Raw genomic sequence first — 57,101 nt, 5'->3', positions numbered from 1 at the left:
CCTTGTGCTCGTCCGGGGTGCCGTGGGAGAAGTTCAGACGGGCAACGTCCAAACCAGCCAGAATCAGCTGTTCGAGGACTTCCGGCGAGTTACTGGCCGGGCCAAGGGTGGCGACGATTTTGGTACGACGGACGGACATGCACAGACTCCTGAGTTCAAGCGCTGGGCAAGGCTACTATGCTCTTTCGTTGTAGTCATTGTTCGTTTGCACTACTTATCGACGATTGGCTTGTTTTTGCAGCGGTCGAATTGACCAACATCCTTGAAGATTTTCGACGAAGGGTCGATACACTGCTCAAGACAGGAGAACCCCCATGCGAATTTTGCTCGTTGCTGCCTTGGCCGTCAGTGTTGTCGGCTGTACCCGCTGGTCGATGGACCACCATTTGAACAACGCTTACCGTGCCTATGGGGTGGGTGATTGCGAGCGTGTCACCCTGGAGTTATCCCAGGTCGACCGCGAGAGCCGTACCCGTCGTTATGTGCAACCGGAGGTCTCGATGTTGCGCGGGCAATGCCTGGAACGGCAAAAGTTGTTTGTTGATGCCGTACAAACCTACCAGTTCATCATCAACCAGTACCCTTCAAGCGAGTACGCTTACCGTGCCCGTGCCAGGCTAGACACCCTGCAGCAGTTGGGGCATTACCCCGGCGCCAGTGCCGCAAAGCCCCGTCCAGCGTCTTTGTGATGATATTTATCACGCGGTAGCTCGCTCGTCGCCAGTCTTGGGCTATCCTTTGAGTGTTCGTTTGTACAAGTTTCTATTCAAACGAAGGCAAGGCCCGGATCCGGCAGCTGTTTAGTGACTGAAGCGATGTGTTGTCACACCGAGATCCAGGGAGAGCGAGCCGTTGGCTTGTTCCGAATCACTGGCACGGCCACAAAACATGGCCATTGGATGGCGAACTCACATGTTTACGCACCGACGGATTGAGCGGCACCAGTTACATAGCTTCCTGCAGGTGTTCAATCGTCTTACAGACAAGCCTATTGGTTTTTTGGGCAATGTTTCTGAAGACGGGCTGATGTTGATCAGCCAATTACCCATGATGGTCGACGTGGACTTCGAGCTGCGCTTGAAAGTCCCTGGACCCGACGGCGAGTTCCAGGCAATCGACCTCACGGCGACCTGCTTGTGGAGCCATGAAGATATCAATCCTCAGCATTACGACTCGGGGTTTAGCGTGATTCAGGCGTGCGATGAGTACGCCCAACTGATCAAAGCCTTGCTGAATTACTTCAGTTTCGATCCATTACAGGCATCCGCCTAGACGCTGCACAGTGTCGGCCTGGTTCGGGCGTGTTACTCAAACGCGGTCGCACGCGCGCCACACAGCACTTCTACCAGGGTGCTTGTTCCAAAAGGCGGCGTTTCATAAGGCGCCGGCTTTTTTCCAACCCAGATACCGTGTCACCAACGCGGCTCCCAGCTGCGAAGGTGGGGTATCCAATACAGACAAGCCATGCGCGCTCAGACGGTCGTGGAGTTCGTTTCGCGTGTTGAGGTAGTCCACCGTGCCGCTATAAATCAACGCCTCGGGAAGGGTTTGCACGGGTGCCTGGCGCAGCTGATCAAGCACTTCCTCGCGCAGGCTGGCTACCAATACGCGGTGCTGTCGGCTGATGCGCTTGACCGCGGTCATCAATGCCTCATCGTCCTCGTCGCGCAGATTAGTGACTACGATCACCAGCGCCCTGCGCTTTTGCCGGGCCAGCAATTGGCTGGCGGCCGCCTGGTAGTCGGCTGTTCGCCGGGTGGTATCCAAGTCGTATACCGCGTTGAGCAGCAGGTTCAACTGGCCACTGCCCTTAACCGGGGCCAGAAAGCGCGACTGGTCACCGGCAAAAGTGCACAGGCCCACGGCATCGCCCTGGCGCAACGCGACATAGCTGAGCAGCAGGCAGGCGTTGAGCGCGTGGTCGAAGTGCGATAACTCATCATCCTGACTGCGCATGCGCCGACCGCAATCAAGCATGAACACAATTTGCTGGTCGCGCTCATCCTGGTATTCCCGGGCGATCGGTGTGCGTTGCCGTGCGGTGGCCTTCCAGTCGATCTGACGCAGGCTGTCACCTTCGCGAAACTCGCGCAGTTGATGGAACTCCAGACCCAATCCCCTTCGCTGGCGTTGTTGCACACCGAGTTGACTCAGCCAGTTATCCACACCCAGCAATTGTGCACCGTACAAGCGGGCGAAGTCCGGGTAGACGCGGGTCGAATCTTCAATCTCAATAAAACGTCGTGCCGACCACAACCCAAAGGGGCTGGGCAGGTGAACTTCACAGCGGCTAAACCGGAAGAGTCCACGGCGCAAAGGGCGCAGTCGGTAGCCCAGCTCGCTGCGTTCACCGGGGCGCAGTTCGATGCTCTGCGGCAGGTTTTCCATGCTCAGGCCGTCTGGGACGTGATCGAAAACCTCTACGGTGAGTGGCTGCGGGTAGTTGTGGGTCAGGGTCAGTCGAGCGTCCCCCCAGCGGCCGAGCGCCAGGCTGCCGGGCATTTGCCGTTGCACCTGCACAGAAGGGCGACGACGCAGGCGTGCAGCGTCCAACAGCGCCAGCAGCAACAGTGCCAGCAACAGTTCCCAGGCGATCGAGTGCACCGTGTCGGGCACCTTGAGCTGCAACGCCGCAGCACCGCCGAGCAGGATGTTCAGGCCCAGCAGCACACCCAGCCAGCTTAACAACAGTCGAGTGGGTTTCATGGGCGCGTCACTGCCGGGGCGCCGGTATCTGGTCCAGCAGTTGCTTGAGCACTTGGTCTACCTCAAGGCCGTCGATATCCAGCTCCGGTGCAATACGCACTCGATGACGCAGTACCGCCAGGGCACACCCTTTGATGTCGTCCGGGGTGACGAACTCACCGCCGCGCAACAAAGCCCGCGCCCGGGCACCACGGACCAGGGCGATGGAGGCCCGAGGGCCGGCGCCGATGGCCAGCCCTGGCCAGGTACGGGTCGCTCGTGCCAGGCGCACGGCGTAGTCGAGTACTTGCTCATCCAGGGCCAGCTCACTGGCGATCTGCTGCAGTTGCAACACGTCCTCGGCCTGCAGCACGGTGCGCAGTGGTTGCACATCAAGCATGTCCGCCCTGGACGAGCGGGTCACTTCACGCACCATGTCGAGCTCCTGCTGGGCTTCGGGGTAGTCCATGCGCACCTTGAGCATGAACCGGTCCAGTTCGGCCTCGGGCAGGGGATAGGTGCCTTCCTGTTCGATGGGGTTCTGGGTCGCCAGCACCATGAAGGGTTGGCCGATGGGCAGCGCCTCGCCTTCGAGCGTGACCTGGCGCTCCTGCATGGCTTCGAGCAGGGCGGCCTGGGTTTTCGCCGGGGCACGGTTGATTTCGTCGGCCAGCAACAGGTGAGTGAACAGTGGCCCTTTGCGCAACTTGAACTGCTCGGTATGCAGGTCGTACACCGCGTGGCCGGTGACATCGCTGGGCATCAGGTCCGGCGTGAACTGGATACGCGCGAAGTCGCCACCGAAACAACGGGCCAAGGCCCGTACCAGCAAAGTCTTGCCCAGACCTGGTACGCCTTCGAGCAGGACGTGGCCGCCTGCGATCAATGCGGTGAGTACATCGTCAATCACCTGGTCCTGGCCAATCACCGCCTTACGCAGTTCCACGCGCAGGGCTTGTGCCTGCTGGCTGGCGTGTTGAAGGCTTTCGGTGGTGGGGGCCGTGGCTGCTGGGAAATCGCTCATAGGGCATTCCTGAGAGTTTGCAGGCACGCCACCTGACGGCTGAAATCGGCGCTGGTGAGCCGTTTTGCCGGGAGTGGGCCGAGGGCCTGACTGATGATGTGGGAGGGTTGGCGCGTCAGGCGTTCAAGTACCTGCCACTGGTCAGCGGTGTCGAGGTGTTCAAAGCCTGGGTGACGCCGCCTTGCCGCGCGTTGGACGTCACGCTGCAAGGCTTGCAAGAGCGGGCCTTGGCCACTGCGGCGCAGCAGGAAGTCGGCGCTGGCCTTCAAGTGTTCCTGCAACTGTCGGCGTGCCTTGGGTGCCGGAGCCTGGACCGGCCCCTGGCGCATTCCGGCGTGCCACAACGCCAGGGCAATCAGCGCTACAAGCGCCACCAGCGCCTGGGGGAAATTGCGCACCAACAAGGTCAGCAGGTTGTCCACGTCGCTGTTGAACAGCAACGTCACGTCAGTGCCCTGGTTGAGGTACCACAGCAGCCAGGCGTTATCGTGTTTGCCGATGGCTGGGGTTTTCCACAGGTCGCTGTCGGTCACCACCGTCACGGTGCCGTGCCCGAGGTCGCGTTGCATCAGGTGGCTGGACTTGGCGCTGTTGGCGGAAAACTGCGCCAGGTGCTTGGGGTCGGAGAGGTTGAAGGCGGTATCGAAGCTGAAATAGGCCGGTGCGGTTTCATTGTCGACATAGAGCTTGGTCAGGTCCGGCGCTTTCTTTTTGCGCGGGGACGCAGGTTCGTCAATGTCGTCACTTATGAGCTGGTGGATGTTTAAACGATCGAGCAGTAAGTCGCCGCTTTTGCCCGTTTCTTCATCCCACAACGCTTCGGCGACTACCAGCAGATGGCCACCGGACTTCGCCCAGCCCAACAGTTGATCCACTTGGCGTGGGGTCATGTTGCTGCGCTCGCCCAGCAGTAACAGGCTATTGCCTTTGGGAGGAAGGTCGGCAAGTCGTTTTAGGCTATTGGCGTGCTCAACTACGAGGCCTTGCTTGCGCAGAAAGTATTCCGCTGCCAGATAAGGATTCTGACGGGCGTGCGGCGATGGACCACGGTCTACCACCTCGTCATAAGGGATTGCCTTGTGCCAGGCATAAAACGCCCCGGCGCCCAGCAGGCACGCCAGCAGTAACCCGACCCACACTAATGGCCGGTTCATTGGGCGGCTCCCGAGTTGAATAACGCACGCCAATCGTTGCAGAGTTTCTGCTGGGCAGAGGCCGTAGGCACATGGTGACCATAGGCGAGGCTCTGCCAATGCCGGGTCAATTCATCACTGAACGCCAGTAGATGTGGTTGTTGCAGTTGGTGAACCCGCTCCAGGACCTGGCCTTCGGTATCGGCGCTTTTCAGTGGCAGGTTGTAGTCATGCAACAACCGACTGAGCAGGCCACGGTACAGGAGGCCAAGGGCTTCCCGTGGCTGAGAGGGCCATAGTTGCTCGGCGGTGCTGGCGATGTCTTCAGGTAACGTCTCTAGACCCAGGTCCAGTCCAAACAATTGCGCCGGTGCCGGTTTGGCGATTTTGGGGCTGCGGCTCGGGCGCAGGCTGACAAAGGCGCGCAGCCAGTCACGGTAGCGCCAGACCAGCAGGGCCAAGATGCCGATCACCACGCTCCACAGGAGTACTTCCAATCCTTGGCCGACATGCTTGAAGGTGTTGCTGTTGAGGTGGTTCAGCAGCGATTGAAGCCAGGCGGGTAATTTTCCGTCTCCGTGAGCTTTGTTTTTAGCCGCAGGTTTATCTTCGCCAAAACGATAACGCGTGACGGTTTCCGGGTTTTTGAAAGGCGGTTGTTCAAGCACTGCCTTTATTGATTGGGCGGCGGCTTGAGTGCTGAGCTGTTGGGTGGCGTTCGACTCGTCAGCCATGGCCGGCGGGCTGGCAGGTATCAGCAACAGCCCGACAACCAGCAGTAGCAGCGGTGCAGCGCTGCTCAGGCGTTGGCGCAAACGGCGGAATACCAACTCCAGGTCCCAGGCTTCCAGTACGGTTCGACGGTTGAGGTACAGGCTGAAACCGCAGGCAACATAGATGGGTTCCCAGAACACCAGGATCAAGGCGTAAAAGGTGTTGGTCAGGTGCTCCAGCCATAGCCATTCCGCGCCGGTTGAGAGCGCGAGGCGTTGCCAGTCCCAATCCACTTCAACCTGATCCGGGATGAAGAGATAGAACACCGCCATGCAGCCAAACCACAGGGCGATTTCCAGGTGTACACCGATGATGGTCAGCCAGCGCGCGGCACTCGCGTTGCGTTGCAGCAGCACGCCCAGGCGTTGCTGGCGTGCCTGGCCCCCCAAGCCTTCAAGTTGGCTTACCGGCAGTAAAAAACTGCGGCTGAGGCTGAGCCGACGCCAGGTCAGGCTGACCAGCAACTGGCTTTTAAGCAGTCGTGGCCAATGGCGTACGGCGTGTTTGACGCTGGGTGTCTCACCAAACAGGGCTTTGGACAGAATGTACAGCGGCAAGCGGTCGAACGCAGGCTTAAGCCACCAGAACACGAATAGTGCGACAGAGGGGTGTTCCCAGAGCAATACGCTGAGCAAAGCAAACACCGGCAAGCTCACCAGCGCCCAACTGCTCATCAGCAGCAGGCGATGTTCCCGAGCCATTAATACGCCAAGGTCCATGGCTTCCCAGGTGGTACGTGGGCGAATCACCACACTGGCATCACTCAGGCGCATGGCGAGTCCGTCCAGCGAAAATAAGGTAAGCGGCCACCAGCAACCAAAGCGCAGCGCCAACGAGGTATTTGGCCCAAGGGGCAATGGAGGTGGTGGAAGACCAGTAGGCTTCAATAAACGCGGCAATCAGCAGGAACACCATAACGCCGCAGAGCATCTGCACGCTTTTACGGGCCGCCAGCCGTAGGGATTCGCTGCGAGCCAGCGACCCCGGAGCGATCAGCGCCCAGCCCAATTGCAAGCCCGCCGCGCCAGCCAGGGCGATGGCACTCAGCTCGAATGCACCGTGGCCGATGACAAATGACCAGAAGGTCTGGCCGTAGCCAATTTCGGTCAGGTGCCCGGAGACGGCCCCGATGATCAAGCCGTTGAAAATCAGAAAAAACACGCTGCCCAGGCCAAACAGCAGGCCGGCGGCAAAGGTCTGGAAGGCGATGCCGATGTTGTGCATCACGTAGTAGCCAAACATCATCCAGTCTTCGCTGGAGGCGCGTTCGGCGGCGCGGCCCAAGCGGCTGGCATCCGGGTCGTACATGCTTTGCATTTCTGCCACCTGCTGGGGGCTGACGATGCTGTAGATCAGGTCTGGAAACAGGTAGACCAGCAGCGCTATGCCCACCAGGCTGCCAAAGAACAGCAGGCTGGCGATCAGCACGAAACGCCACTGCTCACGTACCAGTCGCGGGAAGTCGGCCAGAATGAAGGCCAATACGTTGGCCCCCAGTTGGCTGCGGTGGCGATATAACTGTTGGTGGCCACGCAGGGCCAGTTGCTGCAGCGGATCAACCAGGTAACTGCTATAGCCGCGCTCTTGGGCAAGGGCCAGGTGCTGGCACAAACGTCGATAGTGGTGGGGGAAATCAGCCACGTCACGGGTCTTGGCTTTACCGTGCTCCAACTGTTTCAGTTGCTCGTCAAAGGCTTGCCATTGGGCTTGGTGACGGCTTTCGAACTGGCTCTGTTTCATGTTGGGCCCAACAAACCACGGGCCACACCATTGAGCTGTTCCACGGCCCGCGGCGTAGACACTTGCAGGGGCGCGGCGAGGATTGAGGCCAGTTCATGCACCCGCTCGCTGGACAGTTCGCCTTGGCGTTCGGCAAAGCCGAGGATGGCGCGTTGTTCGCTCAGGTCCAGGGCGAAAGGCAGGCGCAGGGCGACAGCCTGAGGAATTTGGGGGCGGGCCAGGGGCTGCTCGCGGTAGATCACCAAGGTGCCCGCAGCCAAGTCGCCGAGGCGTTTGAAATAGGGATGTTGCAGGCAACTGATGGCGCCGAGGAAGTAACCGAAGGGCAGCATATCGACAAAGCGCAGCAGGTTACGGATCAGTGATGCGGACCAACCGACCGGTGTGCCGTCGTCCTGTACCACCCGCAGGCCCATGACCTGCTTGCCGGGGGAGCAGCCCTGATTGAGCACCTCAAACAACACCATGTACCACCAACTGACCAGGAATAGCAGCAACGAGCCCAGGCCAATGCCGATATTGCCCAGCAATGCCAACGGCACGAGCAGGATGCCCATGATCAGCCCGCGCAAACCCAAGTCGAAAGCGAAGGCCAGTGCGCGTGGCAGCAGGCCGGCCGGGCGCAAGGGTAGATCGATACCCTCTGGGGTCTCGATTTGGTAGCGGGTATCCAAAGGGGTTGATGGCATTGCGATCCTTGGCAGTGCAGAGCGGCTGGGAGACTCGGATGCTAGCAGTGTCGACGATGGAAGCAACCTTTCCAGGTTTTACTGGATGTTTGTACAGTTAGGTATCGCTGGCCCCGGACGCCTTGCAGCGCCTAGACTTTGTCGACCTCCAGTACAGGAACAGCCCGTGACCTCTATTTTCTGGTACGACTATGAAACCACCGGCATTAACCCGCGCAGCGATCGCCCGCTGCAGGTCGCCGGTATTCGTACCGACCTCGAACTCAACGAGGTCGGCCCGCCGGTCAATCTTTATTGCCAGCCCAGTGACGATATCCTGCCTCACCCGGTCGCCTGCGCGATCACCGGTATCACCCCCGGTATCCTGGCGGAAAAAGGCTTGGCCGAAGCTGATTTCATGACCCGAGTGCATGCCGAGTTGGCTGCGCCAGGTACCTGTGGCGCCGGTTACAACACCCTGCGATTTGATGATGAAATGACGCGTTACAGCCTGTACCGCAACTTTTTTGACCCCTACGCCCGCGAGTGGCAGGGCGGTAACAGTCGTTGGGATTTGATCGATGTCGTGCGCACGGCCTACGCGCTGCGCCCGGAAGGCATTGAGTGGCCTGAGCAGGATGGGCGCGTGACGCTCAAGCTTGAGCGCTTGACCGAGGCCAACGGCATTGATCATGGCCAGGCCCACGATGCCCTGTCGGACGTGCGTGCCACGATTGCCTTGGCGCGCCTGGTCCGTGAGAAACAGCCCAAGTTATATGAATGGCTGTTTCAGCTGCGCAGCAAGCAGCGAGTGATGGATCAGGTGCGGCTGCTGCAACCTATGGTGCATATTTCTGGGCGCTTTTCCGCTGAGCGTCATTACTTGGGCGTGGTACTGCCTCTGGCCTGGCACCCGCGCAATCGTAATGCGTTGATTGTCTGTGACCTTGGGCTCGACCCGCAGGGTTTGCTGGACCTGGACGCCGATACTTTGCGCCGGCGCCTCTACACGCGCCGTGATGAGCTGGCGGAAGGTGAGCTGCCAGTGCCGCTCAAGTTGTTGCATATCAACCGCTGCCCGGTGGTTGCCCCCTTGAATGTGCTGCGGGCTCAGGACCGTGAGCGACTTCAGTTGGATATGCAGGTGTGTCAGGCACGGGCGGTGCGACTAACTGACGCACAGGAAGTTTGGCGCGATAAGTTGGCGGCCATTTACGCCGAGGACGACTTTGCGCCGAGTTCAGACCCGGAGCAACAGCTCTATGATGGTTTTATTGGCGACCGCGACCGTCGTTTATGTGAACAAGTCCGGGCGGCTGAGCCTGCTCATCTGGCACATCAGCAGTGGCCTTTTGATGATCATCGTTTGCCGGAATTATTATTCCGCTACCGCGCGCGTAACTTCCCGGACACCTTGAACATCGAGGAGCAACAGCGCTGGAAACTTTTTTGCCAGCAACGGTTGTCGGAGCCGGAATGGGGGGCGCCCAATACCCTCTCGGCATTTAAACGGGCGCGGGAAGAGTTGGCTGTTACTGCCACATCGTTTCAGTGCCAGGTCGTGGATCAATGGCAGGAGTATGCCGACTCTTTAGCCGCTCGCCTGAATCTGTAGGCCGGTAATTGCAGATTATTCGGACAATAAAAAAACGCCAGCAAGCTGGCGTTTTATTGTGCTGCATATTAGGCGAGTGCCCGACCAGGCTTAGCCCAGCAGGGTAGCCCAGCCTTCAACTACGTCGCCGCCCCACTTGGCTTTCCACTCTTTCAGAGTCTTGTGGTTGCCACCTTTGGTTTCAATCACTTCGCCGTTGTGCGGGTTCTTGTATTGCTTGACCTTGCGAGCACGCTTGGTGCCGGTAGTTTTCACTGCGCCACGAGGGGCTTTAACTTTCGACTCTGGATCCAGCAGCGCGATGATGTCGCGCAGGGATTTGGAGTATTCACCCATCAGGGTGCGCAGTTTGCCTTCAAATTCCAGCTCGGTTTGCAGCTTGTCGTCTTGGGACAGGTTCTTCAAACGGGCTTGCAGCTCTTTAATAGCTTCTTCGGTGGCACGGTATTCGTTGATCAGAGACATGTGGACTACCTTATGTAGAGCGCTGATTGACAGGGTAAGTGGCCCAATAATAGTCAGGCCACTTGCGCAAGTAAACATTTAAGGATGCATTTATGTGAATTACTTTGAATGTTTGTAGCAAAGCTACGCAATCGAGTTAATTAGTAGGTGTATGCCTAAAGATAATCTCGTTTATTTTCCGATAACTGCCCGAGGTGACGTTTTACGGCCATATAGCAGCTGTAAAACCTTACGCTGTTAAGGGCTGTACCCAGGGCGCGGGGACAGAATAAGGTGCAAGGAATACTGCAGTTTTTCTGCGTAATCGATAGAATGGCGGCCTTTGCGAAGTTCTGGAGTTTCCCCCTAATGCGCACTTTTCGGCTGGTGATCGCTTGCCCGGACCGGGTTGGCATCGTTGCCAAAGTCAGTAACTTTCTGGCCTCCCACAACGGCTGGATCACCGAGGCGAGCCATCACTCGGACGATCTCAGCGGTTGGTTTTTCATGCGTCACGAAATTCGTGCCGACACGCTGCCCTTTGGTCTTGAAGCCTTTCGTGAAGCGTTCGCGCCGATCGCCGAAGAGTTTTCGATGACCTGGCACATCACCGACACCGAGCAGAAAAAACGCGTTGTGCTGATGGCCAGCCGTGAATCGCACTGCCTGGCCGACCTGCTGCACCGCTGGCACAGTGATGAGCTGGACTGCGAGATCGCCTGTGTCATTTCCAACCATGACGACCTGCGCAGCATGGTCGAGTGGCATGGCATTCCTTACTACCATGTGCCGGTCAACCCGCAGGACAAGGAGCCGGCGTTTGCCGAGGTTTCCCGTCTGGTGAAGCAGCACGACGCTGACGTGGTAGTGCTGGCGCGCTACATGCAAATCCTGCCGCCGGAACTGTGCCGTGAGTACGCCGGTAAGGTGATCAACATTCACCATAGCTTCCTGCCATCGTTCGTCGGTGCCAAGCCTTACCACCAAGCCTCCCTGCGTGGCGTGAAGCTGATTGGCGCAACCTGCCACTACGTTACCGAGGAACTGGACGCCGGCCCGATCATCGAGCAGGACGTGGTGCGCGTCAGCCACAGCGACAGCATTGAAGACATGGTGCGTTTCGGCCGTGATGTCGAGAAGATGGTGCTGGCGCGCGGCCTGCGTTATCACTTGGAAGATCGCGTGCTGGTGCACGGCAACAAGACAGTGGTGTTCTGATAACCGCGTTTTGAACGATTGAAGAATAAAGGGCCTGGGCGTTAAATCGTCCCAGGCCCTTTTTCTTTGCCTGCCATTGAGGATTGATTGATGAGCGATCCACTCGACAAAGCCACCTCCAAAGCCCCGGCGACGCTGGGGGAAGGCTGTTTGAGTCGATATGACCCGGATGACCTCGACGCCGAGGACGGCACCGAGTTTCCCGGCGCCGCCGAACTGTGGGAGCGTGAGCAGGGCCCATCCCGGACCAAGGACGAATAACGCCCGCCGCCCTGTGAGACGGCGAGCACGCGGATCAGATCCGGAAACTGCCTACCAACTGTTTCAAGCGCGCCGCCTGTTGTTCCAGGTCGGTGCAGGCGCGCAGGGTTGAATGCAGGTTTTCCACACCTTCCTGGTTGAGGGTGTTGATCTCGGTGATGTCCATGTTGATCGACTCCACCACCGAGGTTTGTTCCTCGGTGGCGGTGGCCACGGACTGGTTCATGCCGTCGATCTCGCCGATGCGCTGGGTCACACTGTTCAGGCGCTCGCCGGCCAGGTTGGCGATTTCCAAGCTGTCCTGGCTGTGGCGCTGGCTTTCACTCATGGTGCTGACCGAATCTCTGGCGCCGACTTGCAACTCCTCGATCATCTTTTGCACTTGTTGCGCCGACTCTTGCGTGCGATGCGCCAAGTTGCGCACTTCATCGGCCACGACCGCAAACCCGCGCCCGGCTTCCCCGGCACGTGCTGCTTCGATGGCGGCGTTAAGCGCGAGCAGGTTGGTTTGCTGGGAGATGCTGGTGATCACTTCCAGAATCTGCCCGATATTCACGGTCTTGCTGTTCAGCGCTTCGATATTGCTGCTGGACGCGCTGATCATCGCGGACAGTTGGGTCATCGCCTTGATATTACGATCGACCACCTGTTGACCGTCTTCGGCCAAGTGCCGCGCGTCGCTGGCCTGGTTGGAGGCTTGTGCGGCGTTACGCGCAATTTCCTGGGCCGCAGCGCCCAGCTCGTTGATGGCCGCTGCGACGCTATTAGTGCGGTTGGCCTGCTCATCGGAATTCACCATCGACGAGTTGGAGGCGCTGACCACGCGTAAAGCGACTTCGTTGACTTGCTCGGTGGCCGAGGACACTTCGCGAATCGATGTATGAATCCGCTCCACGAATCGATTGAAGGCATTACCGAGCGTACCGAACTCGTCGTTGTTCTGGATGGTCAAGCGGCGGGTCAAGTCACCCTCGCCATCGGCGATGTCCTGCATGGCGCGGGTCATCACGTGCAGCGGTTGCAGCAGCACACGGATCAGCATGCCCAGCAGCGCAATGATGATTACCACGGCAATGATCGTGGCAATCACTGCCGAGGTGCGAAATTCGCTGAGCATGGCGAAGGATTTGTCTTTATCCACCGAAATGCCCAGGTACCAGTTCACTGACGGCAAGCCCTTGATCGGTGTGAAGGTCACGATGTTGTCCTTGCCGTTGGCCTGGACTTCGCTGAAATTACCCGTGATCTTTGGTGTGTTTTTTGGGTAGACGTCAGCCAGGGTTTTCATCACCAGGCTCTTGTCCGGGTGCACCAGCACTTTGCCGTCAGCACTGACCAGGAACGCATAACCCATGCCGCCGAAGTTCAGCGCGCCGATGTTATCCACCAGGGTTTGCAGGCTCAGGTCGCCGCCTACCACGCCGATGCTTTGGCCGGATTTGGTGCTGCTGGGAGTGGCGACGGAGATGATCAACTGGCCGGTAGCGGCGTCAATATAAGGTTCGGTCAGGGTCGAACCGTTGCTGCTCTGGGCGCCCTTGTACCAAGGGCGAACCCGCGGGTCGAAGCCGTCCGGCATCTTGGTGTCGGGACGGATGGTAAAGGCGCCTTTGCTGTCGCCCACGTAGGTGGCCATGAACGAGGAGGTCAGGGTTTTCTGCTCGAGCAGGTTGGTAATCACGGTGGGTTCAGGGTTGATAGCAATGTTTTGTGCAGCGTTTTCCACCAAGGCGATACGCCCGGTGAGCCAGGTTTGGATATTGCTGGCGGTGACATCGCCCATTTCGTGCAGGTAGTTATTGAGGTCGTCGCGAATCGCATTGCGTTGCAGGTAGTCGTTATAGAGGGTAAACAGTGCGAAAGCGGCGATGACGATAAGGGAGGCTGCAAGCAGGATTTTGTGGCTGAAACGCAGGTTCTTATTCATGGCTTGTAGGGTCCGCTAGGGTCTAAATATCCGAAGCGCGTCTTTGTGGGATGCGCAAAATGGCTGCGTCAAAAAAGGTGTGATACTGCGGGTGATAGCTCTGTGGGTCCCTCCTGTAGGAACTATGCGCACAGGCACTATCTGACCTATTTTTAGACTTTGTTGGTCTTACATCTGTCTGTATCGACCTGGCTGCACTAAAGATTAACCAAAGGTGACGAAATGCCTGACTCCTCGCAACTGCTTATCGGCGCCGGCCCAGACGGCCAGCCCATCGCCCAGGCCATGCGCCTGGCCAACCGTCATGGGTTGATTGCCGGTGCCACCGGCACAGGTAAAACCGTCACGTTGCAGCGCCTGGCGGAGGCCTTCAGTGAGGCGGGCGTGGCCGTGTTCGCCGCTGATATCAAGGGCGACCTGTGTGGTCTGGGTGCTGCGGCCAACCCTCAAGGTAAAGTGGCCGAGCGCATCGCGGGCATGCCTTTCCTTAATTACACGGCGAAGGCTTATCCGGTAACGCTGTGGGATATTCACGGGCAATCCGGTCATCCGCTGCGCACCACCATCAGCGAAATGGGGCCGTTATTGCTGGGCAGCCTGCTGGAACTCACCGACAGCCAGCAGTCGGCGCTCTATGCCACCTTCAAGGTCGCGGACCGAGAAGGTCTATTGCTGCTGGACCTCAAAGATCTCAAGGCGTTGCTCAACCACTTGCGCTATCACCCGGAACTGCTGGGCGATGATGCCGCGCTGATGACCACCGGTTCCAGCCAGGCGCTGTTACGGCGCCTGGCCGTGCTTGAGCAGCAGGGCGCCGAGGCCTTGTTTGGCGAGCCGGCCCTGCAACTTGAAGATATTTTGCAGCCCTCCAGTGACGGTCGCGGGCGCATCCATCTGCTGGATGCCAGCCGCTTGGTGCATGAGGCGCCGAAAGTCTACGCGACCTTCTTGCTATGGCTGCTCGCAGAGCTCTTCGAACAGTTGCCTGAACGTGGTGATGCTGACAAACCGCTCTTGGCGCTGTTCTTCGACGAGGCGCATTTGCTGTTCGCGGATACGCCCAAGGCTTTGCAGGATCGCTTGGAGCAAGTGGTGCGCTTGATTCGCTCCAAAGGCGTCGGCGTGTACTTTGTCACGCAATCCCCAGGTGATTTGCCTGACACGGTCCTGGCGCAACTCGGCCTGCGTATTCAGCACGGCTTGCGGGCGTTCACCACGAAAGAGCAGAAATCCCTGCGCGCAGTGGCGGATGGTTTTCGGCCCAACCCGGCGTTTGATGCGTTGTCGGTGCTGACTGAACTGGGCACGGGTGAGGCGCTGGTGGGCACCTTGCAGGAAAAAGGCACGCCGGAAGTGGTCCAGCGCGTGCTGGTAGCGCCGCCGCAATCACGCATTGGGCCACTCAGTGAGGCCGAACGTGCCGCACTGATCGCCAGTTCGCCGTTGCAAGGGCGCTATGACAAGCCGATTGATCGTGAATCAGCCTATGAAGTGCTGATGGCACGTAAGGAGCTGGGGCCGAGCGAAGAGGCCAAGCCCGCCGCCGAAGAGCCGAGCTTTACCGACAAGGCTGGCGCGTTTTTGGGCACTGCGGCCGGCAAGGCGCTTAAATCCGCGATGCAACAGGCCGCCAATCAGATGGGGCGTCAGTTGGTGCGGGGGTTGTTGGGCTCGTTGCTAGGCGGCAGCAAGCGCAAGTAGCGGTTCAGGCTTTGGGCTTGGCGTGGGCGGCCAACCGCTCCAGTGCTGCACGCAAGCCCGGATCGCTTATGCCGTCGGCCGTGGCCTGGATGGTTTCGGCCGCATTTACCGAGAGGTCTATGCTGTGACCCACTGCGCGTTGTGGCGCAGTGGGTGGCTGCACCTTGAACTGGATACGGGTCAATCTGGCAAACTCGTCAAATGCCATCAATTGCCGCAGCAGGCGTTTTTGCTGATAGCGCAAACGGGTGGCCCAATGACCGTCGGTGACAATTAATAGAAGATTACCTTCGCGCCAGGACGCCACATGGCAATGTTCCCGCGCGGCAGGTTGCAGCTGGCTTTCTACAAGGCGTTGCAAACGGCCCAGGCGTTGCGCGTGGCCGAAGATGGCTTTCAACGGTTTGGCTTCGCGGAGCAACACGCTTGGCGCGCGGGCTGTAAGAGGGCGAAATGCCATGTCTAGACACCTTAGGTAACAGAGCCGCCATCTTAGCAGAAAGCGCCTGTGTGCCCCCAGGCCATGCGTCAGCCAGCTTTGCCCATGAAATCAATAGGTAACTTCTGCGCTCCATGGGTTGAAGTTCCAGCAAAAGCCCTTATTTTAAACAAGCCCTCTCACAGCGCCATGCCAGCATCGAGGAACAACGCCACTTTCCTCACCCACGATTCCGGGTAGAATGCGCGTTCGCATGCGGCCGTGAGGGCTGCTCGGGCCACTCACGGTGCGCCCTCCATCCCTATGTGTGGAAGAACCTGCCGATATGTTTGCGCCTTTGTTAAAGAAACTTTTTGGAAGCAAGAATGAGCGCGAAGTTAAACGCATGCTCAAGACGGTGCAGCTGGTCAATGCCTTCGAAGAGCAGATGGTTGCCCTTTCGGACGAGCAATTGCGCGCCAAGACCGAAGAGTTCAAGGCCCGCATAGCCAAAGGTGAAACCCTCGACAAGCTGCTTCCCGAAGCCTTTGCGGTCGCCCGTGAAGCCGGTAAGCGTGTCATGGGCATGCGCCACTTCGACGTCCAGTTGATCGGCGGCATGACCTTGCATGAAGGCATGATTGCCGAAATGCGCACCGGTGAAGGCAAGACCCTGGTGGCAACCCTGGGTGTTTACCTCAACGCATTGTCCGGCAAGGGCGTGCACGTTGTGACGGTGAACGACTACCTGGCTCGCCGGGATGCCAACTGGATGCGTCCGCTGTATGAATTCCTCGGCCTGACCGTCGGCGTGGTAACGCCGTTCCAGCCGCCGGAAGAGAAACGCGCCGCCTACGCTTGCGACATTACCTACGGCACCAACAACGAATTCGGTTTCGACTACTTGCGCGACAACATGGCGTTCAGCATGGATGAGAAATTCCAGCGCGAACTCAACTTTGCCGTGATCGACGAAGTCGACTCCATCCTCATCGACGAAGCCCGTACCCCGCTGATCATCTCCGGCCAGGCCGAAGACAGCTCGCGTCTGTACATCGAGATCAACAAGTTGATCCCGCGTCTGGAGCAGCACATCGAGGAAGTGGAAGGCGTGGTGACCAAAGAAGGTCACTTCTCCATCGACGAGAAGACCCGTCAGGTCGAACTCAACGAAGCCGGTCACCAGTTCGTTGAAGACATGCTGACCCAGATCGGTGAGCTGGCCGAGGGTGAAAGCCTGTATTCGGCACACAACCTGGGCCTGTTGACCCACGTGTATGCCGGCCTGCGCGCCCACAAGCTGTTCCACCGCAACGTTGAATACATCGTCCAGGACGGCCAGGTCGTACTGGTTGACGAACACACCGGTCGTACCATGCCGGGTCGTCGTCTGTCCGAAGGCCTGCACCAGGCCATCGAAGCCAAGGAAGGGCTCAACATCCAGGCCGAAAGCCAGACGTTGGCGTCCACCACCTTCCAGAACTACTTCCGTCTGTACAACAAACTGTCCGGCATGACCGGTACGGCCGACACCGAAGCGTTCGAATTCCACCAGATCTACAGCCTGGCCGTGATGGTGATCCCACCGAACAAGCCGCTGGCGCGTAAAGACTTCAACGACCTGGTGTTCCTGACTGCCGAAGAGAAATACGCGGCAATCATCAACGACATCAAGGACGGCATGGCCCAGGGTCGTCCGATCCTGGTGGGTACCGCCACCATCGAAACTTCCGAGCACGTGTCCAACCTGCTCAACAAGGAAGGCATCGAGCACAAGGTCCTCAACGCCAAGTTCCACGAAAAAGAAGCCGAGATCATCGCCCAGGCCGGTCGCCCAGGCGCGCTGACCATCGCCACCAACATGGCCGGTCGTGGTACCGACATCCTGTTGGGCGGTAACTGGGAAGTGGAAGTGGCTTCGCTGGACAACCCGACCCCTGAGCAGATCGCCCAGATCAAGGCCGACTGGCAGAAACGCCACCAGGCAGTGCTGGAATCCGGCGGCCTGCAGGTGATCGCTTCCGAGCGTCACGAATCGCGCCGTATCGACAACCAGTTGCGTGGTCGTGCCGGTCGTCAGGGTGACGCCGGTTCCAGCCGTTTCTACCTGTCGCTGGAAGATAGCTTGATGCGTATCTTCGCTTCTGATCGGGTGAAGAACTTCATGAAAGCCCTGGGCATGCAGTCCGGTGAAGCGATCGAGCACCGCATGGTGACCAACGCTATCGAGAAAGCCCAGCGCAAGGTTGAAGGCCGCAACTTCGACATTCGTAAGCAACTGCTCGAGTTCGATGACGTCAACAACGAACAGCGTAAAGTGATTTATCACATGCGTAACACGTTGCTGGCCGCCGACAACATTGGCGAGACCATCGCTGATTTCCGTCAGGACGTGCTCAACGCCACCGTCAGCGCACATATTCCGCCACAGTCCCTGCCGGAACAGTGGGATGTTGCTGGTCTGGAAGCGGCATTGAAGAGCGACTTCGGTGTCGACTTGCCGGTTCAGCAGTGGCTGGACGAAGATGACCACCTGTACGAAGAGACGCTGCGCGAGAAGCTGATGACCGAGCTTCTGGCCGCATACAACGAGAAAGAAGAGCAGGCGAGTGCCGAAGCACTGCGCACCTTCGAGAAGCAAATCGTACTGCGCGTGCTGGACGACTTGTGGAAAGACCACCTGTCGACCATGGACCACTTGCGTCATGGTATCCACCTGCGTGGCTACGCCCAGAAGAACCCGAAGCAAGAGTACAAGCGCGAGTCGTTCACGCTGTTCTCAGAGCTGCTGGATTCGATCAAGCGCGATTCGATTCGCGTGCTGTCCCACGTTCAGGTGCGTCGCGAAGACCCGATCGAGGAAGAAGCTCGCCTGCGCCAGGAAGCCGAAGCACTGGCGGCCCGCATGCAGTTCCAGCACGACGAAGCGCCGGGCCTGGACGCGCCTGAAGTATTGGGCGAAGAGGTCGATGTGGCCTTGGCTCAAGCGCCGGTTCGCAATGATCAGAAGCTGGGCCGTAACGAGCTGTGCTGGTGCGGTTCGGGCAAGAAGTTCAAACACTGCCACGGCGAAATCAACTAAGATTTTTGCCTGACGCTGCAACACCCCGCGCCGCGACCGGCATCAGCCGTCGCGGCGTTTTGCCATTAATTCCCACCGTCGATAGCGACGGCACAGACATCACCTATTTTTAAGGAGCGCATTCATGGCTGTTGGTCTTGGTCCTTTGCCCACATTGCACCCGGTTGCCGGTTTTGAACTCGGTATCGCTTCGGCCGGCATCAAGCGCCCGGGGCGCAAGGATGTGGTGGTGATGCGCTGTGCCGAAGGCTCGACCGTCGCCGGTGTGTTCACCCTTAACGCGTTCTGCGCGGCGCCGGTAATCCTGGCCAAGCAACGCGTGGCCGGGCCGATTCGCTACTTATTGACCAACACCGGCAACGCCAACGCCGGCACCGGCGAGCCAGGCCTGGTGGCCGCCGCGCGCACCTGCGCCAAGCTGGCTGCGCTTACTGGCGTGGACGCCAGCCAAGTGCTGCCGTACTCCACCGGCGTGATCGGTGAACCGTTGCCGGTGGAAAAAATCGAAGGCGCCCTGCAAGCCGCGCTGGATGACCTGTCTGTGGATAACTGGGCGGCTGCGGCCACCGGCATCATGACCACCGACACCCTGCCAAAAGGCGCGAGCCGTCAGTTTGTGCACGACGGCGTGACGGTCACCGTCACCGGCATCAGCAAAGGCGCGGGCATGATTCGCCCGAACATGGCCACCATGCTTGGCTACATCGCCACCGACGCCAAAGTCTCCCGTGACGTGCTGCAACGCCTGATGCTGGACGGCGCCAACAAGTCGTTCAACCGCATCACCATTGATGGCGATACCTCGACCAACGACTGCTGCATGCTGATCGCGACCGGCCAGGCCAACCTGCCGGAAATCACGTCCACCGAAGGCCCGCTGTTTGCGGCGCTGAAACAGGCGGTGTTCGAGGTGTGCATGGACGTGGCTCAGGCCATCGTGCGTGACGGCGAGGGCGCCACCAAGTTCGTCACGGTTGAAGTCAACGGCGGCGGCAATCACCAGGAATGCCTGGATGTGGGCTACACCGTGGCGCATTCGCCGCTGATCAAGACTGCACTGTTTGCCTCCGACCCGAACTGGGGTCGTATCCTCGCCGCGGTAGGCCGTGCCGGCGTGCCGGACCTGGACGTGAGCAAGATCGATGTGTTCCTCGGCGACGTGTGCATTGCCAGCCGTGGCGCCCGCGCCGAAACCTATACCGAAGCCCAGGGCTCGGCGGTGATGCAGCAAGAAGAAATCACCATCCGTATCGAGTTGGGTCGCGGTGAGTGCAGCGAAACCATCTGGACGACCGACCTGTCCCACGAGTACGTGAAGATCAATGCGGAATACCGCACCTGACAGCCAAGAGGATAAGCGCGGTGAAACGAGTGCATGTAGCAGCAGCGGTGATCCACGGTGTCGATGGTAGGATCCTGCTGGCACGCCGCGCCGATACCCAGCACCAGGGCGGCCTCTGGGAGTTTCCCGGTGGCAAGGTGGAGGCCGATGAATCGGTCGCTGCCGCGCTGTCTCGCGAGTTGCAGGAAGAACTGGGCATCCAGGTCACCACGGCGCGGCCGTTGATCAAGGTGCAACATGACTACCCGGACAAGCAGGTGTTGCTGGATGTCTGGGAAGTCTCGGCCTTTACCGGCGAGCCCCATGGTGCCGAAGGGCAGCCGTTGGAATGGGTGACCCCGCGGGACTTGATCAACTATGAGTTCCCCGCGGCGAATGCCCCGATCGTTGCGGCGGCGCGGTTACCGGCTGAGTACCTGATTACCCCTGGCGAACTGGAAACCCCGGTGTTGCTGCGCGGTATTCAGAAAGCTGTTGCCGGTGGTATCAAGCTGATCCAGTTGCGTGCGCCTAATGGCTACGACCCGAAATACCGTGACCTGGCGGTGGATGCAGTGGGTTTGTGTGCTGGCAAGGCGCAGCTGATGCTCAAGGGCCCGTTCGAGTGGCTGGGAGATTTCCCGGCGGCCGGTTGGCACATGACGTCGGCGCAGCTGCGTAAATACGCCAGCAAGGGCCGGCCGTTGCCGAAGGATCGCTGGTTGGCGGCCTCATGCCACAACGCTGAAGAGCTGGCACTGGCGCAAATGATGGACGTGGATTTTGTCACGCTGTCGCCGGTGCAGCCGACCCAGACGCATCCTGATGCTCAGCCATTGGGTTGGGAGCAGTCGGCCGAGTTGATCCGTGGGTTCAGCAAGCCGGTGTTTCTGTTGGGCGGCGTTGGGCCGGCGGAGCGGGAACAGGCTTGGGAAGCTGGGGCTCAGGGTGTGGCAGGGATTCGGGCGTTCTGGCCGCAGGTTTGATGATCGTACCCACGCTCTGCGTGGGAATGCAGCCGAGGACGCTCCGCGTCCCAAAGCGTGACGCGGAGCGTCACAAGAGGCATTCCCACGCAGAGCATGGGAACGATCTTAGTGTGGCTTCGCTGCCGCCTGCCACAACACCTCAGCCACCCCCTGTCGCTTGGCAATCACCCGCGCCGCCACAAACAACAAATCCGACAACCGATTGATATACGCCAACCCCACGCCCTCCAGCGGTTCCAGCGTATTCAACTGCTGACACCGCCGTTCCGCACTGCGCGCCAGGCTGCGGCACACATGCGCCTGAGCAATCAGCGCTGAACCACCGGGCAAGATGAAGTTTTCCAACGGCCCGACTTCCTCGTTCCAGCGGTCAATCGCCGCTTCAAGCCGGTCGACTTCAGCCGCATTCAACGCCTTGTACACCGGCATCGCTAGCTCACCGCCCAGGTCGAACAGGCGATGTTGGCAAGGTGTGAGCACCTCAATCACATCGTTCAGTTGCGGATGTTTGCCGCTCTGCTCTTCAAGGTTGGCCAACAACAAGCCCAACTGGCTATTCAGCGTGTCCACCTCGCCAATGGCCTCCACCCGTGGGTGGTCCTTGGGCACGCGGCGGCCGTCGCCCAAGCCTGTTTCGCCTTTGTCGCCGGTACGCGTGTAGATTTTCGACAGGCGAAAGCCCATGGTCATTGCTCCAGTTGAGTCAGGTCAAAGGATGGTATTTGGCTGCCGGCCAGGGGCAGGCGCAGGGTGAAGCACGTGCCTTGGCCGAGGGTGGAGTGCACTTCCATCTGGCCTTTATGGTTATTGGTGATGATGAAATACGACACCGACAGCCCAAGCCCAGTGCCTTGGCCGATCTCCTTGGTGGTGAAAAACGGCTCGAAGGTGCGTTTGCGCACGTTTTCGCTCATGCCGATGCCGTTGTCTTCCACTTGGATCTCCGCCCACGGTGCATTGAGGCGTGTGCGCAAAATAATGCGTCCAGGCTCGCGGCCGTCTTCACGCAGGTGAATGGCTTGGGCAGCGTTTTTCAGCAAGTTGAGCAGCACCTGTTCCAGTTCGTTGGCGGTGCCGGGCACTGGGCCCAGTTGCGGGTCGAACTGGCGGATGATCGCCAGGCCCTTGAAGTCGAAGCCGACCGTGAGGTCGAAGTCGTTACCGGCAATGTCTACCGCTTGGTCGATCAGCGCCGGCAAATCGCACGGCGCCATCTGGCGATTACTGCGGCGGCTGAAACTGAGCATATGGGTGACGATCTTCGCCGCCCGCGCGCCGGCTTGCTGGATGCCGTCAAGCAGTTGCGGGACTTCGCGGCCTTGCAGGTAGCGGTTGACCGTATCGAGATCGATGCCCGCCTGTTCGGCGTGTTCCAGGTTCTTCGGCAGGTCGGGGGACAGGCGGCGGCGGATGTTTTGCACGTTATGCAGGATCGCGCCCAACGGGTTATTGATCTCATGGGCCATGCCGGCCGCCAGGCCGCCGACGGAGAGCATTTTTTCTGACTGCACCATCATTTCTTCCAGGGACAGGCGCTGGGTGATGTCGTCGATACGGATCACCACGCCGCGCCCGGCGCCGCCCATCAACGGGTAGAACGTCAGGGCGTAATGCTTGGCCTCATCGTCCTTGAACCAGGTGACGCGCTCAATGCGTTCCACCGTGTGTCGCTCGACCGTGGCCTTGATTTGCGGCAGGTAGGGCTTAAGCGGTTGGAAGGCGAGGAAGATCGGCTGGTTCAGCGCTTCATCCAGGCGTGTACCGGAAAGCGCGCTGGCCTCCTGGTTCCACTGGGTGACGTAGAGCTGTTCGTCCAGGGCGATCAGGGCCGACGGCATCGAGTCGATAATGCTGTTCAGGTAGTTCTGAAACCCAGTGAGCTTTTTCTCGATCTTGCTGCGTACCTGGACTTCCAGTTCCAGCTTGCGGTTGGTGTGGCGTGTTTCCTCGGCCAGGCCCTGAGCCTGAGCGTAGGCGGCCTGGGAGTCGTCACGCGCACGCTTGAGTTGTTGCTCGCGGGCTTCGATGCGCGACAACATGGTGTTGAACGCTTCGGCCAAGCTGCCGATTTCATCATGGTTGCCGCGCCCGGCGCGCAGGGCATAGTTTTCTTCGCGGGTGACCTGGCGCGAGAGTTCTTCCAGTTCGTGGATCGGGCGGGTGATCAGGCGTTTGATCTGCCGGGCGATGACCAGCCAGAGCAACACACTGAAAATCAGGATGCCGAGGCTCGCGGTCAGCGTGCCGGTATAGAACGCCACGGGCAGCTCACTGGTGGCCACCAGCAGCAGGTGCCCAGAAGGCTGGCCGGTGCGGGGCAGGGTGATGATCTGGTTACTGCGAAACTCGGTGACGCGCCAGGCCTCGATATGCCGGTAGTTTTCCGGCAACTGCAAACGGTTGCCGTGTTGCATCTGCGCCAGGCGGTTGCCTTCGCCGTCGTAAAGCGCGGCGGCGCGTAGCGGCGAATAGCTGGTCAGTTCATTGAGCAAGGCTTCGGCCTTGGCTGGGGATTCCAGGCCTTCAGCGGCAAGTGACGGGTTGGACACCAGACGCCCGATGGCCTGCAGCGCCTGGGGCGCCATGCTCTCCTGGGAAATCCAATAGGCGGCACTGATAAACGTCAGGTTGGCCACCAGCAATACGGTGGTCAACAACACCAGCAGAGCGGCCAGCAGTTTCTGCCCTACCGGTAGATTTTCAAGACGCTGGCGCAGTGGCATCAGGGTTTTCCCAGGTGATAGACAGGTAGGCAGGGTAGCGCGTGCCTCAGTTGCTGGCCAATCCGCGTGCACGTAAGTGGTCGATCAGCCGCGATTGCAGTTGTTGCAGGTGCGGCAGGACCAATTGGTGACGGGCGGCGGCCGAGCAGGCATAGCCCAGCAGGTAGCTGATTTCGGTGCGTCGGGCGTTCGCCACGTCCTGATACATGGACGAGTAGTTGGCCGCTGTGGCCTGGATCACCCGTTCCACTTCATTGTGCAGATCCTCGGCCGCCGCCGGCTGGCCGCAACATTCGAGTAACTCGCTTAATTCGGCGCACAAGGTGGCGACTTCACACTGATGATCCTGCAGGCCACCGTTGCGGCACTGGTACAGCACGGTCAGTGGGTTAATGGCGCAATTGAGGGCCAGTTTGCGCCACAGGCGCGTAAGAATGTCGGTGCTCCAGGCGTGGGGAATGCCGGCGGCGTGCAGGTCGTCCAGCCATAACGGTGGAGTAGGGTGGCCTGCATCGCCCAGCCAGGTGTAGCCGTGGCCGGCAAACACCACGCGCCAATCGCCATCGCGGAATGCGCCTTCGGTGCTGGAGGCAAAGATACAGCGGGCCTGGGGAAGCTGTGCGGCCACCGCGTCCTGGCTGCCGAGGCCATTTTGCAGCAGGATCAGTTCGGCATCCGGCACCAGCCGGTGTTGCAGCTGTGCGATGGCGCCTTGGGCGTCGTAGGCTTTGCACGCCACTAGCAGGCGATGAATCGGCTCAGGGCTGTCGGGCATTTCGCCGATCACCGGGTAGGTGTGTTCTACGCCCTGTTCGACCAGCGTCAGCCCAGGTCCTGCCTGGTAGCTGGCCAGGCGCGCAGCATCGCGCAGGATCAGTTTCACGGGCACGCCCGCGCGGGCCAGGCGGGTGGCCCAGAGTGTGCCCAGGCTGCCGGCGCCGAGAATGTGCCAGGTGGTCGACATCAGTTTATGCTCCGTGGGGTCGCTCACAGTGAACGGGACGAAAGAACCGCTATAATGCCTCGGCATTTTAGCTCGGGCGCGCTCCATCTCTACTGAGCCCGCCCCTTATATTGGAGAAATGACATGCCTTCGTTCGACGTGGTATCCGAACTGGACAAACACGAAGTCACCAACGCCGTCGAGAACGCCGTCAAGGAACTGGACCGCCGCTATGACTTGAAAGGCAAGGGCAGCTTCGAATTCAAGGAAAAGGAACTGACCGTCAACCTTACCGCTGAAGCCGATTTCCAGCTGGAAGCGATGATCGAAATCCTCAAGCTGTCGCTGGTCAAGCGCAAGATCGACGCGCAATGCCTTGAAATCAAGGATGCCTACGCCTCCGGCAAGCTGATGAAGCAGGAAGCGGTCCTCAAGGAAGGCATCGACAAAGAGTTGGCGAAGAAGATCGTTGCGCACATCAAGGACGCCAAGCTGAAAGTCCAGGCCGCCATCCAGGGTGAGCAGGTTCGCGTTACCGGCAAGAAGCGTGATGATTTGCAGGACGCGATCGCGGCCCTGCGCGCCAAGACCTTCGACATGCCGCTGCAGTTCAATAACTTCCGCGACTGATGGCACTTTGGGGAACCTGTAGGCGTTTTTGACGTCCCACGCCCCAGAGTCTGTGCCTACACTTGAGCCCCACGGGGCTCATTTGCGTTTTCAGGCAGTCAATAAAGCCGCATATCCGCTAAATAGGAGAAGCTACATGGATTTAAACGCAGAAGTGGATCAACTGATCAAGACCTCGCAGTCATGGATCCCGATGATCATGGAATATGGCAGCCGGGTATTGCTGGCCGTTATCACCCTGGCCATCGGCTGGTGGTTGATCAACAAACTGACTCACAAGATGGGTCGTCTGTTGGCCATGCGTAACGCTGACCTGGCGCTTCAGAGCTTTGTTACCAGTATCGTGAACATCGTGCTCAAGATCATGCTGGTGATCAGCGTGACTTCGATGATTGGCGTGGAAACCACTTCGTTCGTTGCGGCTATCGCAGCTGCAGGCTTTGCCATCGGCATGGCGCTGCAAGGCAGCCTGACCAACTTTGCCGGTGGCGTACTGATTCTGTTGTTCCGCCCGTTCCGCATTGGTGACTGGATCGAAGCCCAGGGCACCTCGGGTACGGTCGACAGCATCCAGATCTTCCACACCGTGCTGCGCACCGGCGACAACAAAACCGTGATCGTGCCGAACGGCATCCTGTCCAACGGCATTATCACCAACACCAACCGTCAGCCGACCCGCAAGGTGGTGTTTGACGTAGGTGTAGACTACGAAGCCGACCTGCAGAAAGCCCGTGAAGTGCTGCTGGAACTGGCGAAAGACCCGCGCGTGCTAACAGATCCTGAGGCGGTGGCTGTGGTGTCGACCTTGGGCGACAGTTCGATCACCGTGTCTTTGCGCTGCTGGACCAAGACGTCGGATTATTGGGACGTAGTATTCATGCTTAATGAATTGGCGCGTGATCGCTTGAAAGGGGCGGGGATTGATATTCCGTTTCCACAGCGGGTTATTCGAGTAATGCAGGAACCAGCGGCCAAATAACTAAGCGGCAAGGGTTCGAACTTGGCCGATAGGTCAGGTTCGAGTCTGGCAGCTAATCTCGTTAGTTAGCTTGCTAGTTATTTTAAGCTGAAATAAAACTGCAATAAAAAAGCCGCTCCCTTTTAAACAGGGGAGCGGCTTTTTATTTAAGGCCGAGGCCTTAAGTCATCGTTGTAATCAAACAGCCAATTACAAGATGTTCAGCGGGTATTGCGCGATCAGACGCAGTTCGTCGATAGACGCCGAACCGTAGTAAACGCCGTCAGACGAACGATAGGTCGCTTGACGAACGCGCAGGCTCAGGTCTTTGGCTGGGCCGCTCTGGATCACGTATTTGGCTTCGATGTCACGTTCCCACTCTTTGCCGTTCGACGTAGTGGCGGTATTTGCGCCGCTACCCGTTACGTAACGAGTCATGAAACTCAGGCCTGGCACGCCGAAAGTGGCCATATTCAGGTCGTAGCGAGCTTGGAACGATTTCTCGTCTTCAGCGTTGAAGTCGGAACGGGCAATGGAGTTGGCCAGGAAAATCGTGCCGCCACCGTCTACGCCGTAGCCGTAGTCACCGTCGCCGCTGACTTTTTGGTAGGCCAGGGTGAAGGTGTGAGCCTGGATGGTGTACGCGCCTTGCAAGCTGTAGGCACGGTTATCCAGTTTGGTGCTGCCGTCTTTTTCTGCGCGTTGCAGGCCAGCGCCGTCGCTTTTGGTGCTGTAGATGTTGAAGTCTACTGCCAGCGACTGCTCGTTGCTCAGGGCGTGAGTCCAGTTCAGGTTGGCGTAGGTTTTCTTCCAGTAATCTTCAGTCTTGGCGTAGTAGAGGCTGGCGCTGACTTCCGGCGTCAGGGCGTAGACACCACCGATGAAGTCGGTTTTGGTCAGGCCCAGGCTGTCACGGTAAGTCTGTGCCTGCGCAACGCTCGACGTGAAGTGACCGCCTTCCAGTTTCAGGCCCTTGATCTCGTTGCTGGTGATCGAGATACCTTGCGGCAGCTCTGGCAGCAGGCGGCTGTCATCGGAGGCAAAGACCGGTGCGGTGGTGTATTGGTCGCCGACTTTCAGCACGGTGTCGGAGAGGCGGAACTTAACGGCGCCGCCGCCTTTGGAGTAGTCGTCTTGCGAGCGACCGTCTGCACCGGTCGGGAACAGGCCGGTGCCCGAACGACCCTTGCCGCTGTCCAGTTTCACGCCCAGCAGGCCGATCACGTCTACACCGACACCGATGGTGCCTTGGGTGTAACCCGACTGGAACAGGCCGTTGAAGCCCAGACCGGTTTCGTTGACGCGGCTCTTGCCAGTGTCATTGTTACGGAAGTCGCGACCGAAGTTCAGGAGGCGAGTGTTGATGCTGAAAGTGCTGTCTTCAACAAAGCCCTTGGAATCATCTTGGGCGGACGCCATTGCGTACTGCGAGGTGCCTGCTGAAACAGCCAGGGCGATCATGCTCCACTTCATCACGCGCATCGTGATTTGCTCCTTTGGTTTTAGGAAGAGTACTGCCGTCCCACCTGTATTTTTATCTGGGCGGCTCTTTCTTTTTTGTGTCGGCGCAAAGTTATATCACGCAGACTCTATTGACGATACTTAGTCATCTATCCTTTCAGCTTCTTTACGAGGCTGTCGTAAATTGCTAGTTCCCTGTCGCAAATTCACAGCCCGAATGTAAACAGGCTGACAACTTAAGTGCTGCTTTCAGACCCCTTTCGAAGTTTGAACTCATCCTTGATAGGCACTCAAACGCTACTGTTTTTTATCGCGAAACACCTGCGTCCAAACGGGTGCCGTTGCCGACGATACGGGTGTGAATGCAACAAGCGTGCACAAAGCGGTAACCGAATGTCATTTTTTCGTGAAAAACGTTACGGCAGTGTAAAAACCTCATAAGCACGGGCTTTTTGCGTCGTTTGGTTTGGGCCTGGCGCTCACGTTTTACCGAGGCGGGGTGGTACACAAATCCTGTGCCTGTGCAAAACGTTACCGGTTGACCCTCATAGTGGGTAATTGGCGGATCCCTTTGAGGCACAAGTGGGTCATTTTGGTGCATTCCGCCCGGGCCCGATCTAGCGTAGCTCAAATATCCGACTGCCTCGAACGGGTGTGTTTTTTTATCGGGCCGCTTCAAAGCTCCCCGTATTCGCCGTGAAGCCTTGAGCATTCAAAGGTATGCTGGGCGCCTGAAACTGACTTGCCCGAACGGAGTGCCCGCGTGTTCGCCTTAGACCAACGCCTGCAACAAGACACACTGGCTATTGGAGACTTCCCGCTCTGCCGCCTGCTGCTGTCCAATGACGCGAATTACCCTTGGTTCATCCTGGTACCGCGCATAGACGGTATCAGTGAAGTGTTTCAGCTGGATGTCGCAGATCAACAGATGCTGTGGCAAGAAACGACGGCCTTGGCACAACTGCTCAATGAGGGCCTGGCTGCCGACAAGATGAACATTGGCGCGCTGGGGAATGTCGTCAGCCAGTTGCATGTGCACGTGATTGTGCGCAAACGCGATGATGCCGCCTGGCCCGCACCGGTCTGGGGCAAACATCCGGCCCAGCCGTATACCGAAGAGCAAGTGGCGGCGATTCGCGCCCGACTGCGCGGGTTATTGCCAGCCCACTTCATCTTTACCCAGGACTGAGCCATGGACCTGCAAGACCGCGTCAACGACCTGGAAATGCGCCTGTCCTTCCAGGACGACACCATTGACACCCTAAATGCCATCCTCGTCGCTCAGCAGCGGGCGGTGGAGCGCCTGCAATTGCAGATGATGGCGCTGCTCAAGCGTCAGGAGGAAATGGGCGGCCAGTTCGAATCCTCCGAAGAAGAAGCGCCGCCGCCGCATTATTAAGTGCACGGCATAAAAAAACCGCGACCCAGCAGAGCTGGATCGCGGTTTTTTATTGCGCCGAGGGTGGGAATCAGCGACGCGGCAATGCCGCGATCACGTCTTCGGCCTGCAGGCCCTTGTCGCGGTTCATGACGGAGAACTCTACGCGCTGGCCTTCGACCAGAACGCGGTGACCTTCGCCGCGGATGGCCCGGAAATGGACGAAGATATCGTCGCCCGAATCGCGGGAAATAAAGCCGAAGCCTTTGGAAGTGTTGAACCACTTGACGGTCCCGGTATCCCGGTTGGTCATGTCGTAGTTTTGCGACGCAGCGGCGGGGGACGAACGGTAGAAGCTGATGGCCAGGTGAAGAACGATGGCGACCACAGCAATCACCAGGCTGAGCAGGATGGCCGGGTGGCCGCCGACTTCAGGCATCGGTGCGAGGAGGGTGAGGGTTTGAACGACAACGGTCAGTACCAGCAGCGCGCTGACCAGGTTTTGCAGTTGATGACGCGTGCCTTTGTTCCAGTAAGGGATCACCGGTGCCAGCGTCAGGTTAAGAAGGCCGAACAAGGCCAGGTACAGAGCGTCGTGTTGTTCCAGGTAGGGAGGGCTTCCCTGTTGCAAGCTCGGTATAAAGGACAGCAGCAACGCTGCAACGCCCGTTAGCAGGTGGACGATTTTCAACATTTTGATTAACTCACGTTTAGAAGGATCACAAGGAAGAGCTGACTGGCACGGTTCGCTTCTGAACAATGGGAGGCGTTGGGCACGTGCGCGGGTATCAGCCTATGTGGCGTGCCGCAGAAATAAACGGCCAACCACACAGCGCCTATTTAACAGCAAAGGCTGTGCCTACTCAAATCAAGCATTTCGGGGCGTTGCGAGCGCCATGGCATTTCTGCGTCAAACGCTTGTCCTAGATAGGTGCGGGCTTTTTTTGCGGCATTTTTGAGAATTTTCCTACTCTGTGAAAAGGCTTGCGCGCCGCCGTCAGGCGAGCCGCAGAGGGGCGATTTGCCGCATGCCAGCTGTGTGTCGGGCTGCACAGAGTCGGCACTCTTGCTAGAGTGGTCCTGCACCTGATCAATGAATGCTCGTCAATTGAAGGGGAAAAACATGGCAATCGATATTGGTATCAGTGAAGAAGATCGTAAATCCATCGTTGATGGGCTTTCGCGGCTGCTGTCCGATACCTATGTACTGTATTTGAAGACCCACAACTTCCATTGGAACGTCACGGGCCCCATGTTTCGTACGCTGCACTTGATGTTTGAAGAGCAGTACAACGAACTGGCGCTGGCGGTGGACTCCATTGCCGAGCGTATCCGCGCCCTGGGTTTCCCGGCGCCGGGCGCCTATTCGATCTATGCCCGCCTTTCTTCGATCAAAGAAGAAGAAGGTGTGCCCAGCGCTGAAGAGATGATCAAGCAGTTGGTGGCGGGCCAGGAAGCGGTGACGCGCACCGCACGTGGCATCTTCCCCTTGCTGGATAAGGTCAGTGATGAACCGACTGCCGATCTGCTGACCCAGCGTATGCAAGTTCATGAAAAAACCGCGTGGATGCTGCGTTCTCTGCTCGAAAACCAGTAAACCCGCGCCTGAGCGGCGCCGTCCTGGCGCCGCTCACTTGTTTCGCTGCACTTCCTGGCGTTGTCCTACGACTATCAGATCCCCGTCTTCTGGCTGCCCCGCGCTTCCTGCTGTTTTATAGACCCACTGTCCGATGGGAGAAACCCATGGGCTGCTGTTTGGCAATGGAGTGTCAGGTGTATGTCACGCGGAGTGGGTAATGGAGTGATGGAAACCTGTGGTTTTCATAAGATAAAGGTCGACCCCTTTGCAAAAGGGTTCGATATGGGACTGGCCAAGCCATTGTCCCGGTCGGTCAGGCTCAACGGGTTTTCCACCTGTCTGCGGCTCGAACAGATCTATTGGAATATCCTCACGGAGATAGCCAGGATCAATGCCTGCTCAGTCAGTGCGTTGCTGTCTTATGTCGATCGGGAAGTGCATTTGCGTTATGGGGGAGTGAAGAACTTCAGCGGGCTGGTCAGGGTGGTGTGCGTGGTTCACGTATTAAAAGCTCGCACTACCCCGACGAGCGCCGATTAATCCGGCGGTTGCGGAGCCGGCCTTGCGTCATGGCGGGCCGGCCCTGGGGTAGAAAGCCGGCTGCGCTGTGTCGATTTACCAGATATAATCCCGCGCTTTGCTACGCATCCCGGGCTTGCCCACAGGGCCGGCGTGGCGCAGTTAGATCTGATCGCCGAGACATCTCCATGCCCATGTACGACTATCAATGTGCTTCCTGTGGTCATCAGTTGGAAGCCATTCAGAAGATCAGCGCAGCGCCGCTGGTCGATTGCCCTGCCTGCCAGGCGCCTGAGCTGAAGAAGATGTTGTCCATGCCGGGCTTCCGCCTGAGTGGCAGCGGCTGGTACGAGACCGACTTCAAGACCGGCGCCAAGAAGAACCTGGCAGGCGGCGACAAAGCAGACTGAGTTGAACTCTACGCGCAGGCTCCTGCATTATCCGTCCCCTGCTTAACTGTACGGTGACGAGGCGAGCCTCCACCGAATTTCGAATTACGAGAAGTGAAACCACTACCATGATGCGCAGCCACTATTGCGGCCAACTGAACGAGACCCTGGAAGGTCAGGAAATCACCCTTTGCGGATGGGTTCACCGTCGCCGCGACCACGGCGGGGTGATTTTCCTCGATATCCGTGATCGTGATGGTCTGGCCCAGGTGGTGTTCGACCCGGACCGCGCTGAAAGCTTCGCCGCCGCCGACCGCGTGCGCAGCGAATACGTCGTGAAAATCACTGGCAAGGTTCGCCTGCGTCCGGCCGGTGCCGTGAACGCGAACATGGCTTCCGGCGCCATCGAAGTGCTGGGTTACGAGCTGGAAGTGCTGAACGAGTCGGAAACCCCGCCGTTCCCGCTCAACGAATATTCTGATGTGGGCGAAGAAACTCGCCTGCGCTACCGCTTCCTGGACCTGCGTCGCCCGGAAATGGCCGAGAAGCTGCGTCTGCGTTCGCGCATGACCACCAGCATCCGCCGCTTCCTCGACGAAAACGGCTTCCTCGACGTCGAAACGCCAATCCTCACCCGGGCCACCCCGGAAGGCGCGCGTGACTACCTGGTGCCGAGCCGTACCCACGCCGGTTCCTTCTTCGCCTTGCCGCAATCGCCGCAGCTGTTCAAGCAACTGCTGATGGTGGCCGGCTTCGACCGTTACTACCAGATCGCCAAGTGCTTCCGCGACGAAGACCTGCGCGCCGACCGCCAGCCTGAATTCACCCAGATCGACATCGAGACCAGCTTCCTCGATGAAAAAGAGATCATGGGCCTGACCGAACAAATGATCCGCAACCTGTTCAAGGAAGTGCTGGATCTGGAATTCGGCGAATTCCCGCACATGACCTTCGAAGAAGCCATGCGCCGCTACGGTTCCGACAAACCAGACCTGCGTAACCCGCTGGAACTGGTGGACGTGGCCGACCAGCTCAAAGAAGTCGATTTCAAGGTGTTCAGCGGCCCGGCCAATGACCCTAAATGCCGCATCGCCGCCCTGCGCGTGCCTGGCGGCGCGAGCATGCCGCGCAAGCAGATCGACGACTACACCAAGTTCGTCGGCATCTACGGTGCCAAGGGCCTGGCGTACATCAAGGTCAACGAGCGTGCGAACGGCGTTGATGGCCTGCAGTCCCCAATCGTGAAAAACATCCCGCTGGACAACCTGAACGCGATCCTCGATCGCGTCGGTGCGGTCGACGGCGACATCGTGTTCTTCGGCGCTGACAAAGCCAAGATCGTCAGCGAAGCCCTGGGCGCGCTGCGGATCAAGCTGGGCCACGACCTGGACCTGCTGACCTGCAAGTGGGCCCCGATGTGGGTCGTCGACTTCCCGATGTTCGAAGAGAACGACGACGGCAGCTTCAGCGCCTTGCACCACCCGTTCACTGCGCCGAAGTGCTCGCCTGAAGCGTTGGAAGCCAACCCGGCAGGCGCGCTGTCGCGTGCCTACGACATGGTGCTCAACGGCACCGAGCTGGGTGGCGGTTCGATCCGTATCCACCGCAAAGAGATGCAACAAGCGGTGTTCCGCCTGTTGGGCATCAACGAAGCGGAACAGGAAGAGAAGTTCGGCTTCCTGCTCGACGCCCTGAAGTACGGCGCACCGCCGCATGGTGGCCTGGCATTCGGCCTGGACCGTCTGGTGATGCTGATGACCGGCGCCCAGTCGATCCGTGAAGTGATCGCCTTCCCGAAAACCCAGAGTGCTGCGGACGTAATGACCCAGGCGCCGGGCGTGGTTGATGCCAAGGCGCTGCGCGAGCTGCACATCCGTCTGCGCGAGACGCCGAAGGCTGAGTAAGGCTGCTGCGTGAAAGCGCACTGAGGTTTACGCAGTCTAAAAAGGCGCATCTTCGGATGCGCCTTTGCGTTACAAGGGTTGTGCTTTTAAGAGAGAAGTCCTGCCTGGGGCGGGATTGTTAAGGTTTCTAGAGAATTTCGGAGTTGTGTTATGGCTGGCCATTCCAAGTGGGCGAACATCAAGCACCGCAAAGAGCGACAGGATGCCAAGAAAGGCAAGATCTTCACCAAGTGGATTCGCGAACTGACCGTCGCTGCCCGCCAGGGCGGCGGTGACCCGGGCTCCAACCCACGTCTGCGCCTGGCGCTGGACAAGGCGTTGGGCGCGAACATGAGCCGCGACATCATCGACCGCGCTGTGGCCCGTGGTGCCGGCGCGGCCGACACCGACGACATGGTCGAGCTGAGCTACGAAGGCTACGGCCCGGGCGGCGTGGCGGTGATGGTCGAGTGCATGACCGACAACCGCAACCGTACTGCCGCAGCCGTGCGCCATGCGTTCAGCAAATGCGGCGGTAACCTGGGCACCGACGGTTCGGTGGCTTACCTGTTCGAGCGCAAGGGGCAGATCTCCTTCGCACCCGGCGTGGATGAAGATGCGCTGATCGAAGCCGCAATGGAGGCAGATGCCGACGACGTGGTGACCAACGAAGACGGTTCCATCGACGTATTCACCTCGTTCGCAGGTTTCTACGCGGTGCGTAATGCCCTGGAAGCCGCCGGTTTCAAAGGCACTGACGCGGAAATCGTGATGCTGCCGACCACCAGTGCCGAGCTGGACCTGGACGGTGCGCAGAAAGTGCTAAAGATGCTCGATATGCTTGAAGACCTGGATGATGTGCAGAACGTTTATTCGAATGCCGACATTCCAGAAGAAGTGGCCGAACAGCTCTCTTAAGGGGCGCGCCGCTCCAGTGTGTTAGCTGGTTTGGGTGGGTGTTGGCTTGCCTGCGATAGCGTCACCTCGGTTTGACAGAAGCACCGAGGTGTCTGCATCGCAGGCAAGCCAGCTCCCACAGTTGATTGATGTTGGCCGCAAGAATTGTGTTTTCCCTACTCCGCAGGCGTTATGACTTTAATCCTAGGTATCGACCCCGGTTCGCGCATCACCGGTTTTGGCGTGGTGCAACATACCCCGCGCGGCTGCGTTTACGTCGCCTCGGGCTGCATCCGCACCGGCGCGGGCGAGTTGGCCGAGCGCCTGCAGATCGTCTATCGCGGCGTGCGTGAAGTGATCCAGACCTACGGCCCGGTGACCATGGGCATCGAAAAAGTGTTCATGGCCAAAAACGCCGACTCCGCGCTGAAACTCGGCCAGGCGCGTGGCGCCGCCATCGTCGCCGGCGCGGAGGAGGGTATGGAAATCGCCGAATACACCGCGACCCAGGTCAAGCAGGCTGTGGTCGGCACCGGTGCGGCGAATAAGGAGCAGGTGCAGATGATGGTTATGCACATGCTCAAGCTCACCTCAAAACCGCAGATCGACGCCTCCGACGCCCTGGCCATTGCCATTTGCCATGCGCACACCCGCTCAAGCTTGCTGCCGCATGGCCTGGGCACTGCACGCAGTCGTGGCGGGCGGCTGCGTCTCTGATAGCATCAGCGCAATCGTTATTTCCGGTCAGGCCTTGTTCTGACCCTAAGCTTTAAGGATCTGAACCGTGATTGGACGCTTGCGCGGCACCCTGGCTGAGAAACAGCCGCCGCACCTGATTCTGGATGTAAATGGGTTGGGCTATGAGCTGGAAGTGCCCATGACCACCCTGTATCGCCTGCCGTCGGTCGGCGAGCCGCTGACCCTGCACACCCATCTGGTAGTGCGTGAAGATGCGCAATTGCTCTATGGTTTCATTGGCAAGCGTGATCGCGACTTCTTTCGCGAGCTGATTCGCCTCAATGGCGTGGGCCCCAAGCTCGCGCTGGCATTGATGTCGAGCCTGGAAGTGGATGAGTTGGTGCGCGCGGTTTCGGCCCAGGACACCTCGGCGTTGACCAAGGTGCCGGGCGTTGGCAAGAAAACTGCCGAGCGCCTGCTGGTGGAACTCAAGGACCGTTTCAAAGCCTGGGAAGTCGTGCCGAGCATGTTTGCCCTGGTGCCGAACCAGCCGGATATGCCGGCCGGCCAGGTCGCCAGCGCCGAAAGCGATGCGGTCAGCGCGTTGATCTCCCTGGGCTACAAGCCGCAGGAAGCGAGCAAAGCCGTATCGGCCATCAAGGATAAGAACCTGAGCAGCGAAGACATGATCCGCCGAGCCCTGAAGGGAATGATTTAAGTGATTGAAGCTGATCGTCTGATCGCGGCCACTGGCCCGCGCGACCGTGAAGAAGTCCAGGACCGGGCCATCCGCCCGCTGAGCCTGGCCGACTATATCGGCCAACCCACCGTGCGTGAGCAAATGGAGTTGTTCATCCAGGCCGCGCGCGGGCGCAGCGAGTCCTTGGACCACACGTTGATCTTCGGCCCGCCGGGGCTGGGTAAAACCACCCTGGCAATGATCATCGCCAATGAAATGGGGGTGTCGATCAAGTCCACCTCCGGCCCGGTGCTGGAGCGTCCGGGGGACTTGGCGGCGTTGCTGACCAATCTTGAGCCGCACGATGTGCTGTTTATCGACGAAATCCATCGGCTGTCGCCCATCGTCGAGGAAGTACTGTACCCCGCCATGGAAGACTTTCAGCTCGACATCATGATCGGCGAAGGCCCTGCGGCCCGCTCGATCAAGCTCGATTTGCCGCCCTTCACTCTGGTGGGGGCGACCACCCGCGCAGGCATGTTGACCAACCCGCTGCGAGACCGTTTCGGCATTGTTCAACGTCTAGAGTTCTATAGCACTGCGGATTTGGCCACCATCGTCAGCCGTTCGGCGAGCATCCTTGGCTTGCCCCTAGACCCGGACGGCGCGTTTGAAATCGCCCGCCGCGCCCGTGGTACGCCGCGGATCGCCAACCGTTTGTTACGGCGTGTGCGCGATTTTGCCGAGGTGCGGGCCAAGGGGCATATCACCAAGGCCGTGGCTGATCTGGCCTTGAACCTGCTGGATGTGGACGAACATGGCTTCGATCACCAGGATCGGCGTCTACTCTTGACCATGATCGAGAAGTTCGACGGCGGCCCGGTGGGCGTAGACAGCCTGGCGGCGGCGATCAGCGAGGAGCGCCACACGATTGAAGATGTGCTGGAGCCGTACCTGATCCAACAGGGTTACATCATGCGTACGCCAAGGGGGCGGGTGGTGACGCGCCATGCCTATTTGCACTTCGGGTTAAACATTCCGTCACGATTGGGTGAGATGCCTGTAGTAGACGAATTCCTCGATGCAGTGGACGATTAAAAAGGTCACGCCAGTCGATTTATCTGAGCTTTGTGCTGTCGTAGTGGCTGGTGTCGTCATTCAGTTGTTAGAAATGTGTCATAGGATCAAAAAACAGTTGCCCAGCCGGATTGGCAACCTGAGGAGTAAGCACTAGAGTATGCGCGCGCAAAACGGGGATCAGTCGTTCGCACATCGCTGTCGCGTTTATTACGAGGACACCGATGCTGGCGGCATCGTTTATTACGTCAACTACCTCAAGTTCATGGAGCGGGCTCGAACCGAGCGGCTACGGGAGCTGGGCTTTGCCCAATCCCAGCTGGCAGGGGAGGACCTGTTATTTGTCGTGCATTCCAGCGAGGCGCGCTACCACGCACCGGCGCGATTGGACGATGAATTGTTGGTCAGCGCTGAAGTAATCGAATTGAACCGTGTCAGCCTGCGTTTTAAACAGCAGGTCAGGCGGGCAACGGATGCAACGCTGCTCTGTGAGGGGCAGTTCCTGGTGGCCTGTGTGCGCACCAATAGTTTGAAACCCCGGGCCATTCCCGAAGCTCTACGTGCGGCCTTTGCCGGCGTAAGCGGCGCGGGTAAACAATCAAAGCAGGAGATTTAGCGTGGAACCTACCGTCGTCGACCATTCCTCCATGTGGAGCCTGGTCAGCAATGCCAGTGTTGTGGTTCAACTGGTGATGCTGATCCTGGTAGCCGCATCGGTTACCTCTTGGGTCATGATTTTTCAGCGCAGCAACCTGCTGCGTGCCGGTCGACGTGCCCTGGAGAGCTTCGAGGAGCGCTTCTGGTCGGGTATCGACCTGTCCAAGCTGTACCGCCAGGCCGGCAGCAACCCGGACCCTGATTCGGGCGTCGAGCAGATCTTTCGCGCCGGTTTCAAGGAATTCTCCCGCCTGCGTCAGCAACCGGGCGTTGACCCGGAAGCGGTCATGGAAGGCGTGGCCCGTGCCATGCGCGTCGCCATTTCCCGCGAAGAAGAGAAGCTTGAGCAAAGTTTGCCGTTCCTCGCCACCGTGGGTTCCGTCAGCCCGTACATCGGCTTGTTCGGTACTGTGTGGGGGATCATGAACTCCTTCCGCGGCCTGGCCCAGGCCCAGCAAGCGACCCTGGCCACCGTGGCCCCGGGTATTGCCGAAGCCCTGATCGCCACCGCGATCGGCTTGTTCGCCGCTATCCCGGCAGTAATCGCCTACAACCGTTTTGCCGCGCGCGGCGAGACTTTGATCAGCCGTTACTACACCTTCGCCGATGAATTCCAGGCGATCCTGCACCGTAAAGTGCACACCAGCGAAGAATAAGCAGGTAATTCCCAATGGCTTTAATCGCTCGAGCTCGCAAAAAGCGCAAGCCGGTCGCCGAGATGAACGTAGTGCCCTACATCGACGTGATGCTGGTGCTGCTGGTGATCTTTATGGTGACCGCGCCGATGCTCAATCAGGGCGTGAAAGTTGATTTGCCCAAGGTTTCCAGCGAAGCCTTGCCGCAAGACAACAACACTCAGGTTCTGACCATTTCGATCAAGGCTGACAAGACCTATTACTGGAACCTTGGCAGCGAAGTCGACACCCAGAAACAGCAGGACAAGGCCATGACCTTGCCGCAGATGACCGACGCCGTGACCAAGATCATCCGGTCCGGCAACGAAGGCGGCAAGCACACGCAAGTGTTCATTCGCGGCGACAAAGTGGTCGACTATGGCTCCGTCATGGGCGCCATGGGTGGGCTGCAGAAGGCCGGCGTGGGTAACGTTGGCTTGATTACCGAGGCGCCCTGATGCACCAACAGCGAGAGCCGTCCGCCTCGGAAAGCTTCTTCTGGCCTAGCGTCTGGGCAATTGCCCTGCACGTCCTGGTGTTTGGCATGCTGTTCGTCAGCTTTGCCATGACCCCGGACCTGCCGCCAGCCAAGCCGATCGTGCAGGCGACCCTGTATCAGCTGAAATCGAAAAGTCAGGCCACCACCCAGACCAATCAGAAGATTGCGGGTGAGGCCCAGAAGTCGGCTGCGCGCCAGACTGAAGTCGAGCAGATGGAACAGAAGAAGGTCGAGCAGGAAGCGGTGAAGGCTGCTGCGGAACAAAAGAAAGAAGAGGCGGCTCAAAAGGCCGAGGAATCGAAAAAGGCTGACGAAGCCAAGAAAGCTGACGAGGCGAAAAAGGCTGATGAAGCCAAGAAAGCCGACAAAGCTGCCGAAGCTAAAAAAGCCGAAGAGAAACAATTGGCTGATATAGCCAAGAAGAAGTCTGAAGAAGAAGCCAAAAAAGCGGCCGAAGAAGAGGCCAAGAAAAAGGCCGCTGAAGACGCCAAGAAAAAGATAGTCGAAGACGCGAAGAAAAAAGCCGCCGAAGACGCCAAGAAAAAAGCTGAAGCAGACGAGGCGAAGAAGAAAGTCGCCGACGACGCGAAGAAGAAAGCTGCCGCCGACGCCAGCAAGAAAAAGGCCCAGGAAGCAGCACGTAAATCCGCCGAAGAGAAAAAGGCCCAGGCCTTGGCAGATTTGCTCTCCGACACGCCGCAGCGTCAGCAAGCCTTGGCAGATGAACGTGGTGATGAAGTCGCGGGCAGTTTCGACGATCTGATTCGGGCACGGGCAGCGGAAGGCTGGACACGTCCACCTTCGGCACGCAAAGGCATGACAGTAGTGCTGCAGATCGGCATGTTGCCGGACGGTACGGTGACTTCGGTCAGCGTGGCCAAGTCCAGTGGTGACGGTTCGTTCGACAGTTCGGCGGTTGCCGCGGTCAAGAACATTGGCCGGTTGACCGAGATGCAGGGAATGAAACCAAGCGACTTCGCTCCCTATCGTTCATTCAAGATGACATTCACACCTGAGGATCTAGCCTTGTGAGAAACCTTCTTCGAGGAATGCTTGTCGTTATTTGCTGTATGGCAGGGATAGCGGCGGCGGATGAAAAGAACATCCTGGTCACCAGCGGTAGCGATCGGGCCACCCCGATCGCCGTAGTACCGTTCGGCTGGCAGGGCGGCAGCGTGCTGCCGGACGACATGGCCCAGATCGTCAGTGACGACCTGCGCAACTCCGGTTACTACGCGCCGATTCCGAAAGGCAACATGATCAGCCAGCCCAACCAGGCGAGCGAAGTTGTGTTCCGTGACTGGAAAGCAGTGGGCGCGCAGTACCTGATGGTCGGCAACATCACGCCAGCCGGCGGTCGCCTGCAAATCCAGTACACGTTGTTCAACGTGGCCACCGAGCAGCAGGTCTTGACCGGCAGCGTATCGGGCACCGCCGAACAACTGCGGGACATGGCGCACTACATCTCCGACCAGTCGTTTGAAAAGCTCACCGGTATCAAAGGTGCTTTCTCGACGCGTCTGCTTTATGTAACGGCTGAGCGTTTCTCCGTAGATAACACGCGTTACACATTGCAGCGTTCGGACTACGACGGTGCACGGGCTGTGACGTTGTTGCAATCGCGTGAGCCAATCCTGTCGCCGCGCTTTGCGCCGGACGGCAAGCGTATTGCCTACGTGTCGTTCGAGCAGCGCCGTCCACGTATCTTCGTGCAGCACATTGATACGGGTCGTCGTGAGCAGATCACCAACTTCGAAGGCCTCAACGGTGCACCTGCCTGGTCGCCGGATGGTTCGCGCCTGGCGTTTGTACTGTCCAAAGACGGCAACCCGGACATCTACGTGATGAACATGGCTTCGCGCCAGATCAGCCGTGTTACCAGCGGCCCGGGCATCAACACTGAACCGTTCTGGGGTAAAGATGGTTCTACCATCTACTTCACCTCCGACCGGGGCGGCAAGCCACAGGTCTACAAGGCAAATGTGAGCGGCGGCAGCGCGGAACGAGTGACCTTTATTGGTAACTACAACGCAAATCCGAAGCTTTCGGCTGATGAAAAGACGTTGGTGATGATTCACCGTCAGGATGGGTTCACTAATTTCCGGGTTGCGGCCCAGGATTTGCAGCGCGGAACCGTAAAAATCCTTACAGATACCAACCTTGATGAGTCAGCTACTGTTGCGCCCAACGGCACCATGGTAATCTACGCCACCCGCCAGCAGGGCCGGGGAGTCTTGATGCTCGTATCCATTAATGGACGCGTAAGGCTCCCACTTCCTACCGCACAAGGCGAAGTCAGAGAACCATCCTGGTCCCCTTACCTGAACTGACGCGGCGCTACAAAAAGAAGTACTTAACACACTGGGGTTCATTAGGAGTTTCACGATGGAAATGCTGAAGTTTGGTAAGTTTGCTGCTCTGGCTCTGGCTCTGTCCGTAGCCGTTGGTTGCTCCTCTAAAGGCGGCGACAATGCCGGTGAAGGCGCAGCTGTTGATCCAAACGCTGGTTACGGCGCTAACACTGGTGCAGTTGACGGCTCCCTGAGCGAAGAAGCTGCTCTGCGCGCTATCACCACTTTCTACTTCGAATACGACAGTTCGGACCTGAAGCCAGAAGCCATGCGCGCTCTGGACGTTCACGCCAAGGACCTGAAAGCTAACGGCGCTCGCGTTGTTCTGGAAGGTAACACTGACGCCCGTGGTACTCGTGAGTACAACATGGCACTGGGCGAGCGTCGTGCGAAAGCCGTTCAGCGCTACCTGGTACTGCAAGGTGTTGCTCCAGGCCAACTGGAACTGGTTTCCTACGGTAAAGAGCGTCCAGTTGCAACTGGCAACGACGAACAGTCGTGGGCTCAGAACCGTCGCGTCGAACTGCGTAAGTAATTCGTCATGCGAACGTGCCGTCGTGCTCTAACTGTATTGGCTCTCAGCCTCGCACCGCTTGCGGTGTGGGCTGCGGTTCCTGTAACGGATAGCAACTCAGGCTATAACAATAGCGGGAGCAGTTATCCGCCAGCGGGTTATGGCACGAACGGCGCCTATGCTGGGGGAGCGGTTACGTCCGCTCCCTCGGCACAGGGCGAACTGTTCAACCAGCTGCAACGCATGCAGGATCAATTGTCCCAGCAACAAGGCGCAATTGAAGTTCTGCAGAACCAAGTGAATCAGCTGAAGCAAGAAGGCCTGGAGCGATACCAGGATCTTGATCGTCGTATTGGAGCCGGTGTTACACCTGCCGCCACTCCTGATAATTCTTCTGCCGGTGGTGCGCCAAGTGCTGCCGCCGGTGGTGCTGCAGCGGGGGCCGCTGCTGCCAGCCAAGCCCCTGCCGCCAGTAGCGAACCGGGTGATCCTGCGAAGGAAAAACTGTATTACGATGCAGCCTTCGACCTGATCAAAGCCAAGGATTTCGATAAGGCCAGCCAGGCTTTTACCGCCTTCCTGCGCAAGTACCCGAACAGTCAATACGCGGGCAATGCCCAGTACTGGTTGGGCGAGGTCAACTTGGCCAAGGGTGATTTGCAAGCAGCAGGCCAGGCGTTTGCCAAGGTCAGCCAGCTTTACCCAAAGCATGCCAAGGTGCCTGATTCGCTGTACAAACTCGCTGACGTAGAACGCCGCCTGGGTCATACCGACAAGGTCAAAGGCATTCTGCAGCAGGTGGTTGCCCAATATCCGGGTACCTCCGCTGCCCAGTTGGCGCAACGGGATCTGCAACGCTTGTAAGCGCTGCAGCCCCGTTCAGAAGAAACCCGCGCCTGGCGCGGGTTTTTTCGTTAGAATCCACGCCCTTTTATGAAACACGCTCCTTGGGGTTGACGCGTTGGCGCAATCCCTCGAAGTGCCTGACGGAGGCGGACAGCCTGTTTAGCTGTTACGCCCGTGGCGACTATGCAAGACACATTACGTATTACCGAAGTTTTTTACTCGTTACAGGGTGAAACGCGAACCGCTGGCCTGCCCACCGTATTTGTACGGCTGACCGGCTGCCCGTTGCGTTGCCAATACTGTGACAGCGCCTACGCCTTCAGTGGCGGTACCGTGCGCACCCTCGACGACATCCTTGAGCAGGTTGCCGGCTTCAAGCCGCGCTACGTCTGTGTGACTGGCGGCGAGCCCCTGGCCCAACCCAATGCCATCCCATTGCTCAAGCAGCTGTGTGACGCCGGTTACGAGGTCTCGTTGGAAACCAGCGGCGCCTTGGACATCTCGGCGGTGGACCCGCGCGTCAGCCGAGTGGTCGACCTCAAGACCCCAGGCTCCAAAGAGGCGCACCGTAACCTCTACGACAACATGGACCTGCTGACGGCCAACGATCAGGTCAAGTTCGTGATCTGTTCCCGCGACGATTATGACTGGGCGGCCTCCAAGCTGATCCAGTACGGCCTGGACCGTCGCGCAGGCGAGGTGCTGTTTTCCCCAAGCCATCACGACCTGAACGCCCGCGACCTGGCGGACTGGGTGGTAGCGGACAACCTGCCGGTACGCCTGCAATTGCAGTTGCACAAATACCTGTGGAATGACGAACCGGGGCGCTGAGATGGCTGATCAACAACGTGCAGTCATCCTGCTCTCTGGCGGCCTGGATTCCGCCACGCTGGTGGCCATGGTCCGCGCCCGAGGCTACAGCTGCTACACCATGAGCTTCGACTACGGCCAGCGCCACCGCGCCGAGCTGGACGCCGCTGCGCGTGTCGCCCATGACCTGGGTGTGGTCGAGCACAAAGTGATCGGCCTCAACCTCAATGGCATCGGCGGTTCGGCCCTGACTGACAGCAGCATCGACGTACCCGAGAGGCCGAGCGAAGGCATCCCGCTGACCTATGTGCCCGCACGTAACACCGTGTTCCTGTCCCTGGCCCTCGGCTGGGCCGAAGTGCTGAATGCCCGCGAGATCTTCATCGGCGTCAATGCACTGGACTACAACGGCTACCCGGACTGCCGTCCAGAGTATGTCGAGGCATTCGAGCGCATGGCCAACCTGGCCACCAGAGCCGGTGTAGAAGGGCAGGGGTTTCGCATCCAGGCGCCGCTGCAGAACATGAGCAAGGCGGACATTGTGAAGGTTGGTCTAGGGCTTGGCGTCGATTACACGCTGACTGTTTCATGCTACCAAGCAGACAATGCCGGCCGTGCTTGTGGGAAATGTGATGCTTGCAGACTGCGTGCAGAAGGCTTTCAAGCGGCCGGAATTGCTGACCCAACGCGCTATTTCTGATTTATTTCAAATAAGGTGTTGAATAATCCTTAGAAATCAGTATTATACGCGCCACAACACAGCGGGTCGTTAGCTCAGTTGGTAGAGCAGTTGGCTTTTAACCAATTGGTCGTAGGTTCGAATCCCACACGACCCACCATTTTTGGCGGTTTAGAAAATCCGGAAGGCCCACGCAAGTGAGGATTTCCGGGTTTTTTTTTGCCTGCGATTTGGTGGGGTTCGAGTCCCGATACACGGGTATCACCAACGTACGGTACTGCTAGCTGCGCAGGCGTTCAATATCACGCCTGAGTGCTAGACGTCTTCTGTCACATCAACCGTGACTGTCAGTTACTGACCTTGTTTTTTTAGGAAAAGCCCGGGCTCTTTTAGTGATTTTTCTGACAGTCTCTTCTGGTGTCGGCCCTCTACTGTTGTGTTATGAAAAATTAACGAGCCTGAGCCCTTGTCCGTCAAGGATGGACGTTCCCCTGGCATGCGTTACGTTAGTTATTCAAGTTGGACAGGACTCCTTAAGATTATGCCAATGAATAGGCGCTGGATTAACGATTGTTAATTGCTTTTTCAAGAAAGGGTCTGTCGCGAATATGAATATTTATCGTCCTCAACTGTTTCCACAAACAACTCCCGAGTCGTTTGTTCAACCTCAAACGCCATCCTCAGCTTCAGTCACTGAAAAATCACATAACGACCAGAACAAAGAACATAACAACAGCCTTCAGTTACCGGCGCGTGGTATCGCTTCGAACACTGTGCATCCCCTCTCAAATGGTGCTGCTGGCGCACGGACTGTTTTGCCAGCGCTCACTACCGATACTTCAAAGCTTAATAAAGTCAGCGATCCAAGACACGAAATTAAGAAAGAGGCAACATCGCCCAATGGACTGCTTGCTGTGAGTTACTCACTTGCTACACCAAGCTCTGGGTTGAGCAATATCACCTTTCCAATGTCTATCGACGAAGGTCTTCAAAGAAAGAGTGGCACGGACGCGGGCATTTATTACGCGATGATGTTTGGTGTTAATACCGAGAAAAATACCTATCTTGGCCGCGGCTATATCGGCATGCAGCCACGCGGGGACGCAAAGGCGCTGATTATTTTTTCTGGGTATGGGCCGCACTTCAAAGCATCACAAGGCACAGCTGAGTTTGATGGAGTAAAGGGGGCCAGCAATAGCACATTGGTAGACTTTAAATTTGGCAATAAATATAACCTTACGGTTGAGCGAGATCCTGCGAATGCGAAGAACTTGAAAGCCTATATTCAGGATGTCACGGATCCCGATAATCCTGAGCCCAGGCAGCATGTCAAAGATCTGTCTGTCGACCAGCGTGTTGTATTGGTCGGCACAGATACAGGTTTCGTCGAACAGTACGGCGCGAAAATAAATCAAAGCTCGCAGATAGCGCCTACTCGAGGTAGTTTTTTTGCACCTTTCACGACAGATGATGAGGGCAATATTAAAGTGGGTGAAATCAAGAGCAATGGTTTATATGGAAGGTACAAAAACTCAGTGGTAGGTCAGCAGCAGATTGTCAAAGCAGGGGGTGTAGGTAAGGAGTTAGAGTTTTCTTTACAGGGCGTGGTTAAAGAGGAAGCCCCGGCGGCGGCGAAATGATAGAAACTGTTTCTTGACCTGCGGGGCTCTGTCAGAGTCCCGCACGCCCCAACGATGAAGGCGGTACTTATAAAATACACTGCCAACGGCTCAGCCAAACCGCTCGGTAATATAGTCCTCGGTCTGCTTCATCTTCGGCTTGGTAAAAACCTCGTCTGTATTCCCATACTCAATCAATTCCCCCATGAACATGAACGCGGTGTTGTCCGACACCTGCGCGGCTTGCTGCATGTTGTGGGTCACGGTGATCACCGTGTAGTGCGCCTTCAACTCTGTAATCAGCTGCTCGATACGCCCAGTGGAAATCGGGTCGAGCGCTGAAGTCGGTTCGTCCAGCAGCAACACCTGCGGGCGCAGCGCAATGGTGCGTGCAATGCGCACGCGCACGCGCCTTCGCCTGGGGCGTTGGTCATGATCAGGTTGAAGTCTTTGGCGTTGGCCCAGTCGGCGGTATCTGCGGCGGCCTGGAACGCCTTGGCGTCAGGTTTGACGAATGTGCCCGACGCATTTTTCAGCTGGGCGTAGGTCATCTTGTTCTGCAGGGCGTAGGCGTATTCCACAAAGCCGATGGAGTTCTTGATCTGCTTCACGTAGGCCGAAACGCCTTCGTTACCCTTGCCGCCCACACCGACCGGCCACGGCACGGTAGTGCCGAAACCAATCTTGGTTTTCCAGCTGTCACTGACTTTGGCCAGGTAGTTGGTGAACATTTAGAAATGTTTGCAGCGGTGAACGTAGGCGTGCCCACGTCCACCGCCGCGATGCTACTTAGTTGATGCTCTGGTCGATCCCAGCCTGCAACTCCTGGCTATCACTGTGCCCGCCGACCCGCAGCGGCCCAAGGTTGAAGGCTTGATCCTTACGCGTGGCGTCGTCCTGTTTCTGGGTCAGTTCGTCCTTGGCGCCCAGCACCAGGTTGACCGGTGACTTCGACAGGTTCAGCCCCACATCGGCTTGGTAATCGCTGCCGGCCAACGTCGTTGCCGTCACCTTGGAACCACCCAGGTCGACCTTGCCCTGGTCCGCGCTGATCCGCGCGCCCGTCAGGCGGGTTTCGCCACTCACCTGCAGGTTGACGCCCTGCGTACCGCGGATGCCCGATGCTTGAGTGACGCTGTCTTTCACCACATGGCTGACGTCCAGGTTCAACGTCGGGGTGTAGGACGTGTTGCCGCTCTTGTCGCCGAGCAGCACGCTTTCGGCGGTATTGGCCACCGAGCTGCCGGTGGTGTTCTTGCCGCTGACGGCGTAGCTGTCAGTGGTTTTTGGCCAGACCTTTTCCTTGAGGTCCGACAGGCGAGTGCCCACGGCATCCTTCTTGTCCGCCAGGTAAGCCTTGGCTTTGTCCACGCTCGTACCGAAGGCGCTACGCGGCTCGGGGTTCACGTCGTAGCTACCGTTGCGGGTGAGTTTTTCGCCCAGGCGTTCCTTGGCGTTACCAGCGCTGTTGACCACGCTGTCCTTGGCCGAGGCCAGGTGCTCGGTGCCCTTGTCGACGGCGTTCTCCAACTTGTCGCGATGCTTGTCGAACGCGCCCTCGGCCTTGGCTTGCACCTTGTCCTTGAGCGGGCCGCTGGCCTTGGCCAGTTTGTTGACCACGCCGGGCTGGTTTTTCTCGACATCAAGCTTGGCGTCGACGTTGACTTGGGTGCTGCTGACTTGATCCTTGCGGCTCTCAACGACGAGGTCGCCGCCGACATTGCCACTGACCTGCTCGGCTTCAATCCGCGCGCCGGCCAGATGGGTGTCACCGGCACTGTTGATCACCACCGTATTCGCCTTGATCAGGCTGTCGTGCTGGGTGGTGCCTTGCAGGTGATCCACGTCGACCTTGGCCCGCGCATTGATGCCGTGCTGGGTCTTGGGGGTGTCGTGTTCACCGGCGTCGGCCAGGGTCGTTTTTCCGCCGCTGCCGCCTGCGCCCAGGGTCACGCCCCAGCTGTTATGCGCCTGGGTCGATTGCGCCGACTCTTGCAGGATGCCGCCGTTTTGCGCATCCAGATTGACGCTGTCAGCCACCACCTGAGTGCCTTGCAGGTGGATGGCATCCGCCGCGTTGGCGCCGCTGGTGAGGCTCACCTTGCCGTGGCTGTGCAACTGCCCGACGCTAACGCCTTGGTCGTTTTCGGCGACTTTGCCGATGTTGAAGTTGGCGCTCAGGCTGCCGGTGGTGCCGCTGCTTTCGGCGCTGTTGGTCTTGCCAGCACCGACCGTCAGGCCGCCGCCCAGGTTGCTGCCGCTGCTCACGTGAGTATCGGTGGCTGCTTGCAGGTTCAGCTTGCCGCCAGCGTTGAGGCTGATGTCACCGGTCTTCGCGGTGCTGCTGCCGACCTGAGTGCCTTGCAGGGTCATGTCGCCACCGCTGCTGAGCTGGATCGGGCCGTTGCCCTGCAGCGTCGCGACACGCGCCTGGCTGTCCTGGGTGTTCAGGCGCTTGTCGTCCAGTTGCACACCGGCACCGAGGTTGACGTTCGTACCGTTGCTGCCCGGCGCCGTGCCCACGGTCAATGAACCGCTGCCACGCAGGCTGTTATTGGTGTTGCTCTGGGTATCGTTGGCCTGGTTCAGCGCCAATTCGCCACCGGCTTTGAGGTTGACGCCCGCCTGGCCGCCGTTGAACTGGCTGCCTTCATAACGCGCGTCGCCTTGGGTCTCGATGTTTACACCCTGGGCGCCGGCGTAGCTGCCGACCACTGCTGTGCTGCTGGCCTCGCGCACATCGCTGCTGCCGCCTGCGCCATTGCCGCGCACGTTCAAGTCTTCACCGGTGGTGGTGTAAACGCGCACGCCCACTTTGGCGTCAACGCCTTGCTCGCTGCTGGTGTGGGTGTTGGCGGCGGCGGTGGCGAGGTGCTCGCCGGCATTGATCTTCAGCCCGCCCTCACTGGCGCGGTATTGAGTGCCCTCATCTTTTACGGTGTTGGCGACATTGACCTGCACCGTGCCACCACTGAACTGGCTGACCACGGCGGTACTGTCCTGCTGTGTGCGGGTCTTGTTGGTATGGCCGATTTCCACATCGAGCCCGACATTCGGTTGCTCGAAGGCATCCAGCAGGCCTGGCTGATGGAATTTGGCCTGCGCCACGCCTTCGACGGCTTTTTCGATAGGCCGGGTGAGGCCTTTGTATTCGACATTAGCGCCGACGTCGGCGGTCCAGCCGTTCTCCTTGTGGGTACCAGTCTCGGTGTTATGCGCCGCCTGGTTATCGACCTGAGCCGCGTTGACCTGCAACTCAGAACCGGCCTTCACCTGCGCGCCTTGGCTGGTGAGGGTGTTGCCGGCGTTGATCGTCAGCGTGCCGGCCGACGCCACGCTGCTGGTTTGCGCCGTGGTTTTGTGGCTGGTGTCATTGCTGCTCTGATGGCTGAACTGAGCACCATTGCCGGCTCGGTCCAGGCCGCCGGTGTAGTACACGCCGCCAGCGGTAGTGGTGGTGTCGGTTTGGTTGCGGGTGCTGTTATCGGTCGCCAACAGCTCGACGTTCTTACCGCTCACGGTCGCATCGCCCTGGGTCGCCTTCAGCTCGGAACCCTTGATGCTCACGTCGCCACCGGCCGTGACGGCCAGGCTGCCGCCGCTGAGGCTGGAAGCTTGCTGCTGGGTGGTGTCGGTCTTGCTGGTGTGCTGCTGGTCTGCATAGTTCACACCCGCGCGGTACTGACGGGTGCCGTCGGCGGTTTCCTTGGCGTAGCCATCGAAACCCCGCGTGTGAGTGCCGGTGGTGGTGTCAGAGGTGTTTTCAGCCGATGCGACCTTGATGTCACCCTTGGCATCCGCTTGCAGTTCGCCTGCCGCAGAGACCTTGGAGCCGCTGACGCTGATGTCCTTGGCGCTTTGCAGTTTGAGGTTGCTGTCCGAGCGCAGGTTGCTGGCGACGACGGTGCTGTCCTTGAGGTTCTTGCGGCTTTCATCCTTGGAGATACCAAAGAACTTGCTGTCGTTGCTGTAGCTATTGTCGTGGGAGGTGTCTTGTACGCCGTCGATCACCAGTGAGCCTTTGTCGCTGATGACGCTGGCCTGTTGGCCACCACGCGCCTGGCTGCCGCTGATGCGCACGTCGTCCGCCTTGACGATCAGCTTGCCGTCGGCGTTGACCTTGCTGCCGGTGTTCAGGGTCTTGCCCTTATCACCATCGCCGTTCTTGCCGAAGAAGCTGCCGCCGGTCAGGTCGCCGGAGTAAGCGTTGTCGCGGCTGCTCTGGGTACGGCTGGCGCTGGTGATATCGACTTGCCGGGCGGCCAATTGAATATCGCCCGCAGATTTCAGCTCGGCGCCCTGCAGCTGCAGTTTTTGCTGGCTGGTCAGCTCCAGGGTCTTGCCGGCTTTGAGGCTGCTGGTGACGCTGCGCTGTTCGCTGCTGGACTTGTCCCAGTTGGCTTTCCACAGGTGCTTGCGATGGTTGCCTTGGTCGCGGGTTTCATGGGTTTCGGTGGCGGCACTCAATTGCAGGTCGGCGCCGCTGTTGACGCGCAAGGCTTCGCCCGCTTCGACCTTACTGCCCTCGATCTCGGTCTTGGCACCCGACGACAGTGCGGCATTGTGTTGCGCGACGACGTTGTTGCCGTGCTGGCGCGAGTCCTTGTCGGTGGTGGTGCGGTCATAGGTTTCGTAGGTGAACAGGAAGTTGCTGTTGTTCCACTGTTCACGCTTTTCCTGGAGCTTGCGGCTTTCCAGGCTACTGAGGGTGAGGTTGCGGCCGGCGTCGAGCTTGACGTTGCGCCCGCCGACGTCGGTGGCGGCGAGGCTCAAGTCCTTGGCGCTGTGCAAGTCGACATCGCCCTGGCGGCTTTGCACACCGGCGCGGGTGGCGTCGAGGCTGTTGGCGTGGACCTGGCCGCTGATATCGAGGTCGCCAGCGGAGCTTACCTTCACTCCGTCGCGACCCTCGACTTGCACCGCGCCCACGCGCACACCGGCCCCTTCGGCGGTGCTGATGATGTTGATACGGCCGGCCTGCATCGCCCCAAACAGACGGGCGTCGATACGCTGGTCTTGGGTTTTGCTCGCCGGGTCGACCTGGCGCACCTGGCCGCTGGCGTAGTCGACCTGATTGCGGCCGACCGTGAGGTTCAATTGGTCACGCGCACTGAGGCGCCCATCGCTGTCGATGCGCGGCGCAATCAGGTTGATCGAGCCCGCGCCGTTTTGCAGGCCCTGGCCTAGCACCGTCAGTTGGCCGCTGGCATCGCGCGTGTTCAAACCTTGTAGCTTGCCGTCGTTGAGCTCAGGGCGGCCCACCACCAAGTTGGCATTCGGGGTGTTGATGAAACTGCCGCCGTTGACGGAAATCCCGTTGGGGTTGGCCAGTACATAATCGGCGGCCCGGCCAAAAATTTCCTGGGCGCCATTGATGGCCGAGGCGTTGCGACTCACCACCTCGTTGAGGATCACGCTCGCCGCCTGGCCCTGGAACTGCGGGTTGGCCGCCAGCTGCCCGGCGAGTTGCGATTGGCCGGCCTGCAAGGCGTTGTTCAACACCACGCCTTGGCGGTCGACGTTGTAGTCCAGGAACTGGTTATGGGACAGGCCGCCGGCATTTGGCGCGACGATATTGACGATGGGCACGCCGCCCTGGTTTTGCAGCTGCGGGGTCCCGCCAGGCCCTTCGACGACGGTCAAGCCACCGGCCAGCACTAGCTGCGGCAGCAGGAACAGGCTGGCGATGGCCCAGCGCAGTTTGCCCTGGGGTGAAAGGTGAAACGTATGGATGTTAGTCGGCATAAATAAATTCGCTCTGTGTTGGCTGATCCGCGACGTGCGTTGTTCGTTGCAACGCTGCTGGGGTGGTCAGGTACGGCGGTTAATTCAGGCTAAACAGGTGTTTGTTCATATCTGCAAGCTAAGGCGCGTCAGCCAGACCTCCGGTTCCTGGCCAAACCCCGTGGGCGTGTTGAGGTTGCGTTGGTAATCGAGGTCCAGTTGCACGTTTTTCCAGCTCAAGTTGAGCCCGACACTGGCGCCGCTCAGGCGCTGGCTTTGGGCGCCGTGTTCGCGCTTGAGCCAGCCGTTGTCCAGGCCCAGGCGCGGGGTGATTTTTACCGGCAGGTTGCTGCTCCACGGCAGGCGCAAGGTGTTACGCCATACCGCACCGATGGCCCCGGACGCGCTGTTTTCGCGGTAGCCACGTACCGCCGAATCGTCGGTGCCCAGCAGTTGTTCGATGGCAGGCAACGCATCCGGGCTGTATTGCGCCGACAGCTGGCTCTGCCACTGCCACGGCTGGCCCAGCCATTGGCCGTTGCGCCATTGGGTGAGGTTGGCGCGGTACTTATGGAATTGCGCCTGGGGCAAGTTTTTTTGCGTTTGGTCAGCATCACGGTCGGCGCCGAACCACGTCAGGCCTTGGGCGTAATTGACGTCGAGGTTCCACACTGCGCTGTTGAGCCAGAACAGATTCAGGCCAGCCTCGGCCACTGTCAGCGTCGGGCTCTGGATGCCTAAGCGAACCTTTTGCAGGTAGCTGTCGACGTCCTTGTAGGCCAGTTGCAGGTTGGCGCTGAGTTGATGGCCCTGGTCGCGCCACAGCACGCGGTCGGTGCGCAAACTGACCTGGTCGGTACGGCCGCTGTTATAAAACGTGGCGCGGCTGAGCTTGAACGGCGAGCGGTATTCGTTATGGCTGGCGAACAGGCTGTAGGTCCAGTACCCGTAAGGGATGGAATAAAACAGGCTGTTGCTGCGGCTGTAGCGCGGCCCGTGGTTGAGCGTGTCGCTGAAGCTCAGGTTGAGCGAATCATTGAGCTCCAGCGGGCTGTCCAGGCTCAGGTTGATGGCATTGCGATCACGCCCGGTGCCGGCGCTGCCGAGGTTATCCACCCCAAGCCCCAACGCCCAGCGCGAGGCGGTGCTGCGCGAACGCAGGATGATGCGCGAGGCGCCAGCTTCACTGCCAGGGGCGATGTCGGCGGTAAGGTCCACCGAGCGCAGGCGGTTGAGCTGGTCCAGGCCTTGTTCCAAATCGCGCAGGTTCAGCGGCTTGCCGAGCATCCCGGGGAACGCGCCGCCTAACGACACCGGCAGGCTCTGGTCGGCCAGTTCGATGGCTTCGAGATAGCCCTCTTCGACGTGAATATCCAGCGACTGCCCGGCCGCCGGCGGGCTGATCAGGTACGGGCGGCTGGCGATATAGCCGGCTTGCACATAGAGCTGGGTGATCTCGGCCAGCAGGCGGTTGATCTGGGTGACGCCCATGCACGGCGCCACATAGGGTTCGATACGTTTGTTCAGCTCAGCCTGGCTGAACAGCGTGACCCCGGCCAGGCGCGTGCCGCTCAGCGGCCAGCAGCGTTCATCTTTGGCGATGTCTGTTGGCAAGGCCGGCGTGGCCGGTTGCGTACCGAAACTGCCGCGTTGCAGCTGCCGTTGACGCTGCTCCAGTTGTAATTGCTGCAAGTCGCGCTGCTGTTGCTGCTGCAAGCGCAGCGCTTCATGGCCCGCTTGCGGCCCATCGGCGGCGGCGGCCGGCAGCGCGCACAGGCAGAGCAGGGCGACGCCCAGTCTCTGGATACAACACCGGCGTTGTGTTGAGGGCTGATTCGGCACTCGACATCCTTAACGTAAACATACACACGATTCATAACCCTGAGCCAAACCGTGGGCCCAGTGGTCTTTTGCCACTAGAGCCATCATTAAACGGATTGTTACGTCGGCTGTAGGATTTATTGCATAAAACGTGAGGAATGCCGCGTTATTCAATAAAAGAATGCGCAAACGTGGTGCGTGGTGCCAGTGTGGGCACCTATTGTGTGTTGAATTTTCGGGTTTTGGTTGCAATGCAGAGGCGCGGGGCAGTTTTTGATTGTTGCAGAGGAAGCGTTCAATCAGCGTGTTTATAAACGGGGCCTGCGCAGCCCCGGTTCTGGCTTAGGCTTGTGCAATCAGGTTCAGACGGCTCTTGACGACTTTTTGCAGCAGCATGGCCAACCCCTCGGTGGAGTAGGGCTTTTGCAGCAACACAAAGCGCTGGGCTTCTTCCTGGGCAATGCGTGCGTATTCATCGTTGTAGCCGGTGGTGAGTACCACCGGTAGCCAGGGGTAGAGGGCTTCGATGGCGTCGAGTAATTCCAGCCCGCTCATGCCCGGCATGGAGATGTCGGAGAACACTACCTGGAAGCTTTCCGGGTTGGGCGCCAGGGCTTCCAGCGCACTGTTGGCGTCTGCCACCCACAGTACTTTAAAGCCCATCTGCTCCAGGGTCTGCGAGGTGTAGAGGCCGACATCGGCGTTGTCCTCGACCATCAGCACGCACAAGTTCGAGGCGATGAGGGCGTCGTGATTGTCCTGGATGACTGGCGTCACACCGGCCTCGACCTTGGGCAGGTACAACATGAACTGGCTGCCTTTGCCGCATTCGCTCTGCACCAGAATTTCCCCGCCCGACTGCTTGGCAAAGCCATACACCTGCGACAGGCCCAGCCCGGTGCCTTGGCCGATGCCCTTGGTGGTGTAGAAGGGTTCGAAGATCGCGTCGAGCTTTTCCGCTGCAATGCCTGAACCGGTATCGCTCAACTCAATGGTCACGTAGTCGGCGATGCGCACCGGGTGGGCACGCACTGAAGGCAGCCACGTAGCTGTTGCTACCTTGATCGCCAACTGGCCACTGCCGTCCATGGCATCCCGGGCATTGACCACCATATTCACCAAGGCGGTATCGAACTGGCTTTCATCGGCGTTGATAAAGCAGGCTTCTTGCGGCACCTCGATAGTGACCTTGATGCGAGAGCCGGTCAGGCTGTCCATCATCTCGCCCACCCGCAGTACACTGTCGCTGACGTTGAAGACTTCCGGGCGCAAGGCTTGGCGGCGGGCGAAGGTCAACAATTGGGCGGTCAGGCGCGCGGCGCGGTCCACGGTGTTGGCGATGGCGTCCACGTACTTGATGCGCCGCACTTCGCTCAGGGAAGGGGTTTTGAGCAAGTCAGCGCAGGACTTGATCACGGTCAGCAGGTTATTGAAGTCGTGTGCGACGCCGCCGGTCAGTTGGCCAATCGCTTCCAGTTTCTGCGATTGACGCAGGGCGTCTTCCGTCAGGCGCAGGGCTTCCTTGGCTTCTTCCTCGGCCTGGATATCCCGGCCCACCGCGTGGATGTAGTCGCTGTCGGGCACGGCGGTCCAGGCAATCATGCGGTAGCTGCCATCCTGGTGGCGGTAGCGGTTCTTGAAGTTGGGGAAATTCTTGCCATCCCCCAGGCGGCTGACCGCTGACGATGAGACGGCCAGGTCGTCCGGGTGCACCAAGGCCAGCAGCTGGCTGCCCACCAAGTCGTGTTCGGTGTGGCCGAGCATGCGCGTCCAGGCCGGGTTGACGGCGGAGATGACGCCGTCGAGTTGGGCGACCAGCATCAGGTCCGGCGACAGCCGCCAGATACGGTCACGGTCGCGGGTGCGCTCCACCACCCGTTGTTCCAGGGATTCGTTGAGGCTGCGCAACGACTCCTCGGCTTCACGCAGGGCGGTGATATCACGGGAGACGCAAAGGATCTGCTCCGGCTGGCCGGCACTGTCAAGGATCGGGCTGACCTGCACATGCCACCATTTCGGGTTACCGGCCAAGGTCTGGGCGGGGCCGATGAAGCTCGCGCTTTCACCGCGTTTGGCGGCCTGCACGGCCGCCTTGGCATCCAGGTTGCCCTGGTCTTGCCAGAAGTCGGGCCATGGGCAGCCACGGATGCTGTTGAAGTCGCTGACTTCCATGATTTTCATGCCGCCTTCACTCATGAAGGTGAGGCGGGCATCGAGGTCGAGGACCTTGATGCAGTCGTTGATGCTGGCCAACACGCGCTCGGTGAACGCCTCGTTCCTGCCCAGGCCGCTGGTGGCCAGTTCGCTTGGCTCAGGGCCCATCCCGACAGTGGTATTCATTTGAGTGTGGCCGAGTGGGTTAAATGGTCTTCATCATGTCATTACGATACCTATCCCACCAGCGACTTCCTCACGCACGGCGCTGCCCAATAATTCGAGCCCTAGTAATGAATAAAAAACGCTAAAAGGCGCCTTGGCGCTCTCCATTTCGCTCGCCTCCACACCGCTGCTCGCCGGCATTGCCGTGCCGATGGGCTATCTGGTCACGCCGATCGATAACCTGACCTTCGACGTGGCGTATTCCTACTTGAAGGAAGAGCCGATCAAGGTGTGCCAGACTCAGCCAGCACGGGGCCTGACCTACCACGCCAAGTATGAAAACAGCGCCAACGGTTTTGGTGGTTCGGTGACTTACCGTTTCTGAGCTTCGTTGTACCGCGAAGAGCCCGGCTTGTGGCAGGGCTCTTCGCCGTTTATTCCCCCCGACAGACGTGCCCGAGAATGCCAGATTAGGCTTTTGAATCCATTCGATATTCTGTAGCCTTGCGCAGCTTCACCCGTGCTTGATGAACACAACCACTTCGTCCGGCGGCGCCCAAAGGGCTCCAGAGCCGGTGGTACACTCGACTTTCGCGCAACTGCGCCTGCAGGTCTTGCGAACATGACGCAAATTTCCGAACGCCTTCTGGTTCAAGCCCACCTCGACGCCAAGCAGCCCAAGGCTCTGAGCGCCGAAGAGGAGACGCGCCTGCGTGCCGCCATCGCCGCCGAGCTCAAGGCTCAAGACGCGGTGCTGGTTGCCCACTTCTACTGCGACCCGGTGATTCAGGCCTTGGCCGAAGAAACCGGCGGCTGTGTTTCCGACTCCCTGGAAATGGCCCGCTTCGGCGCTGCCCACCCGGCCAAGACCGTGTTGGTTGCCGGCGTGCGATTCATGGGCGAGACCGCCAAAATCCTCACCCCCGAAAAACGCATCCTCATGCCCACCCTGGAAGCCACCTGCTCCCTGGACCTTGGCTGCCCGGTGGATGAGTTCTCGGCGTTCTGCGATCAGCATCCGGAGCGCACGGTGGTGGTGTATGCCAACACCTCGGCGGCAGTTAAAGCCCGGGCGGATTGGGTCGTCACCTCCAGCTGCGCACTGGAAATCGTCGAAAGCCTGATGGACAACGGCGAGACGATTATCTGGGGCCCGGACAAACACCTGGGCACTTACATTCAGCGCCAGACCGGTGCGGATATGTTGCTGTGGGACGGCGCGTGCATCGTCCACGAGGAATTTAAGTCCAAGCAGTTGGAAGACATGAAGGCGCTGTACCCGGATGCCGCGATTCTGGTGCACCCAGAGTCGCCGACGGCGGTGATTGAATTGGCGGACGCGGTGGGTTCCACCAGCCAACTGATCGCGGCGGCCCAGCGTTTGCCGAACAAGACCTTTATCGTGGCGACTGATCGCGGCATCTTCTACAAGATGCAGCAGCTGTGCCCAGACAAAGTCTTCGTTGAGGCGCCGACTGCCGGTAACGGCGCGGCATGCCGCAGTTGCGCGCACTGCCCGTGGATGGCGATGAATACGCTGGAGCGCACGTTGCAATGCCTGCGTGAGGGCAGCAACGAGATTTTCGTTGAGCCGTCGGTGATTCCACAGGCGGTGCGGCCGCTCAAGCGCATGCTGGATTTTACCCACGCTGCGCGCCTGAAACTGGCCGGCAATGCCTGACCCAAGCTGTAAAAACGGTCAAACTGTGGGAGCTGGCTTGCCCGCGATGAGCATGGGTATCTACGCAACTTTTTGTGTTGCGCTAAGTTTTTGACGGGTTTTTTAGGTAGATG

Annotated in this window: 50 protein-coding genes, 1 tRNA gene and 4 pseudogenes (1 of these 55 running past the window's edge); 34 read left to right on the top strand and 21 right to left on the bottom strand. The window is 59.1% G+C overall.

Annotated features, from left to right (window positions below):
- Positions 1-139, bottom strand: the 5' end (the start) of a protein-coding gene (gene pyk, locus ACI77I_RS21070; RefSeq protein WP_094952409.1) for a pyruvate kinase. 1,313 nt of this gene lie to the left of the window's left edge; the window shows 139 of its 1,452 coding nt (coding positions 1-139); it begins with the start codon at positions 137-139; the stop codon falls past the left edge of the window.
- A gap of 175 nt (positions 140-314) precedes the next feature.
- On the opposite strand from pyk, the gene ACI77I_RS21065 reads away from it, so the two are divergent.
- A complete protein-coding gene (locus ACI77I_RS21065; RefSeq protein ID WP_094952410.1) occupies positions 315-689 on the top strand; it encodes a tol-pal system YbgF family protein in 375 nt (124 codons plus the stop codon).
- 223 nt (positions 690-912) lie between these two features.
- Entirely contained in the window at positions 913-1,272 is a 360-nt protein-coding gene (locus ACI77I_RS21060) for a PilZ domain-containing protein (protein WP_094952411.1), read from the top strand.
- A 102-nt stretch (positions 1,273-1,374) separates the two neighbouring features.
- Here ACI77I_RS21060 and ACI77I_RS21055 read toward each other — a convergent pair whose 3' ends face one another.
- The 6 genes from ACI77I_RS21055 to ACI77I_RS21030 are packed head-to-tail and all read right to left on the bottom strand — an operon-like array spanning position 1,375 to position 8,045.
- Positions 1,375-2,706, bottom strand: coding sequence for a DUF58 domain-containing protein (locus tag ACI77I_RS21055; RefSeq protein WP_406998309.1), 1,332 nt, complete (start codon positions 2,704-2,706; stop codon positions 1,375-1,377).
- A 7-nt stretch (positions 2,707-2,713) separates the two neighbouring features.
- Positions 2,714-3,709, bottom strand: coding sequence for a MoxR family ATPase (locus ACI77I_RS21050; RefSeq protein ID WP_094952413.1), 996 nt, complete (start codon positions 3,707-3,709; stop codon positions 2,714-2,716).
- Positions 3,706-4,863 (bottom strand): DUF4350 domain-containing protein, encoded by a 1,158-nt coding sequence (locus ACI77I_RS21045; RefSeq protein WP_406998308.1) that lies wholly within the window; start codon positions 4,861-4,863, stop codon positions 3,706-3,708. Before ACI77I_RS21045 ends, ACI77I_RS21050 begins: the two co-directional genes overlap by 4 nt.
- Complete coding sequence (locus tag ACI77I_RS21040) at positions 4,860-6,389, bottom strand: DUF4129 domain-containing protein (RefSeq protein WP_406998307.1); 1,530 nt, start codon at positions 6,387-6,389, stop codon at positions 4,860-4,862. The genes ACI77I_RS21045 and ACI77I_RS21040 overlap by 4 nt, the downstream gene beginning before the upstream one ends.
- Positions 6,376-7,356 (bottom strand): stage II sporulation protein M, encoded by a 981-nt coding sequence (locus tag ACI77I_RS21035; RefSeq protein WP_406998306.1) that lies wholly within the window; start codon positions 7,354-7,356, stop codon positions 6,376-6,378. Before ACI77I_RS21035 ends, ACI77I_RS21040 begins: the two co-directional genes overlap by 14 nt.
- Positions 7,353-8,045: an RDD family protein gene (locus ACI77I_RS21030; RefSeq protein WP_094952417.1), complete on the bottom strand. Its 693-nt coding sequence runs from the start codon at positions 8,043-8,045 to the stop codon at positions 7,353-7,355. The genes ACI77I_RS21035 and ACI77I_RS21030 overlap by 4 nt, the downstream gene beginning before the upstream one ends.
- Before the next feature lie 166 nt (positions 8,046-8,211).
- Between ACI77I_RS21030 and sbcB the strand changes: the two genes are divergently transcribed.
- Entirely contained in the window at positions 8,212-9,639 is a 1,428-nt protein-coding gene (gene sbcB / locus ACI77I_RS21025; RefSeq protein ID WP_406998305.1) for an exodeoxyribonuclease I, read from the top strand.
- 90 nt (positions 9,640-9,729) lie between these two features.
- Here sbcB and mvaT read toward each other — a convergent pair whose 3' ends face one another.
- Positions 9,730-10,104, bottom strand: a complete 375-nt coding sequence (gene mvaT / locus ACI77I_RS21020) for a histone-like nucleoid-structuring protein MvaT (protein WP_005790963.1) — start codon at positions 10,102-10,104, stop codon at positions 9,730-9,732.
- A gap of 348 nt (positions 10,105-10,452) precedes the next feature.
- On the opposite strand from mvaT, the gene purU reads away from it, so the two are divergent.
- Together purU and ACI77I_RS21010 are read left to right on the top strand one after the other, a co-directional pair.
- Positions 10,453-11,301: a formyltetrahydrofolate deformylase gene (gene purU, locus ACI77I_RS21015; protein ID WP_019821236.1), complete on the top strand. Its 849-nt coding sequence runs from the start codon at positions 10,453-10,455 to the stop codon at positions 11,299-11,301.
- Positions 11,302-11,391: 90 nt separating this feature from the next.
- Positions 11,392-11,562 (top strand): hypothetical protein, encoded by a 171-nt coding sequence (locus ACI77I_RS21010; protein ID WP_176462980.1) that lies wholly within the window; start codon positions 11,392-11,394, stop codon positions 11,560-11,562.
- 34 nt (positions 11,563-11,596) lie between these two features.
- Here ACI77I_RS21010 and ACI77I_RS21005 read toward each other — a convergent pair whose 3' ends face one another.
- Both ACI77I_RS21005 and ACI77I_RS21000 read right to left on the bottom strand, forming a co-directional pair.
- A complete protein-coding gene (locus tag ACI77I_RS21005) occupies positions 11,597-12,361 on the bottom strand; it encodes a methyl-accepting chemotaxis protein (RefSeq protein WP_371917702.1) in 765 nt (254 codons plus the stop codon).
- A gap of 93 nt (positions 12,362-12,454) precedes the next feature.
- A pseudogene (locus tag ACI77I_RS21000) lies at positions 12,455-13,489 on the bottom strand (cache domain-containing protein); the annotation flags it as partial.
- 222 nt (positions 13,490-13,711) lie between these two features.
- On the opposite strand from ACI77I_RS21000, the gene ACI77I_RS20995 reads away from it, so the two are divergent.
- A complete protein-coding gene (locus ACI77I_RS20995) occupies positions 13,712-15,190 on the top strand; it encodes a helicase HerA-like domain-containing protein (RefSeq protein ID WP_406998304.1) in 1,479 nt (492 codons plus the stop codon).
- A gap of 4 nt (positions 15,191-15,194) precedes the next feature.
- Here ACI77I_RS20995 and ACI77I_RS20990 read toward each other — a convergent pair whose 3' ends face one another.
- Entirely contained in the window at positions 15,195-15,650 is a 456-nt protein-coding gene (locus ACI77I_RS20990; protein ID WP_263273910.1) for a DUF721 domain-containing protein, read from the bottom strand.
- 304 nt (positions 15,651-15,954) lie between these two features.
- On the opposite strand from ACI77I_RS20990, the gene secA reads away from it, so the two are divergent.
- From secA to ACI77I_RS20975, 3 genes are all read left to right on the top strand, one after another.
- Positions 15,955-18,690 (top strand): preprotein translocase subunit SecA, encoded by a 2,736-nt coding sequence (gene secA, locus ACI77I_RS20985; protein WP_406998303.1) that lies wholly within the window; start codon positions 15,955-15,957, stop codon positions 18,688-18,690.
- 124 nt (positions 18,691-18,814) lie between these two features.
- A complete protein-coding gene (gene argJ / locus ACI77I_RS20980) occupies positions 18,815-20,032 on the top strand; it encodes a bifunctional glutamate N-acetyltransferase/amino-acid acetyltransferase ArgJ (RefSeq protein ID WP_094952423.1) in 1,218 nt (405 codons plus the stop codon).
- A gap of 20 nt (positions 20,033-20,052) precedes the next feature.
- On the top strand, positions 20,053-20,997 hold the full coding sequence (locus tag ACI77I_RS20975) for a Nudix family hydrolase (protein ID WP_406998301.1): 945 nt from the start codon (positions 20,053-20,055) through the stop codon (positions 20,995-20,997).
- 108 nt (positions 20,998-21,105) lie between these two features.
- Here ACI77I_RS20975 and ACI77I_RS20970 read toward each other — a convergent pair whose 3' ends face one another.
- Genes ACI77I_RS20970 through ACI77I_RS20960 form a run of 3 tightly spaced genes read right to left on the bottom strand, consistent with a single transcriptional unit; the run spans position 21,106 to position 24,687 of the window.
- On the bottom strand, positions 21,106-21,684 hold the full coding sequence (locus ACI77I_RS20970; protein WP_094952425.1) for a cob(I)yrinic acid a,c-diamide adenosyltransferase: 579 nt from the start codon (positions 21,682-21,684) through the stop codon (positions 21,106-21,108).
- A 2-nt stretch (positions 21,685-21,686) separates the two neighbouring features.
- Positions 21,687-23,723 (bottom strand): sensor histidine kinase, encoded by a 2,037-nt coding sequence (locus ACI77I_RS20965; RefSeq protein ID WP_406998299.1) that lies wholly within the window; start codon positions 23,721-23,723, stop codon positions 21,687-21,689.
- A 46-nt stretch (positions 23,724-23,769) separates the two neighbouring features.
- Positions 23,770-24,687, bottom strand: a complete 918-nt coding sequence (locus ACI77I_RS20960) for a putative 2-dehydropantoate 2-reductase (RefSeq protein ID WP_263273907.1) — start codon at positions 24,685-24,687, stop codon at positions 23,770-23,772.
- A 123-nt stretch (positions 24,688-24,810) separates the two neighbouring features.
- Here ACI77I_RS20960 and ACI77I_RS20955 point away from each other — a divergent pair, with 123 nt between their 5' ends.
- Both ACI77I_RS20955 and ACI77I_RS20950 read left to right on the top strand, forming a co-directional pair.
- Entirely contained in the window at positions 24,811-25,296 is a 486-nt protein-coding gene (locus tag ACI77I_RS20955) for a YajQ family cyclic di-GMP-binding protein (protein ID WP_053135814.1), read from the top strand.
- Between the two features lie 136 nt (positions 25,297-25,432).
- Positions 25,433-26,275, top strand: coding sequence for a mechanosensitive ion channel family protein (locus ACI77I_RS20950; protein ID WP_094952428.1), 843 nt, complete (start codon positions 25,433-25,435; stop codon positions 26,273-26,275).
- A gap of 189 nt (positions 26,276-26,464) precedes the next feature.
- On the opposite strand, the gene ACI77I_RS20945 is transcribed toward ACI77I_RS20950, so the two are convergent.
- On the bottom strand, positions 26,465-27,736 hold the full coding sequence (locus ACI77I_RS20945; protein ID WP_263273906.1) for an OprD family porin: 1,272 nt from the start codon (positions 27,734-27,736) through the stop codon (positions 26,465-26,467).
- Positions 27,737-28,478: 742 nt separating this feature from the next.
- Between ACI77I_RS20945 and ACI77I_RS20940 the strand changes: the two genes are divergently transcribed.
- Complete coding sequence (locus ACI77I_RS20940; RefSeq protein ID WP_094952500.1) at positions 28,479-28,904, top strand: HIT domain-containing protein; 426 nt, start codon at positions 28,479-28,481, stop codon at positions 28,902-28,904.
- Positions 28,905-28,907: 3 nt separating this feature from the next.
- A complete protein-coding gene (locus ACI77I_RS20935) occupies positions 28,908-29,114 on the top strand; it encodes a SlyX family protein (protein WP_094952499.1) in 207 nt (68 codons plus the stop codon).
- Between the two features lie 70 nt (positions 29,115-29,184).
- On the opposite strand, the gene ACI77I_RS20930 is transcribed toward ACI77I_RS20935, so the two are convergent.
- Positions 29,185-29,787: a cold-shock protein gene (locus ACI77I_RS20930; protein ID WP_083356990.1), complete on the bottom strand. Its 603-nt coding sequence runs from the start codon at positions 29,785-29,787 to the stop codon at positions 29,185-29,187.
- 429 nt (positions 29,788-30,216) lie between these two features.
- Between ACI77I_RS20930 and ACI77I_RS20925 the strand changes: the two genes are divergently transcribed.
- The 19 genes from ACI77I_RS20925 (at position 30,217) to ACI77I_RS20835 (ending at position 45,464) form a co-directional block, all read left to right on the top strand.
- Positions 30,217-30,690, top strand: a complete 474-nt coding sequence (locus tag ACI77I_RS20925; RefSeq protein ID WP_003193874.1) for a Dps family protein — start codon at positions 30,217-30,219, stop codon at positions 30,688-30,690.
- A gap of 180 nt (positions 30,691-30,870) precedes the next feature.
- Positions 30,871-31,212 (top strand): ribbon-helix-helix domain-containing protein, encoded by a 342-nt coding sequence (locus tag ACI77I_RS20920; protein WP_094952498.1) that lies wholly within the window; start codon positions 30,871-30,873, stop codon positions 31,210-31,212.
- A gap of 167 nt (positions 31,213-31,379) precedes the next feature.
- Complete coding sequence (locus tag ACI77I_RS20915; protein ID WP_003193872.1) at positions 31,380-31,601, top strand: FmdB family zinc ribbon protein; 222 nt, start codon at positions 31,380-31,382, stop codon at positions 31,599-31,601.
- A gap of 107 nt (positions 31,602-31,708) precedes the next feature.
- Positions 31,709-33,484: an aspartate--tRNA ligase gene (gene aspS, locus ACI77I_RS20910; RefSeq protein WP_094952497.1), complete on the top strand. Its 1,776-nt coding sequence runs from the start codon at positions 31,709-31,711 to the stop codon at positions 33,482-33,484.
- 150 nt (positions 33,485-33,634) lie between these two features.
- Complete coding sequence (locus ACI77I_RS20905; protein ID WP_094952496.1) at positions 33,635-34,381, top strand: YebC/PmpR family DNA-binding transcriptional regulator; 747 nt, start codon at positions 33,635-33,637, stop codon at positions 34,379-34,381.
- 171 nt (positions 34,382-34,552) lie between these two features.
- Positions 34,553-35,077 (top strand): crossover junction endodeoxyribonuclease RuvC, encoded by a 525-nt coding sequence (ruvC, locus tag ACI77I_RS20900; RefSeq protein WP_024077147.1) that lies wholly within the window; start codon positions 34,553-34,555, stop codon positions 35,075-35,077.
- A 67-nt stretch (positions 35,078-35,144) separates the two neighbouring features.
- On the top strand, positions 35,145-35,756 hold the full coding sequence (gene ruvA, locus ACI77I_RS20895) for a Holliday junction branch migration protein RuvA (RefSeq protein ID WP_025854761.1): 612 nt from the start codon (positions 35,145-35,147) through the stop codon (positions 35,754-35,756).
- Positions 35,757-36,815, top strand: a complete 1,059-nt coding sequence (ruvB, locus tag ACI77I_RS20890) for a Holliday junction branch migration DNA helicase RuvB (RefSeq protein ID WP_094952494.1) — start codon at positions 35,757-35,759, stop codon at positions 36,813-36,815. It begins immediately after the preceding gene.
- 139 nt (positions 36,816-36,954) lie between these two features.
- The gene (gene ybgC / locus ACI77I_RS20885; protein ID WP_071484353.1) at positions 36,955-37,410 is read left to right on the top strand and encodes a tol-pal system-associated acyl-CoA thioesterase; all 456 of its coding nucleotides are present in this window, start codon (positions 36,955-36,957) and stop codon (positions 37,408-37,410) included.
- Between the two features lies 1 nt (position 37,411).
- Positions 37,412-38,107 carry a protein TolQ gene (gene tolQ / locus ACI77I_RS20880; protein WP_048727035.1) on the top strand — a complete coding sequence of 232 codons (696 nt, stop codon included), beginning with the start codon at positions 37,412-37,414 and terminating at the stop codon, positions 38,105-38,107.
- 23 nt (positions 38,108-38,130) lie between these two features.
- On the top strand, positions 38,131-38,583 hold the full coding sequence (gene tolR, locus ACI77I_RS20875; RefSeq protein WP_161630238.1) for a protein TolR: 453 nt from the start codon (positions 38,131-38,133) through the stop codon (positions 38,581-38,583).
- A complete protein-coding gene (gene tolA / locus ACI77I_RS20870) occupies positions 38,583-39,656 on the top strand; it encodes a cell envelope integrity protein TolA (RefSeq protein ID WP_083356996.1) in 1,074 nt (357 codons plus the stop codon). The genes tolR and tolA overlap by 1 nt, the downstream gene beginning before the upstream one ends.
- Before the next feature lie 17 nt (positions 39,657-39,673).
- Positions 39,674-40,954, top strand: coding sequence for a Tol-Pal system beta propeller repeat protein TolB (gene tolB / locus ACI77I_RS20865; RefSeq protein WP_176462982.1), 1,281 nt, complete (start codon positions 39,674-39,676; stop codon positions 40,952-40,954).
- A 55-nt stretch (positions 40,955-41,009) separates the two neighbouring features.
- Complete coding sequence (gene pal / locus ACI77I_RS20860; RefSeq protein ID WP_003193861.1) at positions 41,010-41,510, top strand: peptidoglycan-associated lipoprotein Pal; 501 nt, start codon at positions 41,010-41,012, stop codon at positions 41,508-41,510.
- Positions 41,511-41,516: 6 nt separating this feature from the next.
- Positions 41,517-42,353: a tol-pal system protein YbgF gene (ybgF, locus tag ACI77I_RS20855; protein ID WP_094952492.1), complete on the top strand. Its 837-nt coding sequence runs from the start codon at positions 41,517-41,519 to the stop codon at positions 42,351-42,353.
- Positions 42,354-42,518: 165 nt separating this feature from the next.
- Positions 42,519-43,166 (top strand): 7-carboxy-7-deazaguanine synthase QueE, encoded by a 648-nt coding sequence (gene queE, locus ACI77I_RS20850; protein WP_083356998.1) that lies wholly within the window; start codon positions 42,519-42,521, stop codon positions 43,164-43,166.
- A gap of 1 nt (position 43,167) precedes the next feature.
- Positions 43,168-43,845, top strand: a complete 678-nt coding sequence (gene queC / locus ACI77I_RS20845; protein WP_176462981.1) for a 7-cyano-7-deazaguanine synthase QueC — start codon at positions 43,168-43,170, stop codon at positions 43,843-43,845.
- 63 nt (positions 43,846-43,908) lie between these two features.
- A tRNA-Lys gene (locus ACI77I_RS20840) sits at positions 43,909-43,984 on the top strand.
- Positions 43,985-44,432: 448 nt separating this feature from the next.
- Positions 44,433-45,464, top strand: coding sequence for a hypothetical protein (locus tag ACI77I_RS20835; RefSeq protein ID WP_242152268.1), 1,032 nt, complete (start codon positions 44,433-44,435; stop codon positions 45,462-45,464).
- A 90-nt stretch (positions 45,465-45,554) separates the two neighbouring features.
- Here the strand turns inward: ACI77I_RS20835 and ACI77I_RS20830 are convergent.
- The 5 genes and pseudogenes from ACI77I_RS20830 to ACI77I_RS20810 all read right to left on the bottom strand — a co-directional run.
- Positions 45,555-45,848, bottom strand: a pseudogene (locus ACI77I_RS20830) (phosphate ABC transporter ATP-binding protein); the annotation flags it as partial.
- A 2-nt stretch (positions 45,849-45,850) separates the two neighbouring features.
- Positions 45,851-46,171 (bottom strand): annotated as a pseudogene (locus tag ACI77I_RS20825) (phosphate ABC transporter substrate-binding protein PstS); the annotation flags it as partial.
- Positions 46,172-46,232: 61 nt separating this feature from the next.
- Positions 46,233-51,188: a hemagglutinin repeat-containing protein gene (locus tag ACI77I_RS20820; protein WP_406998298.1), complete on the bottom strand. Its 4,956-nt coding sequence runs from the start codon at positions 51,186-51,188 to the stop codon at positions 46,233-46,235.
- 105 nt (positions 51,189-51,293) lie between these two features.
- Positions 51,294-53,009, bottom strand: a complete 1,716-nt coding sequence (locus ACI77I_RS20815) for a ShlB/FhaC/HecB family hemolysin secretion/activation protein (protein ID WP_094952487.1) — start codon at positions 53,007-53,009, stop codon at positions 51,294-51,296.
- A gap of 321 nt (positions 53,010-53,330) precedes the next feature.
- Positions 53,331-55,328 (bottom strand): PAS domain-containing sensor histidine kinase, encoded by a 1,998-nt coding sequence (locus tag ACI77I_RS20810; protein WP_242152261.1) that lies wholly within the window; start codon positions 55,326-55,328, stop codon positions 53,331-53,333.
- Positions 55,329-55,533: 205 nt separating this feature from the next.
- Here ACI77I_RS20810 and ACI77I_RS20805 point away from each other — a divergent pair.
- Together ACI77I_RS20805 and nadA are read left to right on the top strand one after the other, a co-directional pair.
- Positions 55,534-55,692 (top strand): annotated as a pseudogene (locus tag ACI77I_RS20805) (transporter); the annotation flags it as partial.
- 237 nt (positions 55,693-55,929) lie between these two features.
- The gene (nadA, locus tag ACI77I_RS20800; RefSeq protein ID WP_406979916.1) at positions 55,930-56,988 is read left to right on the top strand and encodes a quinolinate synthase NadA; all 1,059 of its coding nucleotides are present in this window, start codon (positions 55,930-55,932) and stop codon (positions 56,986-56,988) included.
- Positions 56,989-57,101: the final 113 nt, after the last annotated feature.

This window comes from Pseudomonas sp. D47, from assembly GCF_045447305.1.
Lineage (GTDB): Bacteria > Pseudomonadota > Gammaproteobacteria > Pseudomonadales > Pseudomonadaceae > Aquipseudomonas.
Note: the sequence above shows the minus strand (reverse complement) of the source record. Positions and strands in the feature narration are given on the sequence as shown.

Bases quoted from the DNA above. Each gene is read 5' to 3' on its own strand.
- ACI77I_RS21055 (WP_406998309.1), bottom strand. From the start codon at position 2,706: ATGAAACCCACTCGACTGTTGTTAAGCTGGCTGGGTGTGCTGCTGGGC.
- ybgF (WP_094952492.1), top strand. From the start codon at position 41,517: ATGCGAACGTGCCGTCGTGCTCTAACTGTATTGGCTCTCAGCCTCGCA.
- ybgC (WP_071484353.1), top strand. From the start codon at position 36,955: ATGCGCGCGCAAAACGGGGATCAGTCGTTCGCACATCGCTGTCGCGTT.
- nadA (WP_406979916.1), top strand. From the start codon at position 55,930: ATGACGCAAATTTCCGAACGCCTTCTGGTTCAAGCCCACCTCGACGCC.
- ACI77I_RS20905 (WP_094952496.1), top strand. From the start codon at position 33,635: ATGGCTGGCCATTCCAAGTGGGCGAACATCAAGCACCGCAAAGAGCGA.
- ACI77I_RS20995 (WP_406998304.1), top strand. From the start codon at position 13,712: ATGCCTGACTCCTCGCAACTGCTTATCGGCGCCGGCCCAGACGGCCAG.
- secA (WP_406998303.1), top strand. From the start codon at position 15,955: ATGTTTGCGCCTTTGTTAAAGAAACTTTTTGGAAGCAAGAATGAGCGC.
- mvaT (WP_005790963.1), bottom strand. From the start codon at position 10,104: ATGTCTCTGATCAACGAATACCGTGCCACCGAAGAAGCTATTAAAGAG.
- ACI77I_RS20990 (WP_263273910.1), bottom strand. From the start codon at position 15,650: ATGGCATTTCGCCCTCTTACAGCCCGCGCGCCAAGCGTGTTGCTCCGC.
- ACI77I_RS20955 (WP_053135814.1), top strand. From the start codon at position 24,811: ATGCCTTCGTTCGACGTGGTATCCGAACTGGACAAACACGAAGTCACC.
- ACI77I_RS21045 (WP_406998308.1), bottom strand. From the start codon at position 4,863: ATGAACCGGCCATTAGTGTGGGTCGGGTTACTGCTGGCGTGCCTGCTG.
- ACI77I_RS20935 (WP_094952499.1), top strand. From the start codon at position 28,908: ATGGACCTGCAAGACCGCGTCAACGACCTGGAAATGCGCCTGTCCTTC.
- ACI77I_RS20930 (WP_083356990.1), bottom strand. From the start codon at position 29,787: ATGTTGAAAATCGTCCACCTGCTAACGGGCGTTGCAGCGTTGCTGCTG.
- queE (WP_083356998.1), top strand. From the start codon at position 42,519: ATGCAAGACACATTACGTATTACCGAAGTTTTTTACTCGTTACAGGGT.
- aspS (WP_094952497.1), top strand. From the start codon at position 31,709: ATGATGCGCAGCCACTATTGCGGCCAACTGAACGAGACCCTGGAAGGT.
- ACI77I_RS20965 (WP_406998299.1), bottom strand. From the start codon at position 23,723: ATGCCACTGCGCCAGCGTCTTGAAAATCTACCGGTAGGGCAGAAACTG.
- ruvC (WP_024077147.1), top strand. From the start codon at position 34,553: ATGACTTTAATCCTAGGTATCGACCCCGGTTCGCGCATCACCGGTTTT.
- ACI77I_RS21010 (WP_176462980.1), top strand. From the start codon at position 11,392: ATGAGCGATCCACTCGACAAAGCCACCTCCAAAGCCCCGGCGACGCTG.
- ACI77I_RS20920 (WP_094952498.1), top strand. From the start codon at position 30,871: ATGTCACGCGGAGTGGGTAATGGAGTGATGGAAACCTGTGGTTTTCAT.
- ACI77I_RS21040 (WP_406998307.1), bottom strand. From the start codon at position 6,389: ATGCGCCTGAGTGATGCCAGTGTGGTGATTCGCCCACGTACCACCTGG.
- queC (WP_176462981.1), top strand. From the start codon at position 43,168: ATGGCTGATCAACAACGTGCAGTCATCCTGCTCTCTGGCGGCCTGGAT.
- ACI77I_RS20960 (WP_263273907.1), bottom strand. From the start codon at position 24,687: ATGTCGACCACCTGGCACATTCTCGGCGCCGGCAGCCTGGGCACACTC.
- ACI77I_RS20835 (WP_242152268.1), top strand. From the start codon at position 44,433: ATGAATATTTATCGTCCTCAACTGTTTCCACAAACAACTCCCGAGTCG.
- argJ (WP_094952423.1), top strand. From the start codon at position 18,815: ATGGCTGTTGGTCTTGGTCCTTTGCCCACATTGCACCCGGTTGCCGGT.
- tolB (WP_176462982.1), top strand. From the start codon at position 39,674: ATGCTTGTCGTTATTTGCTGTATGGCAGGGATAGCGGCGGCGGATGAA.
- ACI77I_RS20950 (WP_094952428.1), top strand. From the start codon at position 25,433: ATGGATTTAAACGCAGAAGTGGATCAACTGATCAAGACCTCGCAGTCA.
- ACI77I_RS21050 (WP_094952413.1), bottom strand. From the start codon at position 3,709: ATGAGCGATTTCCCAGCAGCCACGGCCCCCACCACCGAAAGCCTTCAA.
- ACI77I_RS21065 (WP_094952410.1), top strand. From the start codon at position 315: ATGCGAATTTTGCTCGTTGCTGCCTTGGCCGTCAGTGTTGTCGGCTGT.
- ACI77I_RS20925 (WP_003193874.1), top strand. From the start codon at position 30,217: ATGGCAATCGATATTGGTATCAGTGAAGAAGATCGTAAATCCATCGTT.
- tolA (WP_083356996.1), top strand. From the start codon at position 38,583: ATGCACCAACAGCGAGAGCCGTCCGCCTCGGAAAGCTTCTTCTGGCCT.
- ACI77I_RS21060 (WP_094952411.1), top strand. From the start codon at position 913: ATGTTTACGCACCGACGGATTGAGCGGCACCAGTTACATAGCTTCCTG.
- ACI77I_RS20915 (WP_003193872.1), top strand. From the start codon at position 31,380: ATGCCCATGTACGACTATCAATGTGCTTCCTGTGGTCATCAGTTGGAA.
- ACI77I_RS20810 (WP_242152261.1), bottom strand. From the start codon at position 55,328: ATGAATACCACTGTCGGGATGGGCCCTGAGCCAAGCGAACTGGCCACC.
- ACI77I_RS20945 (WP_263273906.1), bottom strand. From the start codon at position 27,736: ATGCGCGTGATGAAGTGGAGCATGATCGCCCTGGCTGTTTCAGCAGGC.
- ACI77I_RS21005 (WP_371917702.1), bottom strand. From the start codon at position 12,361: ATGGTGAATTCCGATGAGCAGGCCAACCGCACTAATAGCGTCGCAGCG.
- purU (WP_019821236.1), top strand. From the start codon at position 10,453: ATGCGCACTTTTCGGCTGGTGATCGCTTGCCCGGACCGGGTTGGCATC.
- ACI77I_RS20970 (WP_094952425.1), bottom strand. From the start codon at position 21,684: ATGGGCTTTCGCCTGTCGAAAATCTACACGCGTACCGGCGACAAAGGC.
- ACI77I_RS20820 (WP_406998298.1), bottom strand. From the start codon at position 51,188: ATGCCGACTAACATCCATACGTTTCACCTTTCACCCCAGGGCAAACTG.
- ACI77I_RS21035 (WP_406998306.1), bottom strand. From the start codon at position 7,356: ATGAAACAGAGCCAGTTCGAAAGCCGTCACCAAGCCCAATGGCAAGCC.
- ACI77I_RS21030 (WP_094952417.1), bottom strand. From the start codon at position 8,045: ATGCCATCAACCCCTTTGGATACCCGCTACCAAATCGAGACCCCAGAG.
- pal (WP_003193861.1), top strand. From the start codon at position 41,010: ATGGAAATGCTGAAGTTTGGTAAGTTTGCTGCTCTGGCTCTGGCTCTG.